The organism is Streptomyces sp. NPDC012637, from assembly GCF_042954805.1.
GTDB lineage: Bacteria > Actinomycetota > Actinomycetes > Streptomycetales > Streptomycetaceae > Streptomyces.
The window spans coordinates 1,649,204-1,696,814 of the sequence record NZ_JBIBDS010000001.1; the positions used below are offsets into that span (position 1 = coordinate 1,649,204).

Sequence of the window (47,611 nt, forward strand, 5' to 3'; positions counted from 1 at the left end):
CGGGCGATCTGCTCGGGCGGGGCGTCGGGCCGGAACTCCAGGGCGCCGGCGTGCACGCTCAGCAGGGTGAGCCGGTGGGCGAGGACGTCGTGCATCTCGCGGGCGATGGCCTCGCGGGCCGCCCGCTGCGCCTGCTCGGCGCGCAGCTCGGCCTCGGCCTCGGCGCGCAGGGCCCGGTCGCGCAGCGCCTCGACGAGCCGGCGGCGGGAGCGTACGAGCATGCCCCAGGCGGTGACGAGGAGGATGAGGACGGCGCTGAGGCCGATGCCGAGGGGGACGCCGGTGTCGGGGTCGGGGCGGACGAAGGCCTGGACGGTGGAGGCGGCGATGGCGAGCAGCCCGATCCAGGCGACCTGCCGGAAGGGGCGGCGCACGGCGACGCTGAACAGGCTCGCGAGGAGGGCGCCGCCGGCGGTGGGCGCGACGGCGCTGACGACGGACAGGGTCACGGCGAGCCCGACGGGCCAACGGCGGCGCAGCCAGAGCGCGACGCAGGCGAGCCCGCCGGCGATCTGGTCGGCGAGGGCGACGGCCTCGCTGTTGTACCGGGCGCTGGTCTCGGCGGCGAGCAGTCCGACGAACGCGGCGAGCAGGAAGAGGCAGGTGTCCACCACCCAGTCCCGCGCGGTCCGCCGAGGCCGCGGCCCCTCCGTCCCGTCGAGCGCGCCGGTCCGGGCGGCCTCGACCAGATGGGAGGGCAGCAGCCAGGTGCGTGTCATACCGGAAATGTACGCAGGTGAGAGCCCTGTCACGGGGTGGAGGCGGCCGCCCGATACCAAAGTCGCACAGCCCGGGACTTCCGTCGTACGGTTCCCCGTGACGCGATACCGGCGGCCGACGCGGCACGGCCCGCCCGGGGATCACGCTCGGACCATGAAGAAACTTCTCGAGGTCACGGGCTTCCTGTTGACGGTCTTCGGCATCTTCGGCGTGATCCGCGAACTGACCGACGGCTGGTTCCGCTTCATGGGGGTGACCCGCTTCCTGACCGAGAACGTCTGGTTCCTGGAGGACCACGCCCTGTTCGCGAACATCGTGATCGCGGCCCTGGGCTTCGCGCTGATGGTGATGTCGGACCGGGTGAAGAGCTGAGGGGTCGGGGCGCGCTGGGTCCTGCGGCTCGGGACTCGGGGCCGGGAGACGAGGAGGGAGACGGTCGGGTCGGCCGTGACGCGGCACCGGTGCCACTCCCCCACGTCACGGACAGGGCCGCGGATTACCGTCGGGTAGCCGCGGAGTGGCAGCCCTGGGTCCCCGTGCGGCCCTCACCGCCGGTCGGCGGTCCGGTCGGCGGCCCTGCGGCCCCATCCCGTGCCCGCCAGCACGAGCACCGCGCCCGCGAGGCCCACGAGACCCGGGCGGTCGCCGGCCAGGGCGATGCCCGCCGCGGCGGCCCACAGGGGCTCCGTGCCGAGGAGGAGGCTGACCCGGGACGGGGAGGTGCGGCGCACCGCCCACATCTGCACGAAGAAGGCGAAGAGGGTGCAGAAGACGGAGAGGAAGAGCAGGCCCGCCCACTCGCCGGCTCCGAAGTCCGCTGCCGCCGCCCAGGGCGGTGCGCCGGTGCCCGGAAGGGCGACCAGGACGGCGAAGACGGCGACGGCGGAGCCCAGTTGGACGGTGGTGAGCGACAGGGAGTCCGCGCTCTGGACGGCCTTGATCCGCGCCATCGCGAGCACGTGGACGGTCCGGGCGAGGGCCGCGAGCAGCATCAGCAGGTCGCCGGAGGACGGCGCGGTGAACCCGCCGCCCTGGGTGAGCATGACCACGCCCGCCACCGAGAGCCCGGCGGCGGCCAGGAAGGCGCGGGGTGGCCGCGTCCGGTTGACGGCCGCCTCCGCGAGCGGCGTGAAGATCATGGTGAGGCTGATGATCAGGCCCGCGTTGGTGGCGGAGGTGTGGACGACGCCGTACGTCTCCAGGAGGAAGATCCCGGCGAGGACGAGGCCGAGGACGGCGGCCCCGCGCCACTGGGCGGCGTCCAGCGCCCGCAGCCTGCGCCATCCGGCGGCGACCAGGACCGGCAGCACCACGGCGAAGCGCAGGACCAGGACGGCGAGCACGGTGTGGGCGGTGGTGATGCCCTTCGCCGCGAGGTAGCTGGCGCCCCAGACGACCGCGACGAGCAGGACGGGGAGGTCGGTGAGCCAGGCGCGGCGGGGCGCGCCGAGGGGTACGGGGACGGCGGCGGTCGTCATCGGCGAGCGGTCTCCGACTCGATGGGGACGGGGTGGAGACTTCGTCGGCTCTCACACGGGGGAGATCACCGTATCCGCCGGAGAGGGTGGTGGCTACACCTTTCCCCGGGCCCTACTCGCCGATGGTTCCGAACGTGGGCCGGCCCGCCGGTTCGTACGTCTGGATGGTGACGCCCTTGCTCGTGAAGCGGGACTCGGCGAGCCGGAAGGCGCTCGGCGTGGCGCCCTCGGCGAAGAGGCGACGGCCCTTGCCGAGCACGACCGGGAAGACGAGCAGGTGCAGCCTGTCGATCAGGTCGTGCTCCAGGAGGGTGCGTGCCAGACCGCCGCTGCCGTGCATCTGGACCTCACCGTCGAGCCGCTGTTTGAGCGCCGCGACCGCGTCGGCGGCGTCGCCCCTCAGGACCGTGGTGGTGGGCCAGTCGGCGCTGGCGAGCGTGGTGGAGACGACGTACTTGGGGAGGGCGTTCAGCCTGCCCGCGATCGGGTCGTCCGGGTCGGTCTGCTTCGGCCAGTAGCTCGCGAAGATGTCGTACGTGCGGCGGCCCAGGAGGAAGGCGGTGGGCCGCTCGAAGACCTCGTTGACGAAGCGGCCGAAGTCCTCGTCCAGGTACGGGAAGACCCAGCCGCCGAGGTCGAAGCCGCCGGTGGTGTCCTCCTCGGGGCCGCCGGGGGCCTGGTAGACGCCGTCGAGGGTGAGGAACTGGGTGAGGCTGAGGGTGGCCATGAGGGGTGCCCTTTCTCTTCCGGACCATGCTGTCCCACTCCTTCCGACCCTGCCGCTCGACGGAACTCATCGGTGCGGGTCGGCGTCCGATTCCCGCCAGCGGCAGCGCCCCCGCCCCCGTTTGATTGAACTCGCAACGACAACCGACGCACGAGGAGTTACGCGATGTCCACCATGAGCGGCAAGGCGGTTCTGGTCACCGGCGGCAGCCGGGGCATAGGCGCGGCGACGGCCGTCCGCCTCGCCCGGGAGGGCGCGGACGTGGCCTTCACCTACGTCCGGGGAGAGGAGCGGGCCCGCGAGGTCGCGGCCCGGATCGAGGAGGCCGGCGGCAAGGCGCTCGCGCTGCGGGCGGACGCCGGGGACGCGGGCGACGCGGCGGGCGCCGTGGACTGGGCTGCCGACGCCCTCGGCCGGCTCGACGTGCTGGTCAACAACGTCGGCGTCGGCGTCCTCGGGCCGCTGGAGTCGCTCTCCCTCGCCGACGTGGACCGGGTGCTCGCGGTGAACGTCCGCTCGGCCTTCCTGGCCTCGCAGGCGGCGGCCGCGCGCATGGAGGCGGGCGGCCGGATCATCACCATCGGCACCTGCATGACCCAGCGGGTGCCGGGTCCGGGCGGCACGCTGTACACGACCAGCAAGGCCGCGCTGGTCGGTCTGACGAAGGCCCTCGCCCGCGAGCTCGGCGGCCGGGGCATCACCGCGAACATCGTCCACCCGGGCCCGACGGACACCGACATGAACCCGGCCGACGGCCCGTACGCGGAGGGCCAGGCGCAGATGACCGCGCTCGGCCGCTTCGGCACCGCCGATGAGGTCGCGGCCATGGTCGCGTTCCTGGCCGGGCCGGGCGCGCGGTACGTGACGGGCGCCGAGTTCTCGGTGGACGGCGGCCACGCCGCATGAGCACGAGGGCGCACCGGTGCTGTCATGCCGGTGCGCCCTCGCGGGCCGAGCGGGGTGTCGTACCCGCTCAGTACGGGGTGGAGCGGGGCGTCGTCAGCCGCCCAGCTCCTGGTGGCGGGCGGTCAGCCGCGCCGTGCCCGCCTCGGTGAGCGAGCCGAAGAGACGGAGGCGGGAGATGCCGCCGTCGGGGTAGATGTCGATCCGGACCCGGGAACCGACGGCCGGCGCGTCGAGCACGAAGCGGTGGTTGGTGTCGGGCTGCAGGCGGGTGCGGGGCAGGATCTCGGTCCAGTCCTCGGAGCCTTCGGCGGCCACGGACAGCGCGGCCCAGCCGGCGCTGTTGCCCTTGAGGTACGCGGTGTCGATCTCGACGGCGCGGATCTCGGACTCGGCGGCGAGGCTGTAGCGGATCCAGTCGTTGCCCTTGTCGCGGCGGCGGCGGGTCTCCCAGCCGTCGTCCATCTTGCGCGAGCGGCCGGGCTGGATGGTGTTGGTGGCCGGGGAGTAGAAGCGGTCGGAGGCGTCCTCGACCTGGCCGCCGTTCTCCAGGGCCGCGAGGTCGAAGGTGCCGAGCACGCCGAGCCACTGCGGGTCCGGGGCGACCTCGCCGTACACCCGGAGGCGGGCGATTCCGCCGTCCGGGTGCTGGTTGACCCGGAGGTGGGTGAAGCGCTGCTCGACGTCGACCGCGAAGCCGTTGGCGGCGTGGCCGCCGATGGCGGTGCGCGGGACGAGGGTCGTCCACTTCACGTCGTCGGCGAGCAGCTGCTCGGGCGAGGGCGAGCCGGCGACCGACGTGGCCTCCACGGAAACGGCCTGCGGGTAGTTCCCGCGGAAGTGGGCGGTGTCCACGACGATGCCGCGGATCACGCCGGGCGCGCCGAGGCGTACGAGGGCCCAGTCGTGGTCGTCCTCGGTGGGGTGCGGCTGCTCGGCGGAGACACCGCGGCGGCGGCGGGTCTCCCAGCCGTCCATGATCTTGCCCTTGTGGCCGAAGTGCTCGGGGTCGAACTCGGCGGCCTCGGGCTTGAGCAGGTTCTCGCGCTCGGCGAAGAACTCGTCGTTGGCGGCGATCACGCCCGCGCCCAGGCGGCGGTCGGCGAGATCGGCGTACTGGGTGAAGGGGAAGTCGGCCGTGCGGTAGTCGGCGTACGGGTCGCCGCCTCCGTAGGGGCTGGCGTCGCCGGTGAAGGAGGGTATGCCGGTCACGGTCAGTTGTTCCTTTCGAGAAGGCGGCCGGAGGGCTCGGCCAGGGTGCCGCGGTCGTTGATGCGTTCGCCGCGCAGCCAGGTGGAGGTGACGACGCCGTACAGGGTCCGGCCCGCGTAGGCGGTGATCCGGTTGCGGTGCTGGAGCTCCGCCGGGTCGACGGTGAAGGTGGCGTCCGGGTCGACCACGGCGAAGTCGGCGTCGCGGCCGGCCTCGATGGCGCCCTTGCGGGACAGGCCGGCGAGCTCGGCCGGGGCCTGCGACATCCAGCGGGCGACGTCCGTCAGGTCGTGGCCGCGGCGGCGGGCCTCGGTCCAGATGGCGGGCAGGCCGAGCTGGAGGGAGGAGATGCCGCCCCAGGCGGAGGCGAAGTCGCCGGTCTTGAGGTCGGCGGTGGACGGCGAGTGGTCGGAGACGATGCAGTCGATGGTGCCGTCGGCGAGGCCCTGCCAGAGCAGGTCCTGGTTGGCCGCCTCGCGGATGGGCGGGCAGCACTTGAACTCGGTGGCGCCGTCGGGGACCTCCTCGGCCGTCAGGGTGAGGAAGTGCGGGCAGGACTCCACGGTGATCTTCACACCCTCGGCCTTGGCGGCGGCGATCAGCGGCAGCGCGTCGGAGGACGACAGGTGGAGGACGTGCACGCGGGCGCTCAGCCGCCGGGCCTGGTTGATCAGGTTCTCGATGGCCGTGTTCTCGGCGACGCGGGGCCGGGACGCGAGGAAGTCGGCGTACTTCGCCCCCTTCCTCTGCGGGGCCGCGTCGAGCTCGTGCGGGTCCTCGGCGTGGACGATCATCAGTCCGCCGAAGCCGGCGATCTCGGCGAGGGAGGTGGCCAGCTGCTCCTGGTCGAGCTGCGGGAACTCGTCGACGCCGGAGGGCGAGAGGAAGCACTTGAAGCCGAAGACGCCCGCGTCGTGCAGGGGGCGCAGGTCCTTGACGTTGTCGGGGAGTGCGCCGCCCCAGAAGCCGGTGTCGATGTGGGCCTTGGAGCGGGCGACGTCCTGCTTGATCCGCAGGTGCTCGACCGTGGTGGTGGGCGGCAGCGAGTTGAGCGGCATGTCGAGCAGGGTGGTGATGCCGCCGGCGGCCGCGGCGCGGGTGGCGGTCCAGAAGCCCTCCCACTCGGTGCGGCCGGGATCGTTGACGTGGACGTGGGTGTCGACGAGGCCGGGCAGGACGACGTCGTCGCCGACGTCCTCCAGCCGGACCCCGGCCGGCACCTCGGCGTCGTAGGGCAGCACGGCCGCGATCGTCCCGCCGGCGACGGCGATCGACGCCGCACGCGTCCCCTCGGGAGTGATGACACGCGTCGAACGCAGGACCAGGTTGACGTCCACCCGTACCCCTTCTTCCTCGACTGCTTCCACGAAGCAGAAATTCAACGAACTGTTGAAGGAGTTTGCGTCCGAGACGACAGGTCGTCAAGGGCACACTTCCAGCATGAGACGCGGACCAACCGCGCTTGGACGTTTCCATGAAGTGGAATGCGAATTTCGTACAGTAGAACGTAGCTCCGCACATGCGGGGCGGACCAGGAGCCCTCCGGGCAGCCGCCGACAACGGACAAACACCCCCCTGACCGGCCCGGACGCCCGGACCTGGGCCGTGTGCCCGACGCGACGGCCCGGTAGGCTGCTGCCTTGCCCGCCTGCCCCGAAAGGACCGTTGCCGTGCCGACGTCCAGCGCCAGCACCACCGACGCCGCCAAACCCGCCGCGAGCGGGGGCGTCCAGTCCCTTGAGCGTGCCTTCGACCTCCTGGAGCGGATGGCCGACGCCGGGGGCGAGGTCGGGCTGAGCGAGCTCTCCGCCAGCAGCGGCCTGCCGCTGCCCACCATCCACCGCCTGATGCGCACCCTGGTCGCCTGCGGCTACGTGCGCCAGCAGCCCAACCGGCGCTACGCCCTCGGCCCCCGCCTCATCCGCCTCGGCGAGTCCGCCTCCCGGCTCCTCGGGACCTGGGCCCGCCCGTATCTGGCGCGGCTCGTGGAGGAGACCGGCGAGACCGCGAACATGGCGCTGCTCGACGGCGACGAGATCGTGTACGTGGCGCAGGTGCCGTCCAAGCACTCGATGCGCATGTTCACCGAGGTCGGCCGCCGGGTGCTGCCGCACTCCACCGGCGTCGGCAAGGCACTGCTCGCCCACACCCCCGCCGACGAGGTGCGCGCGCTGCTCGCCCGTACGGGCATGCCGGCCGCGACCGAGAAGACCATCACGACGCCCGAGGGCTTCCTGGACGCGCTGGCGACCGTCCGCGAGACGGGTTACGCGGTCGACGACAACGAGCAGGAGATAGGCGTCCGCTGCCTCGCGGTGCCGGTGCCCAACTCCCCCACCGCGGCGGCCATCTCCATCTCGGGCCCGGCCGGCCGGGTGACGGAGGCCGCGACCGAGAAGATCGTCCCGATCCTCCACCAGGTCGCCGAGGAGCTCTCGACGGCCCTCGCGAACACGGCGGGCAACGGCCAGGGCTGAGGACGCACGCGCGAAGGCGCCCGGAACCCCGTGGTTCCGGGCGCCTTCGCGTACGCCGTCAGACCGCCACGGCCGCGTCGGTGAGCCGCCCGTCCCGCACGGTCACCACCCGGTCGGCCCGGCCCAGGTGCGTCCGGTCGTGCGTCACGAGGACCGTCGCCGTCCCGCGCTCCGCCGTCAGCCCGGCGAGGAGCTCCATGACCGCCGCGCCCCGCTCGTGGTCCAGGGCACTGGTCGGCTCGTCCACCAGGAGCACGGACGGCTCGTTCATGAGTGCCCGCGCGATGTTGACGCGCTGGCGCTGACCGCCGGAGAGCTGGTGCGGGCGCCGGTGGGCCTGCTCGGCCAGGCCCACGGCGTCCAGCAGTCCGGCGGCCCGCTCGCGCACGGCACGGCTCTTCCGGCCGGACAGATGGGCCATCACCTGGAGCTGTTCGAGCGCCGTGAGCGAGGGCAGCAGGTTCGGCTGCTGGAAGACGATGCCGATCCGCTCCCGCCGCAGCCCGGCCTTCTGCGCCTGGCTCAGCTGCCCCGTGTCGGTACCGGCCACCTCCACGCGTCCGCTGTCCGGCGTGACCAGGGTCGCGGCCACCGCGAGCAGGCTGGACTTGCCGGAGCCGGAGGGGCCGACGACCGCGGCGAGCGATCCCGCGGGCACCTCCAGGGAGACGGCGTCGAGGGCGGTGAGCCGGCCGTCGCCGTCCGGGTAGGTCAGGGTCACGTCTTCGAGCAGCAGGCTCATCGGGCACTCCCGAGGGCGGTCAGGGGATCGACGGCGGTGATCCGCCGGATGGACAGGGCCGCGCCGAGCACACCGAGCACGACGATCACGGCCGCGGGGCCGAGCACGGTCAGCGGCTGGAGCACGAAGGGCACGTCGCCGCCGCTGATCAGCGCGCCGATGCCGACGGCGAGCCCGGTGCCGAGCAGGGTGCCGGCGGCCAGCATCACCACGGCCTGGCCGAGGGCGTCCTTCAGGAGGTACGGCGTCGAGGCTCCGAGCGCCTTGAGGACCGCCACGTCGGCGCTGCGCTGGATGGTCCAGACGGTGAAGAAGGCTCCTATGACGAGCGCGGAGATCGCGAAGAGGAAGCCGCGCATCAGCTGGAGCGAGCCGTTCTCGGCCTGGTAGGACCCTATGGCGCCGAGCGCCTCGTCGATCGTCTTCGACGAGGTCTTCAGGGCCGTGTCCCCGGCCGCCCAGTCGGCACCCGCACCGCTGAGCGCGATGACGGTGGCCTGCGCCTCCGGCGTGGTGCCGCTGTGCCCGAGCTTCTGCCAGTCGTCGAGCGAGGTCCACACGACGGGCGTGTGACTGTACGAGGCGTCCCCGGAGACCGCGGCGACCGTGGCGCCCAGGGTGCCGAGGCGCACGGCGTCCCCCGTCGTGGCGTCCAGCTCCTTCGCCGCCGACTCCGAGAGGACCACCCGGCCGGGACCGACGGCGGCGGGCGCGAGTCCGGACCCGGACGCGGTGCCGAAGGCGGACACGGCCGCGGTGCGCCCGCCGGCCGCCGCGTTGAGGGTGCGGATGCCCAGCGGCTCGGCGCCGCGCACGCCGGGCCTGGCGGCCCAGTCCCGCCACTGCGACTCGGTGACGGTCGAGTTGGTGAAGGAGACCGACTGGCCGTCGGGCGGGGCGGCGAAGGCCAGCCGGTCCGCCGGCAGGCCGGTGACCGCCGAGACGTTCTCCCGCGCGAGCCCGGCGGTCAGCCCCGACAGCAGGCCGACGAGCAGGGTGATCAGGACGATCACCGTGCCCATCAAGGTGAATCGCCCCTTGGCGAATCTGAGGTCTCTCCATGCCACGAACATGGGGCCAAGCCTGCTCGGCGAGGGCCGCCGCGGGCATCGCGCCACGGATTGCTCCGTAATCAAACTTTCGGTTGAGTCCGGTTCGCCCGGTCCGCCCGCGGCGCCCGCCTACCCTGGACAGGTCATGGATCCCCGCTCGCTCACCCCCGCACTGCGCCTGCTGCGCCTCTGCCTCCATCTGCTGATGGCGGGCCTGCTGGTGCTCGCCGCGCTCCGCTCGCACACGACCGCGGGGATCGCGGCCGCCGTGGTCACCGGCGCGGTGTACGCGGCGGGGTCGCTGGTGCCCTCGGTACGGGCCTCCCAGCGGGCCGCAGCGGTGTGGCTCGGGCTGCTGTGCCTGAGCTGGCTGGTGCTGCTGTGGGTGACGCCCGAAGGACTGTGGATCGCCTTCCCCCTGTACTTCCTCCAGCTGCACCTGCTGCCGGCGCGCTGGTCGCTGCCGGCGGTGGCGCTCACCGCGTGCGCCGCGATCCTGTCGTACGTGCGGCACGGCGCGGCGCTCAACCCGGGGGTCTTCATCGGGCCGCTGCTCGGCGCGGCGGTCGCCGTCGCGACCGTGCTCGGCTACCAGGCGCTGTACCGCGAGAGCGAGCGGCGACGGCGGATGGTCGAGGAGCTGATCGCCACGCGGGCCGAGCTGGCGGCGGCCGAGCGGCACGCGGGGACGCTCGCCGAGCGGGAGCGGCTCGCCCGGGAGATCCACGACACCCTCGCCCAGGGACTCTCCTCGATCCAGCTGCTGCTGCGGGCCGCCGAGCGCGCCCTGCCGGAGGGCTCGCCGGCGGCGGGGCACATCGACGAGGCCCGGCGGGCCGCGCAGGACAACCTCGCGGAGGCCCGCCGCTTCGTGCGGGCGCTCGCCCCGCCCGACCTGGAGCACGGCTCGCTGGCCGGGGCCCTGGAGCGGCTGTGCGGGACGGCCGGCGCCGACGGGCCGCGGGTGCGCTGCTCGGTGAGCGGGACGCCGGTCGAGCTGCCCACCCCCTACGAGGTGGCGCTGCTCCGGATCGCCCAGTCGGCGCTCGCGAACACGGTCCGGCACGCCTCGGCCTCACGGGCGGAGATCACGCTGTCGTTCATGGGCGGGTCGGTGACGCTGGACGTGGTGGACGACGGCAAGGGCTTCGACCCGGTCTCCGTGCGGCCGTCCTCGGACGGCGGCTTCGGCCTTCCGGCGATGCGCTCCCGGGCGGAGTCGCTGGGCGGCTCCTTCACCGTCGAGTCCGCGCCCGGCCAGGGCACCGCCGTGGCCGTTTCCCTCCCTCTGCCCGGAGCCTGAAGATGACCGTCCGACTGCTGCTCGCCGACGACCACCCCGTGGTACGGGCCGGGCTGCGCGCCGTCCTCGACACCGAGCCTGACTTCGCGGTGGTGGGCGAGGCGGCGACCGCGGAGAAGGCGGTCGAGCTGGCCGCCGCCGGTGGCGTGGACGTGGTCCTGATGGACCTCCAGTTCGGTGCCGGGATGCACGGCTCGGAGGCGACCGCGGCGATCACCGCCGTACCGGACGGGCCGCGGGTGCTCGTCCTGACCACGTACGACTCGGACGCGGACATCCTCGCGGCCGTGGAGGCGGGCGCCTCTGGCTACCTCCTGAAGGACGCCCCGCCGGAGGAGCTGGCGGCGGCGGTGCGGACGGCGGCGGCGGGCCAGTCGGCGCTCGCCCCGGCCGTGGCGCACCGGCTGATGGACCGGATGCGCACCCCGGCGGAGGCGCTGACCCGGCGCGAGCTGGAGGTGCTCCAGCTGGTCGGCGAGGGCCTGTCGAACCAGCAGATCAGCAAGGCGCTGTTCCTGAGCCAGGCGACGGTGAAGTCGCATCTGGTCCACATCTTCGCCAAGCTCGGCGTGGACTCCCGTACGGCGGCGGTGGCGGCGGCGACGGCCCGGCGCCTGATCAGGCGCTGAGCGGCCGCGGCCCAGGACCTTCCGGCGGACCGGACCCGGACACCTCCTAGGAGGCGGCGGGAGGCGGCGGCGGACCGAAGAGCTCGACGGCGCGCCGGAGCGCCGTGAGGCCCTCGGCGAGGGCGCTGACCGAACCGACGGCACCGGCGATCAGGAGGAGCGAGCGGCGCAGCCGCCACACCTCGGGGGCCCCGCTGACGGCCATCGCGTCGAGCGCGGCGAGCTCGTCCTCGGCGATCCCCCGGTCGACGAACTCGGGCCGGTGGCCTGCCAGTTCGCGCCGTAACCGGGACACGGCGGCGCGCAGCTCGGCCACCCTCGGGTCCACGCCGTCAGCGCCCACTCGCCTCTGCCCCACGCTTCGCAACATGGCCGTTCCCCCCTCGCACGTCACTGTGCCGACCCGTCGGGCGGTGGTCAGGCGTCCGGGGTCGCGGGTCAGTTAACTCTTCGTGCGCCCGGCGCGCCAGCGGGCGGACAGAACTTCAGGCATCCGAGTGGTGCGGCCCGATGCGGTATGCAGTCCTCATGACTCATGAGACAGAAGAACCCCTCGTGGCGGGGCTGCTGCTGGCCGCCGGCGGCGGCCGGCGGCTCGGGGGGCGGCCCAAGGCGTTGCTCCCGCACCGCGGCCGGCCGCTCGTCGAGCACGCCGTCCGGGTCCTGCGCGAGGGCGGCTGCGAGGTGGTGCACGTGGTGCTCGGCGCGGCGGCCGACCGGGTGCGGGACGAGGCCCGGCTGCCGGGGTGCGTGCTGGTGGACAACCCGGACTGGGCCGAGGGCATGGGTTCCTCGCTGCGCGTCGGCCTCGCCTCCCTGAAGGCGGAGGCCCTGCCGGTGGACGCGGCCCTGGTGTCGCTGGTGGACCAGCCGGGGATCGGCGCGGCGGCGGTGGCCCGCGTGCTCTCCGCGTACGACTCGCGCGGGACGCTCGCGGCGGCCTCGTACGACGGTAAGCGCGGCCATCCGGTGCTCTTCGGCGCGGACCGCTGGGCGGCGATCGCGGCGGGCGCGGTCGGGGACCAGGGGGCGCGGGACTACCTGAAGGCGCACCGGGATGCGATCACGCTCGTGGACTGTTCGGATGTGGCCGAGCCCTATGACATCGACACGGAGGCGGACCTGGTGCACCTGGAGTGAAGGGCGTGGCACCGAGCGCCACGTTGTGTCGACCCGAAGAATCTCGACATCAACAAACCATTGAACTTCCACCATGAGGAAACTAGTATCCACTGTTCAGAAGCGCCTGATCCCCCGTGACGGCGCTCCCGGCCGTATCCCGGCGCGTGTGGCACTGCGTGCCGCATGACGACGCCCGGCGGCCGGGCTGGCACCGCCCGTGAAGTCCGCTGAAGGAAGTGACAGTTCATGTCCGCACCAGCGCCGTCCTCCCTGGTCGTCGTCGAAGCCGAGCCCCTGCCGCGCCAGGAGGAGGTGCTCACCGACGCGGCCCTCGCCTTCGTGGCCGAGCTGCACCGTCGGTTCACCCCCCGCCGGGACGAGCTGCTCGCCCGCCGCGCCGAGCGCCGCGCCGAGATCGCCCGTACCTCGTCGCTGGGCTTCCTGCCCGAGACCGCGGCCGTCCGCGCCGACGAGTCCTGGAGGGTCGCGCCCGCCCCCGCGGCGCTGAACGACCGGCGCGTGGAGATCACGGGTCCGACGGACCGGAAGATGACGATCAACGCGCTGAACTCGGGCGCCAAGATCTGGCTCGCCGACTTCGAGGACGCCTCCGCGCCCACCTGGGAGAACGTGGTCCTCGGTCAGGTCAACCTGATCGACGCGTACACGCGGAACATCGACTTCACCGACCCTCGGTCCGGCAAGAGCTACGCCCTGAAGCCGGCCGAGGAGCTCGCCACGGTCGTCATGCGGCCGCGGGGCTGGCACCTGGAGGAGCGTCACCTGACCGTCGAGGGCCGCCCGGTGCCCGGCGCGCTCGTCGACTTCGGCCTGTACTTCTTCCACAACGCCCGGCGTCTGATCGACCTCGGCAAGGGCCCGTACTTCTACCTGCCGAAGACCGAGTCGCACCTGGAGGCCCGCCTCTGGAACGACATCTTCGTCTTCGCCCAGGACCACGTGGGCATCCCGCAGGGCACCGTCCGCGCCACGGTCCTCATCGAGACCATCACGGCCGCGTACGAGATGGAGGAGATCCTCTACGAACTCCGCAACCACGCCGCCGGGTTGAACGCGGGCCGCTGGGACTACCTCTTCTCCATCGTCAAGAACTTCCGTGACGGCGGCGCCAAGTTCGTCCTGCCGGACCGCAACGCGGTGACGATGACGGCCCCGTTCATGCGCGCGTACACCGAACTCCTCGTCCGCACCTGCCACAAGCGCGGCGCCCACGCGATCGGCGGCATGGCGGCCTTCATCCCGTCCCGCAAGGACGCCGAGGTCAACAAGGTCGCCTTCGAGAAGGTCAAGGCCGACAAGGACCGCGAGGCCGGCGACGGTTTCGACGGCTCCTGGGTCGCCCACCCCGACCTCGTCCCGATCGCCATGGCCTCCTTCGACGCGGTGCTCGGCGACAGGCCGAACCAGAAGGACCGGCTGCGCGAGGACGTCCACGTCGAGGGCCCGGAGCTCATCGACATCGCGTCCCTGGACGCCCAACCGACCTACGACGGCCTGCGCAACGCCGTCCAGGTCGGCATCCGCTACATCGAGGCCTGGCTGCGCGGGCTTGGCGCCGTCGCCATCTTCAACCTCATGGAGGACGCGGCCACCGCCGAGATCTCGCGCTCGCAGATCTGGCAGTGGATCAACGCGGAGGTCGTCTTCGAGAACGGCCGCAAGGCCACGCCGGAGCTGGCCCGCGAGGTCGCCGCCGAGGAGCTGGCCGCGATCCGCGCGGAGATCGGCGAGGAGGCGTTCGCGGCCGGAAAGTGGCAGCAGGCCCACGACCTCCTGCTGCACGTCTCGCTCGACGCCGACTACGCGGACTTCCTGACCCTTCCCGCGTACGACCAGCTGGTCGGCTGACCGCACAGCAGCCGTCCGGCCCGCCCGGCCCCGTAGACCGACCCCGCCCCCGGTGCTCGCACAGCACCGGGGGCGGGGTCTTTCGCATTCCGTACCGGATCCGTTTGCGCCGTTTTTCGATCCATGGTGTTTCACAAGTCACGTGACGCAACCGAAACACGCAGCTACCTAGCGGTAACAAGCCGGAGCGTGCGAGATTCCGCCATGCCACCGGCCGGCGGCTGTCCCCCACTCACTGCGCACCGCTCACCGCAGGAGCACAGCCATGTCTTCGTCCCCGCACCGCCGCGCCCTGCGCGGACTGCTCGCCCTGTGCGTCGCCGCCGGACTCGTCTCCCTGGCCCCGGCACCCGCCGCCGCCTCCCCCGGCTCCGGGCCCACCGCCGTCGTCTCCATGGGCGACAGCTACATCTCCGGCGAGGCCGGCCGCTGGATGGGCAACAGCCTGACCACCACCGGCAGCCGCAACGGCACCGACCGGGCGTGGACCGGCAGCACGTACGACCCGAGCCGGGTCTACGGCACGTCGGCGGCCAACGGCTGCCACCGTTCGGACTCGGCCGAGGTCAGGAGCGCGGGCGCCATCGCGAGCGAGCTGATCAACCTCGCCTGCTCCGGTGCCACCACGCGGAACGTGTTCCGCAGCGTCGCCGGCGGCGTCTCGTACAAGGGCGAGGCCCCGCAGGCCGACCAGCTCGCGTCCGTCGCCGCCGGCCGCGACGTCAAGCTGATCGCGCTGTCGATCGGCGGCAACGACCTCGGCTTCGCCGACATCATCACGACCTGTGCCACGGACTACATCGTCTGGTACTCGTACTGCCACGACGACCAGCAGGCCGAGGTCGACGCGAAGATCGACGGGGTGATGGCGAACGTCGGCAAGGCCATCGACGAGATCAGAGCCGTGATGACCGGCGCCGGATACGCCAACTCGGACTACCGGATCGTGCTCCAGTCCTACCCCTCCCCCATCCCGCGGGCCGCCGACAACCGCTACGGCGAGAGCGGCTGGAGCCGCACGAACACCGGCGGCTGCCCGTTCTGGAACCTGGACTCCGACTGGGCCCGCGACTCCCTCGTCCCGCAGATCGCGAACCGGCTGAAGGCGGTCGCGACGGCCAAGGGCGCTCAGTTCATGGACCTGCGCGACATGCTGCAGGGGCGCGAGGTGTGCGCGAAGGCCAGCAAGCAGGTGTCGTCGACCGTGCCCGCCTCGGCGACGACGAGCGAGTGGGCGCGCTGGATCGACCAGAACCAGACCCAGGGCCCGCTCCAGGAGAACATGCACCCGAACTACTACGGGCAGCAGGCGCAGGGCCGGTGCCTCGCGCTGATCAGCGCCCAGGCGAGCGGCAACTACAGCTGCCGCAACACGGCGGGGACCGGGGCCTCCGGGATGTACCTCACGGCGGGCTGAGGCCCGGGCCTCAGGGCAGGCTGACGCCGAGGGGGCCGAGGACCCGCGCGGTCTCGTGCGGGTCGGCGGCCGCCATCGCGGCGACCAGCGCCGCCGAACCGCCGGGCCAGCGGGCCGCCGCCGCGTCGAAGGCGGTTCGCCGCTTCTCCAGCGGCCCCTTCTTGCCCGGCAGCCCGTCGAGGACCTGCAGGGCCCGGGCGGAGTCCGGCACCTCGGCCGGTTCCACCCGCCCGCCCCGCGCGAGCAGCGCCTCCTCGGCGCGGGCGCCGGCCACCGGGTCCGGGAGGGCGTCGCGCAGCGCCTCGGCGGGCGCGGCCGACCAGTCGAGGAGGCCGAGCAGGGCACGGGTGGCGGCGGCTTCGGAGGTGCCGGCGTTGACCGTGCCGATCGCGCCGACCAGCTCGCCCCAGGCGCCGGTGTCGTCGCCGCGGGCGCGCAGCCAGTCGGCGAGCACCCGGCCCGCGACGGCCGGCGGCCAGCCCTCGGCGGCCGCCACCAGGCGGGCGGCGCCCCAGCCCGCCGTCTCGGCGGCGTCGGGCACGGCGACCCGGCGCACCGCGAGGAGGTAGCGGACCACGGCGCAGCCGCGCGGGGTCAGCCCGAAGGCGTCGCCGTAGCGGAAGACGAGCCCGGTGGCGGCCAGCCGGTCGACGACGGCGGCGAGTTCGTGCGCGGGCTTGTCGAGCCGGGCCCGGTCGGTGTCGTTGATCCCGGGTGAGCCGAGCAGCCGGGCGAGTTCGCCGGCGGTCGGCGTGGTGTACGCGGGCGAGGCGGGCGGCGGTACGCGGACGGGCGCGTCCTCCAGGGCCGGGTCGACGGTCCAGTCCTCGAACTCGGCGGCGCGGCGGGCGACCGACTCGGCGGAGCAGCCGCGCTGGTAGAGCGTGTAGAGCAGGTGGGCGGCCTCGCCGCCGTAGGGCCCGGCCCCGCCCCCACGGGGGCCGGCCCCGCCGCCGTCCGGCACGGTCCCGGCCGTGCCGCCCTTCTCGGACGGCTCCGCGGTCAACGGCTCCGCGGCCGTCTCGTACGGCTGTGCCTCGGCGAGTTCGTCGACGACGGCGGCGAGCAGGTCGGCGTCCCGCTCCACGTCCTCCTCGGCCGCCTCCGTCTCGGGCGGCGGCAGCGGCACGGACGGGTCGCCGTAGTAGTCGAGGTGCTCGTCGAGCAGGGCGTCGGCGAGGCCGAGGTGGGGGAAGTCGTCAGGGCCGGGCGCGAGGTGCGCGTACTCCCCGGCGAGCCCTTCGGCGAGCCCGGCGGCGGTCCACCGGTCGAGGAGCGCGGCGGCGACGGTCCCGATGCCCTGGGCCACGTCGTGGTCGCCGAGCAGCGGCCCGGCGGCCGGCGGTCGCTCCGCGTCCCGGACGTACGCCCTGGTCAGGACCTCGGCGAGAAGGAGGTCCGCGACGGCGGTGCGGCCCATCAGGTCGGCCCGTCGCACGCCGTCCGGGAGCGGCGGCCCGTCGAGCGCGGCGAGCCAGGTGCGTACGGCCTCGGGGTCGTCGGCGTCGGTGCCGTCGGCGCGCAGCAGCTGGGCGTACCAGCGGGGCCAGGTGAGGTTCCCGGGGTCGCCCATGGCCCGCTCGAAGTCGGGCAGGGCCTCGCCGATCACGCCTTCCACCCGGCTGCGTCGCTCGCCGTCGAACCGCCCGGCGAGCGCGCGGAGCACCGCCGGATAGGTCCCGAGCTCACCGGGTGCCGCGCACACGAACGCGGGCAGGTCCTCCAGGAGGAGCTCCTTGGCGAGTGCGGGCGTCGGCTCCGGCACCCCGGTCCCCCGGTCCGCCCCGCGCAGCGCGAGCAGACTCAGCACGGCATCCGCGGCCCTGACGGCTCCTGGTCCCCGGAATTCGGGGTTCGCTTCCAGGAAGGCGTCAAGACCGGTGTTGGTGAGGGCGATCTCGGCCACGCTTCCCAGCGTAGTTCGGGGCGGGGCGGTGTGGCGGGTCGGCGACGCCCGTCAGACCGTCACGACCGTGCGCGGGGCCGAGAAGTCGCCCCAGGTGCCGTCGGGGAGCCTGGCGCGGAGCGTGAGGGCGTAGCGGACGCCGGGGGTGGCGGGAACGGCGAGGGTGTAGCTGACGGGGCCGGGGCCCGGGTCCGCGCCCCAGACGATGGTGGTGGCGAAGCGGCCGTTCAGGTGGAGCTGGTGCTCCTTGACGGGAGTCGGGGTGCGGGGCGGGGTCCAGGTGAGGGTGATGGTGCCCTTGGCTGCGGTGGCGGTGACGCCCGTGGGCGCGGTGGCGGGGCGCCTGCCCGGGGCGGCGAATGTGGTGAGGCCGGCGGGGTCGCTGTCCGGGGAGGAGTTCTCGGCGGCGTCGCGGGCGCGGACGGTGAAGGTGTAGGCGGTGGCCGGGCGCAGGGCGGTGAGACGGGCCTCGGTGACGGTGCCGGGGACGGTGTGGACTCGGGAGCCCGACTGGTAGACGTCGTAGGCGGTGACGCGGGTGTCGTCGCGGGCGGGCCGCCAGGTGAGTGCGGCGGCACCGGGGCCTTCCGGGGTGGCGCGCAGGGCCGTGGGGCGGGTCGGGGGCGTGCGGTCCTCGGCGGTGGCGGCGGGTGTGGTGGCGGTGACGGCGGTGCTGTCCGCGGAGACGTTCCCGGCGGCGTCGCGGGCGCGGACGGTGAAGGTGTGGGGCGTGGCGGGGGCGAGGCCGGTGACGTCGGTCATGAGGGTGGCGGCGGGCAGGTCCTTCACCCGGCGGCCCTGGCGGTAGACGGTGTAGCCGGTGACGGCCTTGTCGTCGGCGGCGGCGCTCCACATGACGTGGACGGTGGTCGCGCTGCCGGCAGTGGCGGTGACGCCTGCGGGGGCCGTGGGGGCGCGGGTGTCCTTGGCGGCCGCGGCGGCGCCGGAGCAGGCCGTGAGCGTGGCGAGGGCGAGAGCGGTCAGGGCCGACAGGGGTGCGGTGAGGGGGCGTTGCATGGGGGTGCCTCCATCCCGTAAAGGTCTGGACCTATATGGCACGGAGGGCGGGGCGGGGGCAAGGGGGCGGGAGGGAGGTGCTGCCGACGGTCCCGGCGAGGCGCTGCCGAGGTGCGGCCGGGGGGTGCCGCCGGAGGCGGCGCGGAAGGCGGCGCGACGCGGGAGGCGGCGCGGGGGACGCTGCCGGAGGGCCGCCGGAGGTGCCGCCGAGGTCGCCTGGGCGCGTTGTCAGTGGGGTGCGCTTCACTGATTCCATCACTCTCCGTAATGGAATCAGGGGGAATCGTGACGGACCGTACGACGTATGTGTCCCTGGCGGGCCTGCGGGGGCGCGGCTGGAGCAACTCCATGGTCGACGAGATGCTCGGACAGGCCGATGTGCAGGGACGCGACCCGCGGCGCTGGTCGCTCGCGCCGGTGCGGCTCTATCTGCTCGCCCGGGTGGAGGCGGTGGAGCGCACGCCGGAGTTCGCCGCGTCCGCCACGTCCGCGTCGAGGGGCGCGGCGGCCGAGAGACGGCGGCGGGCCGTGCTCGCGGCGATCCGCGCCGAGCCCATCGAGGTCCCCCGGCTGCCGGCCGCCGAGCTGGAGCGCCGGGCGGTCCGCCACCGGCATCTGCTCGGCGCACGCGGACCGGGCGGCGTCGCGGCCGGCGCGATGGTCCGCTGGCAGGTCGGCTACCTCCGCCATGCCCTCTCCCGCTACGACACCCTGCTCGACGGCCTCTACGGCGCCACGGGCCGCGCCGAGGCCGAACGCCTGCTGCGCCGTCGGCTGTACGAGGCGATCGCGGCGGTCTATCCGCACCTGGCGCACGAGTGCCGGCGCCGGATGGAGCTGGAGCGGTGACGGAGCGTCAGGGCTTCTCGGCGAGCAGCTGGGTGACGCGGCGGCAGGCGGCGGGGACCGGGGCGACGACGGGGACGGGAAGACGGGTGCGCAGGGCTTCCGCGGCCTCGCCGAGCGGGCCGCCTCCGATGACGACCGCCTCGGCCCCGTCGCGTGCGACGCAGGCGCGGGCGGCGGCCGTCAGCGCCGCGAGCAGCGGTTCGGGGCGGGCGGCGAGCTGCTGCGGGTCACCCGCGGTGAAGCGGGCGCCTGCATACGCGGACGTCAGACCCAGACGGTCCACGTGCGCGGCGATGGCGTCGGCCAGCAGCGGGGTCGTCGTGGCGATCCCGAAGCGGCGGCCGCCTGCGGCCGCTTCGGCGAGCGCGGCCTCGCCGATGCCGACCACGGGCACCGGGAGCGAGCGGGCGGAGTCGAGCCCCGGGTCGCCGAACGCGGCGACGATCACGGCCGCGCAGTCACCCGAGGCGACGGCCGCGCGGGCGGCGGTGACGACGTGCGGGGCGGCGGAGCGCAGGGCGGCCGGGTCGGTGAGCACCGGCGGCCCCTCGGCGACCGTGACGCCCCGGACCCGCAGTCCCGTTCCCGCGAGGGCGCGGCGGGCGATCTCCGTCATCATCCGGGTCGTGGCCGCCGACGTGTTGGGGTTGACGAGCACCACGGCGGGCCGGGCCGTGACGGCCGGCGCCCCGGGCCCCGCGGCGTGCGCGGGAACCGGGGCGGGCGGGAGGGAGGTCGGGCGGTTCAGTGGACGTGCGCCGCCTTCGCCGCCGCCGTCTCGGAGATCTCCTCGCCCGGCTCCATGGGCGCGGTCACCGTGTCGTCGTCCCGGTTCCTGCCCAGGTGGTTGAAGACCAGGTTGAGCAGGACCGCGGCGACACAGCCGGTGGAGATGCCGGAGTCCAGGATGATCTTCGCGGTCTCCGGAAAGGCGTGGTAGAACTCCGGCGCGGTGATCGGGATGATGCCGACCGCCAGCGAGACGGCCACGATCAGCACGTTGTTGTCCTTCTCCAGACCGGCCTTGACGAGCGTCTGGATGCCGCTCGCGGCGACCGAGCCGAAGAGGACGACGCCCGCGCCGCCGAGCACCGGCCGCGGCACGACCGAGATCAGCGAGGCGGCCACCGGCGACAGGCCCATGAGGACCAGGAAGCCACCGCCGCAGGCGACCACGAAGCGGCTGCGGATCCGGGTCATGGCGACCAGGCCGATGTTCTGGGCGAAGGCGCTGCACATGAAGCCGTTGAACAGCGGGCTGATCGCGGAGCCGAGGGTGTCGGCGCGCAGTCCGGCCGCGATGGTCTTCTCGTCGGCGGGCCGCTCGACGATCTCGCCGAGCGCCAGCATGTCCGCGGTCGACTCGGTCATGGAGACCAGCATGACGACGCACATGGAGATGATCGCGGCGAGGGCGAACTGCGGGGCACCGAAGTGGAAGGGCGTCGGGAAGCCGACGACGTCGGCCTCCGTCACCGGGCTGAAGTCGGTGACGCCGAAGGGGATGGCGATCAGCGTGCCGAGGACGAGACCGACCAGGACGGCGATCTGCTTCAGGAAGCCGCGGGTGAAGCGGCGCAGCACCAGCACGATGACCAGCGTGACGGCGGCCAGCGAGAGGTAGGTGGTCGAACCGTAGTCGTCGGCCGCGGGACTGGGCCCCTGGGCCCAGCCGAAGGCGACCGGCAGCAGCGAGACGCCTATGAGGGTGATGACGGTGCCGGTGACGACCGGCGGGAAGAACCGCACGAGGCGGGAGAACCAGGGGGCGGCGACGAAGCCGAGGAGTCCGGCGACGATGATCGCGCCGAAGATGACGGGAAGGGCGTCGGCCTTGTCCTTCGTCGTGTCGACGATCGCGAGCATCGGGGCGACGCCGGCGAAGGTGACTCCGTTGACGAACGGCAGCCGGGCGCCGATCTTCCAGACGCCGAGGGTCTGGAGGAAGGTGGCGAGGCCGGCCGTGAAGAGGCTGGCACCGGTGAGGAAGGTGAGCTCGGTTCCGGAGAGGCCGACGGCCGCTCCGACGATCAGCGGCGGGGCGACGACGCCCGCGTACATGGCGGCCACGTGTTGCAGACCGCTGGTGAGCATCTTCAGTGGGGGCAGGGTCTCGTCGACCGGATGTCTGGTCCGGTCGTCATCGAGGTCCGAGCCTGCGTCTTGTGCATTGCGAACCTGGGGCTTGGCAGCCACGGCGGTCCTCCGGTCGGGTACACGTCGGCGGCGACGAGGGTGTCAGGGAGGTGGTGCGATGCGGTGCGGGTGCAGGAGGTGCGGCTCGTTGCGCTGGTGGAGCGGTGCGCCGCCGGAGAGGGTGCGGCACGGGACGGGGCGCCCGGTGGGGGTGCGGACACGGGTTCACCGATCCGGAGGGTGCCGTACGACTGTGCGTACGCACACCCTCCGGTCCGGCTGCCGCGGACCCCGCTCGGGTCCACGGCGACCGACCGAGGGCCGTCCCCCTCGGTCGGACTCCTTGGGGAGGGATCAGCCCTGGGCCGCGATACGGGCCAGGCGCTGGGCCTCCGTGCGCGCGTCGCGCGCGATCTGGTCCTCGTCGGCGGTGAGCAGTCGGTTGTTCTCGACGATCTGCTTGCCGTTGACGAAGGACGCGGTGACCGGCGCCGCCGCGCCGAAGACGATGGCGGTGACCGGGTCGGCGATCGACGAGTGGCCGAGGCCGTCGATCTTCCAGAGGACGAAGTCGGCGAGCTTGCCGGGCTCCAGGGAGCCGATGTTGTCGGCGCGGCCGAGGACCTGCGCACCGCCGAAGGTACCGAGGCGCAGGGCCTGGCGGGCGTTGAGCGCGGCCTCGCGGTGGGCGCCGAGGCGGTTGATGAGGAGGGCGTTGCGCAGCTCGGTGTGCAGCTCGCCCGACTCGTTGGAGGCGGTGCCGTCGACGCCGAGGCCGACCGGCACGCCCGCCTTGAGCATGTCGGGTACGCGGGCGATGCCGGCGGCGAGGCGCGCGTTGGACGACGGACAGTGGGCGACACCGGTCCTGGTGCGGGCGAAGGCCGCGATGTCGGAGTCGTTCATGTGGACGCAGTGCGCCATCCACACGTCCTCGCCGAGGAAGCCGGTGGACTCGAAGTAGTCCGTGGGGCCCATGCCGAACAGCTCGTGGCAGAACTTCTCCTCCTCCACGGTCTCCGAGCCGTGCGTGTGCATGCGCACGCCGAGCCGGCGGCCGAGGGCCGCGCCCTCGCGCAGCAGCTCGGTGGAGATGGAGAAGGGCGAACAGGGGGCGACGGCGACCTGGGTCATCGCGTCGAAGGAGGCGTCGTGGTACCGCTTCACCGTCTCCTCGGTCGCGGCGAGCGCGCCCTCGGTGGTCTCGACGGCGAAGTCCGGCGGCAGGCCGCCGTCCTTCTCGCTGCGGTCCATGGAGCCGCGGGCGAGGGTGAAGCGGACGCCCATGTCGGCGGCGGCACCGATGATCGCGCCGGACAGGTCTCCGGAGCCCTGGGGGTACACGTAGTGGTGGTCCATCGCGGTGGTGACACCACCGCGCGCCATCATCGCGAGCGAGCCCTGGGCCGCGACCCGCACCATCGACTCGTCGATCCGCGCCCACGTCGGGTAGAGCGCGACCAGCCAGTTGAAGAGGTTGTGGTCGGTCGCGAGGCCCCGGGTGATCCACTGGTAGAAGTGGTGGTGGGTGTTGACCAGACCCGGCGTGATCAGGTGGCCGGTGGCGTCGATCCGCCGGACCACGTTCTCCAGGCCTTCGGGGGCCTTGCCGGCACCGAGGGACTCGATCTTGTTGTCGGCGACGACGAGGTAGCCGGTGGCGTACTCGGTGTCGTTCGCGTCGACGGTCGCGATCGCCGCGTTCTCGATGACGATGCGCTGGGTGGCTGCCGAAGGTGCTGCCATGGCGGTGCTTCCTTCATTCCAGAGGGGATTGGTGGGCACGGCAGGACCCTAGGAGGATTTGAGTGCCGGAGCGGTCTGACGGCTCCGGGTGCCGAGATGATGGAAGAACAGGTTCAGCAGGACGGCCACGAGCGCGCCCGCGCTGATGCCGGAGCCGAGCACGGTCTGTGCCCAGGCGGGGAATCCGGCGTAGAAGGTGGGAGCGGCGAGCGGGATGATGCCCGCTCCGAGCGCGACGGCCACCAGGATGATGTTGGAGCTGTCGTCGAGTCCGGCCTCCGACAGGGTGCGGATGCCGCTGACCGCGATCGAGCCGAAGAGCACGATGCCCGCGCCGCCGAGGACCGGCATGGGCACCAGCGAGACGACCGCGCCGAGGACCGGGAAGGCACCGAGGACGAGCAGGGCGCCGCCGGCGACGGCCACCACGTAGCGGCTGCGCACCCGGGTGAGGGAGACGACGCCGACGTTCTGCGCGAAGGCCGAGGTGGGGAAGCCGCCGAAGACGGGACCGAGCAGGGTCGCGATGCCGTCGGTGCGCAGGCCCCGGGTGATGGTCCGCCCGTCGCTGCGCCGCTCGCAGATCTCGCCGAGGGCGAGCATCCCGGCGCTGGACTCCGTCATCAGGACCAGCATGACGATGCACAGGGAGAGGATCGCGGCGGGCTGGAACTCGGGAGCGCCGAAGGCGAAGGGCGCGGGCAGCGCGGCGACCGGCGCCTCGCGCAGGGCGGTGAAGTCCGCCATGCCGAACGGGATCGCGGCGAGCGTGCCGACGAAGAGGCCGAGGAGCAAGGCGATCTGTTTGACGAAGCCCTTGCCGAAGCGCTGGAAGAGCAGGATGACGACGAGGGTGAAGCCGGCGAGCGCCAGGTACTTCATGGCCCCGAAGTCGGCGGCGTTCTTGTCCCCGCCCTGGGCCCAGCCCACCGGGACGGGCATCAGGGTGACACCGATGAGGGTGATCACGACGCCGGTGACGAGCGGCGGGAAGAAGCGGAGCAGCCGGCCGAAGAAGGGGCCGACGGCGAGGCAGAACACTCCGGCGACCATCACGGCGCCGTAGATGGCGGGCAGCTGGTGGCCCCTGGCGCTGGTCTCGGCGATGGCGAGCATGGGCGCGATGCCGGCGGAGGAGGCGGCGTTGACGAACGGCAGCCGGTTTCCGGCGAAGCGTCCGAGGCCGATGGTCTGCAGGATGGTGGCGCAGCCGGCGATCAGCAGACTGGCGGCGATGAGCCGGGTCATCCCGGCGGCGTCCAGGCCGACGGCCTGGCCGATGATGAGCGGAGGGGTGACGACGCCCGCGTACATGGCGGCGATGTGCTGGAGTGCCGCGGGCACGAGCCGCGAGGCGGGGAGCTTCTCGTCCACCGGGTGGCAGGCGGCCGGGGCCGGGGCGGTGGTGGACGGCGGGGTGGAACACGGGCCTTCGGCGGTTGCCGGCCCCTTTGCGGGCGGTGCCATGGATCTTCCCTCCGGTCAGTGGGCCCCCGCCCGGCTGCGGGGCGGGCGGGGGCGGCCACTCGGTGCCGCTTAGAGGTTGGTCATGTCGACCGGGATCTGCGCCGTGGCGCCGTCCCGCAGGACGGTGGCCTCGATGAGGCCGTACATGCGGTCGGCGGCGTAGTAGACCTCGTTGTCGTTCTTCAGGCCGAAGGGCTCGAGGTCGACCAGGAAGTGGTGCTTGTTCGGGAGCGAGAAGCGGACCTCGTCGATCTCCGAACGGTGGTTGATGATCCGCGTGGCCATCTGGTACAGCGTCTGCTGCAGCGAGTACGAGTAGGTCTCCGCGAAGGCCTCGAGCATGTGCTTCTTGGTCTGCTCGTAGGACCGCTCCCAGTTGGGCATGCGCTGGTCGTCCTCGGTCCAGTTGAACCGCCAGCGGCCCGACACCTGGGTGGCGAGGATCCGGTCGTACGCCTCCTGGAGGGTGGTGTACTTGTCCTTGATGTAGCCCCAGAACTCCGAGTTGGTGGAGTTCATGACGACGAGGTCCTTGAGGCCGGAGATGACCTCCCACTTCTCGCCGTCGAAGGTGATCTGGGTGACGCGGGTCTCCTGGCCCTTGCGGACGAAGGAGTGGTTGACCTCTTCGGCGCCGATGAACTTGGAGTTGGCGTCGGAGCTGGCGATCCGCTCCCAGGCGTACTCCTCGATCCGGATCCGGGCCCGCTTGATGGGCTCCTGGCTCGTCACGAAGTGACGGGCGAGGTGGATGCCGAACTGCTCGGCGGACTCGATGCCGTACTCCTTGGCGAACGCGAAGACCGTGTTCTTCGTCGTGTCGGTGGGGAGGCAGTGGGCGTTCGAACCGGTGAGGTGGACGTCGTCGAGGTCACCGGAGAGGGCGACGGAGACGTTCAGGTCCTTGATGTGGTGCGTGCCGCCGTCGCGCGTGATCTTGACGACGCGGTTCTCTGCTTTGCCGTACTGGTTCTGGCCGAGAATCGTGGGCATGTCTGCTAGCTCCCTCGGTAAACGGAGTAGCCGAACGGGTTGAGCAGCAGCGGTACGTGGTAGTGCTCGCCCGGGACGACGGCGAACGTGATCGCCACCTCCGGGAAGAACGCTCCGGTCGCACCGCTGTCCCGATTCGCGGGGGCGTCCTGCTGCGCCTCGGCTTGCTTGTTCTGCTTGCTCAGGAAGTACGCCTCGGTCTCGAAGTCGAGGCGCACGTGGGTCGTGCCCTCCGGCAGGGCCGGGAGGTCCTTGCAGCGCCCGTCCGCGTCGGTGGCGGAGCCGCCCAGGGCGACCCACTCGGCGTCGGAGCCGGCGCGGGCCGTGAGGGTGATGGCCACGCCCTCGGCCGGCCGGCCGATGCTGGTGTCCAGGATGTGGGTGGACACCGAGGCCGTGGTGTCGGTGCTCATCAGTTCTCTTCCTCGGTGGTCTCGACGAGACGGGTCAGACGGATGCGGTTGATCTTGCCCAGTTCGGTGCGGACGATCTCCCGCTCCTGCTCCGGCGAGTTCTCGATCCGTTCCCGGATGGCGTCGCGCATCTGCTCGCCGGTCTTGCCGGTGGCGCAGATGAGGAAGACATGGCCGAACCTGTCCTGGTAGGCCAGGTTGAGTTCGAGCATCTCGGCCTTGAGTTCCGCGGAGGCGCCGGCCATCCCGCTCTGCTCGCGGGAGGAGGTCGGGTCCCCTTCCTTCGGACGACCGATCGGCGGGTGGCCCGCCATCGCGTCGGCCAGGTCCTCGGCGGTCAGCTCGGCCATGGCGGCGTCGCTGGCGAGGAAGAGGGCTTCGGCGGTGGCAAACGGGCGCTGGGCGAGGATCTTGCTCCCCCACGCCGAACTGGAGCACACCTCGTGGAGCGCGGTGACGGCGTCACCCTCCGCCGAGGTGTTGAACCGGGCGAGGCCCGGTGTCGTACCTGAAGTCACGGGAAGCCTCCGTGGCTGTTTTTCGCTGTGCGTCGGACGGGCTGCGGATAGCTAACGCCCTCCGCAACACCACGTCAACACTTTGTTGAAAACTCGGCTACGCAAAAGCCGCCGTCCCGACATGTGGACGACGGCTTCCGGCACCGAATGATCAACTAGCTGTCCTTGGGAGACTTTTCCCTGTTCAGGGCGGTCTCACGGTTCAGGTAGTTGTACACGGTGAAGCGGCTGACCCCGAGGGCGCCGGCCACCGTCTCCACTCCATGGCGCACCGAGAAGGCACCTCGTGCCTCCAGGATCCGCACGACCTCCTGCTTGTTCTTGCGGTCGAGCTCGGAGAGCGGCATCCCGTGCCGCCGTTCCATGGCGGCCAGGATGTGGTCCAGGGATTCGGACAGCTGCGGCAGCCGTACGGCGAGGACGTCCTCGCCCTCCCACGCCAGCACCACGTCGTCCGTCTCGGCCTGCTCCGGGCCGAGCAGCTCGGCGCCCATCGCGTCGACCAGCGGCTTCACCGCCGCGACCAAGGGATGCTCGGTCATCTGTCCCCCTCACCGTCCTTGCCGGCCCCGCCGCCGATCACGTTCACCTGGAGCGAGACCCGGGTGGCCCCGGCCGCCAGGGACTTGCGCAGCAGCTCGTCGACCGCGGTGAGCACCGCGTCCGCGCCGCCCTCGGCCGTGTTGCCGAAGGGACCGACGTCCACCGCGTCCAGCTCGGCCGACTGGATGACCTCCCGGGCCACGACCGCGTGCGCCGGCGCCTCGTCGAGGTCGAACGGCTCGGTCGTGAACTCCACTCTCAAACGCACCATGCCCCCACGCTACGGCCCGCCCGCGGCCCACGGGAGCCCCGGACCTGCGGGGTCCTCTTGACAAGTCGGCCACCCTGATAGCAACCTTCCACCAGACAGAAACTTACTTCCGCAATACGGAAGGAGCGCCGACCCCTCATGGGATACACGGACCAGCGCTTCGATGTGAACCTGTCGATCCTCTTCACGGAACTCCCGCTCCTGGAGCGCCCCGCGGCCGCCGCCGCGGCGGGCTTCACCGCGGTCGAGCTGTGGTGGCCCTGGATCGACACCGCCACCCCCGACCAGAGCGAGCTCGACGCCCTCAAAAAGGCTCTCGAGGACGCCGGCACCCAGCTGGTGGGCCTGAACTTCTACGCCGGTCAGCTCCCCGGCCCGGACCGCGGCGCGGTCTCCGTGCCCGGCGAGGAGTCGGACCGCTTCCGCGCCAACATCGACGTCGCCGCGGACTTCGCCGCCTCGGTCGGCTGCAAGGCGCTCAACGCGCTCTACGGCAACCGCGTCGAGGGCGTGGACCCGGCCGTCCAGGACGAACTCGCCCTGGAGAACCTGGTCCTGGCCGCCCGCGCGGCCGACCGGGTCGGCGCGATCCTGCTGATCGAGACCCTCAACAAGCCGGAGTCCCCGCTCTACCCGCTGGTGAGCGCGCCCTCCGCGATCGAGGTCGTCGACAAGGTCAACGCGGCCACCGGACTCGGCAACGCCAGGTTCCTGCTCGACATCTACCACCTGGCGATGAACGGCGAGGACGTCAGCGCGGTCATCGCGCGGTACGCCGACAAGACCGGCCACGTCCAGATCGCCGACATGCCGGGCCGTGGCGCCCCGGGCACCGGCGAGCTCCCGCTCGAGCAGCTGCTCGACGAGCTGAAGAAGGCCGGTTACGACGGCTTCGTCGGCCTCGAGTACAAGGCCGCCGACGCCGCCGCGTCCTTCGCATGGTTGCCCGCCGAGGCACGCGCCGCCAAGTAAGTCCGGGCGTTCCGCCAGGTCACCCCCGACCTTTTCGTACGAAGCTTTCAGAGAAGGACCCTCCCCAATGAGCAACCTCGCTGATTCCTCCCAGCCCACCCGCCCGGCGATCGCGTGGATCGGCCTCGGCATCATGGGCTCCCCCATGTCCGAGAACCTGATCAAGGCCGGCTACTCCGTCACCGGCTTCACCCTGGAGCAGGACAAGCTGGACCGCCTCGCCGCCGCCGGCGGCACCGCGGCCGGCTCGATCGCCGAGGCCGTCAAGGACGCCGACGTCATCGTCACGATGGTCCCGGCCTCCCCGCAGGTCGAGGCGATCGCCTACGGCCCCGAGGGCATCCTGGAGAACGCCAAGGCCGGCGCGCTGATCATCGACATGTCGTCGATCACGCCGCAGACCTCCGTGGACCTGGCGAAGAACGCCAAGGAGAAGGGCATCCGCGTCATCGACGCGCCCGTCTCCGGCGGCGAGGCCGGCGCCATCGAGGCCGTCCTGTCGATCATGGTGGGTGGCGAGCAGGCCGACTTCGACGCGGCCCTGCCGATCCTCGAGGCCCTCGGCAAGACCATCGTCCTCTGCGGCCCGCACGGCTCCGGCCAGACGGTGAAGGCCGCCAACCAGCTCATCGTCGCCGTGAACATCCAGGCGTGCGCCGAGGCCGTGGTCTTCCTGGAGAAGTCGGGCGTGGACCTCAACGCCGCCCTCGACGTCCTCAACGGCGGTCTGGCCGGTTCCACCGTCCTGACCCGCAAGAAGGACAACTTCCTGAACCGGGACTTCAAGCCCGGCTTCCGGATCGACCTGCACCACAAGGACATGGGCATCGTCACCGACGCCGCCCGCAACGTCGGTGCGGCCCTCCCGGTCGGCGCCGTGGTCGCCCAGCTCGTCGCCTCGCTGCGCGCGCAGGGTGACGGCGGCCTGGACCACTCGGCCCTGCTGCGCGCCGTCGAGCGCCTCTCCGGCCGGCAGGTCTGATCCTCGCCCGTCCCTGACGGGCCCCTGATTTCCGGACGGCGGCGGCGCTGACAACTGTCCTGTCGCGCCCAGGCGTCGCCGCCGTCCGGAACACCACACTTCATTTCAACAAACTGTTGACGTTGTTCGAGGACCGTCCTTACGCTCCAGAGCACTCCACCAGTCAGCAGTGCAGCTCCCCGTACGGAAGGTCGACCCGACAAGATGCCTCAGCGCGTGCTTACGACCGAGTCCGGCGCCCCGGTCGCCGACAACCAGAACTCCGCCACCGCCGGCGTCGGTGGCCCCATCCTCCTCCAGGACCAGCACCTGCTGGAGAAGCTCGCGCGCTTCAACCGTGAGCGCATCCCGGAGCGCGTGGTCCACGCCCGCGGCTCCGGCGCGTACGGCTACTTCGAGGTGACCGACGACGTCACCGCCTTCACGAAGGCCGCGTTCCTGTCCGAGGTCGGCAAGAAGACCGAGCTGTTCCTGCGCTTCTCCACCGTGGCCGACTCGCTGGGCGGCGCGGACGCGGTCCGCGACCCGCGCGGCTTCGCGGTGAAGTTCTACACCGAAGAGGGCAACTACGACCTCGTCGGCAACAACACCCCGGTGTTCTTCATCAAGGACCCGATCAAGTTCCCCGACTTCATCCACTCCCAGAAGCGCGACCCCTTCACGGGCAAGCAGGAGGCGGACAACGTCTGGGACTTCTGGGCCCACGCCCCCGAGGCGACCCACCAGGTGACCTGGCTGTTCGGCGACCGGGGTATCCCGGCCTCGTACCGTCACATGAACGGCTACGGCTCGCACACCTACCAGTGGACCAACGAGGCGGGCGAGGCCTTCTTCGTCAAGTACCACTTCAAGACGAACCAGGGCATCCGCTCCCTCTCCGCCGAGCAGGCCGCCGAGGTGGTCGGCAAGGACGCCAACTCGCACCAGACCGACCTGCTGCAGTCCATCGAGCGCGGCGTGAACCCCTCCTGGACCCTCTACGTGCAGGTCATGCCGGCCGCCGAGGCCGCGGACTACCGCTTCAACCCGTTCGACCTCACCAAGGTGTGGCCGCACGCGGACTACCCGCTGCAGCGCGTGGGCCGCCTGGTCCTCGACCGCAACCCGGACAACGTCTTCGCCGAGGTCGAGCAGGCCGCGTTCTCCCCGAACAACTTCGTCCCGGGCATCGGCCCGTCGCCGGACAAGATGCTCCAGGGCCGCCTCTTCGCCTACGCGGACGCCCACCGCTACCGCCTCGGCGTCAACCACACCCAGCTGCCGGTCAACGCCCCCAAGGCGACGGTGGCGGACAACTACGGCCGCGACGGCTTCATGGCCACCCGCAACGGCTCCCGCCACGACAAGAACTACGAGCCCAACTCGTACTCGGGTCCGGCGCAGACCGACGCCGCGCTCTCCGCGCCGCTCGCCGTCCAGGGCTGGACCGGCACCCACGCGGCCCCGGCGCACGTCAAGGACGACGACTTCTTCCAGGCCGGTGAGCTCTACCGCCTGATGTCCGAGGACGAGAAGTCCCGCCTCGTCGCCAACATCGCCGGCAGCCTCTCCCAGGTCGCCCGCGAGGACATCGTCGAGAAGAACCTCGCCCACTTCGCCGCCGCCGACGCCGAGTACGGCCGGCGCGTCGAGGAGGCAGTCCGCGCCCTGCGCGAGGACTGAGCCTCCGACACCCCGACTGCGTACGGCACCTGACGGGAGGTCAGTGACCGTACGCAGTCCGGATCACCGGCCCGGATGAGGGGTGGTCGGTGAACCGGACAGCGTGAGGACCGCGGTGGCGCCGAGCCAGTGCGGTGGTAAGGGCCTGTCGGCTCCCCTTCTTGACCTGAAGGAAGGGACCGGCCGCAGCGCCCGTCGGCACCACCGCGGTCCCAACGCCCCCCTTCTCGCACGGAAGGGGGCCAGACTCCGCCCGGCGGCGCGAACGTCCTGTCGCGCCAGCCTCGTGCCGTCGGGCGGTCACCAAGCGAGAGCGCGGAACCAGGTTTACGGTCCCTGGTTCCGCGCTCTTCCTTTTATGCGGGGCCCGCATTCGTACGATCCGCATGCGTACGATCCGTCTTCGCGCGGCCCGGTGCCGGCGACGGCGCCTTCGGCCGCGGCGCGCCGACGACCAGCGCGAGGGTCACCGCGAGCGAGGCGAGGGCGAGCAGCGTCATCGCCGTGGCGGTCGAGGTGAGCTGGGCCAGGCCGCCGGCCAGGGCGGCGCTGAGACCCTGGAGCGCGAGCATCCCCGAGGTGTGCAGCCCGAGCGCGTGGCCGCTCAGCTCGTCCGGCACGAGCTCCATGAGCCGTTCCTGGTACAGCAGGCTCGCGGCGTAGCCGACGGCGGAGACCGTCACGGCGACCGCCGCGAACGGCAGCCAGGGCCGCAGGAAGAACAGCAGGTACGGGGCCGCGAGCAGGGCCTGCAGCGGCGCGGCGAGGCGCCCGCGCCACCGCGCCGGTACGAAGCGGCCGACGGCGGTGTCCCCGGCCAGCATTCCTGCCGCGGCGCAGACGAAGAGCAGTCCGGCGTGCTCGGGGTCGTACGGCACGAAGAGCGACTCGCAGCCGACGACCAGCCCGTTCGGCACCCAGAGCGCGAGGTAGACGCGGCGGCGCTCGGGCGAGGACCACAGCCGGGCGTTGGTCCGCCAGGTCTCGGCCGGCGAGGGCCGCCCGGTGGCGCGCGGGGCCCGAGCGGACAGCCCGCCGCGGGCGAGCAGCGCGGCGACCAGGTAGAGCGCGGCCCCGGTCAGCAGGGTGCCGCGGGTCGAGAGCAGCGCGAGCAGCAGACCGCCGGCCGCGAAGCCCGCGATCTGGCACACGCCGACGGACATGTTGAACACGGAGCGGCCGAGCAGATAGTCGTCACGCGGCAGGATCTCGTTGAGCAGACCGCCTCGCACTCCACCGCCGACCGAGCCGGCGAGTCCCTGGAGGAGGAGGATCCCGAAGGCGGCGGCGACCGGAAGGCCGGGAAGCGTCTGGGCGGCGGTGCCGGCCGCGAAGACCAGGGCGACGGCGGTGAGCGCGGCGCGCGGCGGCAGCCGGTCGGCCGCCGCGAGCAACGTGGTGGCGCCGACGAGCTGGGCGAGCGCCGGGCCGAACATCGCGAGCGCGGAGAACAGCGGCGAACCCGTGGCACGGAACACCAGCGTGGCGAGGCCGAGACCGGCCACGGTCTGGGCGGCCGCGAGGGCCGCGCCGCTGAGGAAGAGCGGGGTGAACTCGGGAACACGGAAGACATCGCGGTAGCGGGGCATGCCGCGGAGTCTCGGGGAGTGCGGTGCGGCGCCGTTATTGTTTCGCGGGGAGGCGAAACCATGGGCTGGTGGCAGATCGGCACGGACGCCCTCGCGAGCAGCCGGTTCGTGGTGTCGCCGCTGGCGGAGACCGTGGCGGCCCTGAAGACCCTGCACGCGGCCGGGGGCGCCCACCCGGGTGAGCGGGCCTGGCTGGCCGCCCGTCTGCCCGCGTACCGGGAACGCCTCGCCGCCGAGCCGCTCGACGCGCTGCTGGTCAGGGCCGCCATCGGCCCCACCTGGAACGCGGACTTCCTCACGCCGACACCGCTGGGCGAGGGCGAGCAGTCCTTCGAGGACGAGGTGGCGGCGGTGCGGGAGGCCGAACCGGACGACGCCGAGCCGCAGTTGGAGGTGGCGGTGGGCGGTCCCGTGCCGGAGCCGCTGCGGTCGCGGCGGGACCTGCCGAGGCGCATGGCCGGGGTCCTGGAGTGGGTGTGGCGGGAGACGGTGCTGCCGGAGTGGCCGCGACGGCGGCGGATCCTCGAGGCCGATGTGGTGGCGCGGACGGCGCTGTTGGGCCGGGGAGGCTGGGCGGCGGCGCTCGACGAGCTGTGCCCGGGGAAGATGAGGTGGCTGGGCGACGGGCGGCTGCAGATCAACACCCGTGACTATCCGCCGCGTTCGGTGGGCGGCGGCCGACTGCTCTTCGTCCCGGTGACGCCGGCCACGGGCTGGGCCTCGTGGGAGGGTTCGGAGCGCTACGCAGTCGTGTACGCGTGCTCCGGCGCCCTGGCGGACGTCACGGGCCCCGTCGTGCCCGAGGCACTCGGCGCGCTGCTGGGCCGGGCTCGTGCCGGCGTCCTCGTACGGCTCGAATCACCCAAGTCCACCAGCCAGTTGGTGGCCCTCACGGGGCAGGGTCTCGGCTCGGTCGGCCGGCATCTGAAGGTGCTGCTCGACGCCGGTCTGGTACGGCGGAGACGGGCCGGCCGGTCGGTCCTGTACGACTGGACGGACGCGGGCGCGGTCCTCGTGCGGGCCCGGACGCGGTGAGGCCCCCGCCCCGGTGCTCCTCGGGGCGGGGGCCGTCTCACGGCTTCCCGGTCAGACCTGCAGGGCCTTGATCGCGGTGGGCGCGTGGCCGGGCTCGGTGGCCAGGTCCTCGAACTCGGTGACGTCGCTCATGTCGACCGTCTTGCTCATCGCGATGTTGGTGATGCGCTCCAGGATCGCCTCGACGACGACCGGGACCTGGAACTCGACGGCCATCTTCTTGGCCTGCTCCAGGGCCTCGCCCAGCTTGTTCGGGTCCTCGACGCGGATCGCCTTGACGCCGAGGCCCTCGGCGACCTTGACGTGGTCGACGCCGTAGACGCCGATCTCCGGGGTGTTGATGTTCTCGAACTCGAGGTTGACCTCGAAGTTGATGCCGAGGCCGCCCTGCGCCTGCCGGATCAGACCGAGGTAGGCGTTGTTCACGAGGACGTGGACGTAGGGGACCTTGTGCTGGGCGGCGACCGCCAGCTCCTCGATCATGAACTGGAAGTCGTAGTCGCCGGAGAGGGCGACGACCGGGGTCTCCGGGTCCGCCGTGGCGGCACCGATCGCGGCCGGGATGGTCCAGCCGAGCGGGCCCGCCTGGCCGCAGTTGATCCAGTGGCGCGGCTTGTAGACGTGCAGGAACTGCGCGGCGGCGATCTGGGAGAGACCGATGGTGGTGACGTAGCGGGTCTCCGGGCCGAAGGCCTTGTTCATCTCCTCGTAGACGCGCTGCGGCTTCATGGGGATGTCGTCGAAGTGCGTGCGGCGCTGCAGGGTGGCCTTGCGCTCCTGCGCGGAGGCGGCCCAGGCGGAGAAGTCGGGCAGCTTGCCCGCGGCCTTCCACTCCTTCGCGATCTCGACGAAGAGCTCCAGGGCGACCTTGGCGTCGGAGGCGATGCCGTAGTCGGGCGCGAAGATCTTGCCGATCTGGGTGGGCTCGATGTCGACGTGGACGAACTTCCGGCCCTTGGTGTAGGCGTCCATGTTGTAACCGGTGTGGCGGTTGGCCCAGCGGTTGCCGATGCCGAGGACGAAGTCCGACTCCAGGAAGGTCGCGTTGCCGTAGCGGTGCGCGGTCTGGACGCCGACCATGCCTGCGGCGAGCTCGTGGTCGTCCGGGATGGTGCCCCAGCCCATGAGGGTGGAGATGACCGGGACGTTGATCAGCTCGGCGAACTCGACCAGCAGGTCGGAGGCGTCGGCGTTGATGATGCCGCCACCGGCGACGATCAGCGGCCGCTCGGACTCCAGGAGGAAGCCCAGCGCCTTCTCGGCCTGGGCGCGGGTCGCGGACGGCTTGTAGACCGGCAGCGGCTCGTACGTCTCCGGGTCGAAGTCGATCTCGGTCAGCTGGACGTCGATCGGCAGGTCGATGAGGACCGGGCCGGGGCGGCCGGAGCGCATCAGGTGGAAGGCCTGCTGGAAGACGCCGGGGACCTGCGCGGCCTCCAGGACGGTCGTCGCGGCCTTGGTGACCGGCTTGGCGATCGAGGCGATGTCGACGGCCTGGAAGTCCTCCTTGTGGAGCTTCGAGGTCGGGGCCTGGCCGGTGATGCAGAGGATCGGGATCGAGTCGGCGATCGCCGAGTACAGGCCGGTGATCATGTCGGTGCCGGCGGGGCCGGACGTACCGATGCAGACGCCGATGTTGCCGGCCTTGGCCCGGGTGTAGCCCTCGGCCATGTGGGAGGCGCCCTCGACGTGGCGGGCGAGGGTGTGGCTGATCCCGCCGACGTTCTTGAGCTCTCGGTAGAAGGGGTTGATCGCCGCGCCGGGCACACCGAACGCGTTGGTGACGCCTTCGCGCTTGAGGATCTCAACGGCCGCTGCGGCGGCGGTCATACGAGGCATGGGAGTGCTCCTGCTTCGGGGCCTTGACGGCTTGTTTCCATAATGCGGAAGTACTGTTCTGCTATACGGAAGCAATGTAGGTGGGCCGGTGGAGAGGCGTCAAGAGAGGTCCGTGCGCGCGATGGCCGAAGTTCCTCCCCTTGACGACCGAATTGGTGGAGCATGGGACCGCACGACGCAGGAGGGGGTTCGGAGTGGCTGAGTCGGTCCAGGTGCGCTGTCCGGAGTGCCTCCGTACCCTCCGGTACGCGGCACCCGCCTTCCCCTGCTCCTGCGGCATCCCGGTCGCGCCCCCGGTCGTCCCCGGCGCCGCCGCCGTGCCCGTCACCCACCGGAACTGGTCCGACGAGTGGGTCACCGTCCACTGCCCCGCCTGCACGCGCGCGTCCGACTGGCCCCACCCCGAGGTGGGCTGCCCGTGCGGGGCCGTGCTGCGGGTGGCGGTGAGCCCGGGCGGGCCGCTTCCGGGCCCGTCCCCGACCGGTGCCACGCCGCCGGAGGGCCGCGCGGCCGGGAGGAGCGAGGGCGGCGCCGGCTCCGGCAGCGCGGCCGGGAGGGGTGGCGGCACCGGCTCCGACACATCCGCACCCGAGGCGTCCGTGCCCCCGCCCCGCGCTCCGGGCGCCCCTCCCGGCCCGACCGCCCCGCCTGCGGCGGCCCAGCGCCCGGCGCGCCCGGCCGACGGGCGCCCGGCCGACGGGCGCCCGGCCGACGGGCGCCCGGCCGACGGGCGCCCGGCCGAGGAGCGCCCTTCCGGCGCCGGCCCCTCGGGCGCCGGTCCGTCCGGCAGTGGTCCGTCCGCCGGCGGTTCGTCTGGCAGTGGTCCGTCCGGCAGTGGTCCGTCCGGCAGTGGTCCGTCCGGCGGTGGTCCGTCCGCCGGTGGTCCGGGAAGCGGCTCCCGCGGCGGGTCCGGCCCTGCCGGCCTCGCGTCCTCCGCCCCACCCGGCGAGCACGCGCCGGGCCCCGCCTCCCTCCCGGCTCCGGGTCCCGCTCCCAGTTCCGCTCCCGCTCCTGCTCCCGCCGAGTCCTCCTTCGCGCGCAGGCATCCCTCCCCGCCGGCCCCGCCCGCCTCGGCGCACGCCCGTCCCGGCCCGGACGCGGCCCGCTCCGCGTTCCGGCCGGTCACGATCAGGACCGCCCGGGACGCCGTCGCCGCGTCCGCCGGGTACCTGCGCTGGCTGGGCTTCCGCGACGTCGTCCAGCCGGAGGAGCGCTCGGCCTCGGCCGTGGACCTGCGGGGTCCCGGGCTGGTCGCGCAGGTGGACCCGAGCACCCGGCCGACCGGACTGCGGGCGGTGGAGTGCCTCTGGCTGAACGGCCTCAGCAACTCGTCGGTGAGCGTCTACTTCTCGCTCGCCGGATACACCCCCGAAGCCCATGAGCGCGCGGACGGCCTCGGCATCCCGCTGTTCGTGCTCGACCTCACCGGCACGCCGCAGCCCGTGAACCCGCCCGCGGGCGAACTCCTCTCCTCCGGAGCCCCCTAAGACCCGTCCGGCGGATCAGGCCCTAACAGTTTCGGCCATTCGCACGTGACGACCGCCGCTCCCCCGGGCACAACTCCTTCGGGGGGTGGACACCATGACGACGGGGATGTGGTGGTTCCTGGGGGCCGCGGTCGGTCAACTCGTGCTCGCGGCGGTTCTCTTGCGTGCCCGCAGCCAGGAGCGGCCGGAACTTCCGCCGCAGGCACTCGCGTTGCTGCGCGGCGGGCCGCGGGCGGCGGTCGTCGTCGCGCTCGTCGCGCTGCACCAGCGGGGCGCGGTCGCGGCCGGGCGGCGGGGCACGATTCGCGCCAACGGCGGCGCGGGCCGCACCCGTGACCCGCTCCAGCTCGGCGTGCACCGCTCACTCCAACGGGCCCTGACGCTCCGGCTGCTGGCCACCCGGCCCAAGGCCCGGCAGGCGCTCGACGCGCTGCGCGCGGAGCTCGGCAGGACGGGGCTGATCCGCCCGCCCGGGCGGCACAGGACGGCCCGGGTGCTGCTCGTCTGCGTCCTGCTCACCGTCGCCGTCGGTCTGCTCGTGACCGGGGTGTCCGGACCGGCGCTGGCCCTCGGGGCGGTCCCGGTGCTCGCCGCCGCGGCACTGCTCAGCGTGCCGCCCACGACCCGGGCGGCCCGCCGGCTGCTCGACGGCCTGCGCGCCCGGCACCCGCTGCCCGCGCGCCGCCAGGAGGTCACCGAGGCCAAGGACGTGCTGCTGTACGTGGCGCTGTACGGAGATCCCGCGCTCACGCTCTTCCTGCCGCACTTCTCCCGGGACGGCGGGCTGCTCGGCCGCGACGCGCACCGCGAGGACGGCTACGCGACGGGCCGGGGCCTGAACCCGGACAGCGGGTTCACCTGCACGGGCGCGACCCCCGACTGAGGACCGCGACCGAGGGCCCGCGACCGGGGTGTGCCGACGGCGGCCGCGGGCACCGCGCCCGCCGTCGGCACACCAGTCACCACGTCACCATGTCACCGCGTCACCATGTCACCGCGTCACCGCGTCACCGCGTCACCGTGTCGCTTCCACCCCACCACCCGTCCTGGCCCCCGTCCTTCACCCCGTCCTTGACGCGCCGCCTACTCGCGGCGCGCCATACTGGCGTATGCGCATCCGAGTGGCCGAACCGGCCGAACTCCTCCTGCTCCAGGACATCGAACGCGCCGCGGGCGAGGCCTTCCGCCCTCTCGGCATGGTGGAGATCGCGGACGACGACCCCCTGCCGCTGGACGTCCTGGAGAGCTATCGCACCGCGGGCCGGGCCTGGGTGGCGGTGGACGCGACCGACCGGCCCGTCGCGTACCTGCTCACGGACACCGTCGACGGAGCCGCCCACATCGAGCAGGTCTCGGTGCACCCGGACGCCGCCCGCCGCGGCGTCGGACGGGCGCTGATCGAGCACCTGGCCGGGACGGCCCGCGAGCAGGGCCTGTCGGCGCTGACCCTGACGACCTTCGCCGAGGTCCCGTGGAACGCCCCGTACTACACCCGGCTCGGCTTCCGTCGCCTCGACGAGGGCGATCCCGCGCTCACCGAGGGCCTGCGCGCGATCAGCCGGGCCGAGGCGGCACACGGGCTGGCCGCCTGGCCCAGGGTGTGCATGCGCCGCGAGCTCACGACGGCCGACGCCGCCGGGCGGGGCGGCCCCGCCGGCCCGGCCCGCCCGGCGGCCGTGGTCCGCCCGGCCGGCGCCGTCGCCCCGCCGCGTCCGGTCAGTCCACCGCGTACCGCTCCCGCAGTTCCACCTTCCGCACCTTCCCGCTGACCGTCATCGGGAACTCGGTCAGGATCTCCACCCGGCGCGGGATCTTGTAGTGGGCGAGGCGGTCGCGGCAGAAGGCCGTGACCTCCTCCAGGGTGGGCGGGTCGGCCGGGTCGCGCGGGATCACGCAGGCCAGGATCTCCTCGCCGTAGCGCTCGTCCGGCACGCCCACCACCTGTACGTCGGCGACCTTGGCGTGCCCGTAGAGGAACTCCTCGATCTCGCGCGGGTACACGTTCTCGCCGCCCCGGATGATCATGTCCTTGATGCGCCCGACGATCTGGACGTAACCGTCCTCGCGCATCACGGCCAGGTCGCCCGTGTGCATCCAGCGGCCCGGGTCGATCGCCTCGGCGGTCTTGCCGGGCTCGTCCCAGTAGCCCAGCATCACGCTGTAGCCGCGGGTGCACAGCTCGCCGGCCGTGCCGCGCTCCACCGTCAGGCCGGTCGCCGGGTCGACGACCTTCACCTCGACGTGCGGCATCACCCGGCCGACGGTGCCGGTGCGCCGCTCCAGGTCGTCGTCGCGCCGGGTCTGGGTGGACACCGGCGAGGTCTCCGTCATGCCGTAACAGATGGACACCTCGGCCATGTTCATCTCGGCGACGACCCGCTTCATCACCTCCACCGGGCACGGCGAGCCCGCCATGATGCCGGTGCGGAGGGAGGAGAGGTCGTACGAGCCGAAGTCGGGCAGGTCGAGCTCGGCGATGAACATCGTCGGCACGCCGTAGAGCGAGGTGCAGCGCTCCTCCTGCACCGCGCGCAGGGTGGCGGCCGGGTCGAAGGAGGGCGCGGGGATCACCATGCACGCGCCGTGCGAGGTGGCGGCGAGGTTGCCCATCACCATGCCGAAGCAGTGGTAGAAGGGCACCGGGATGCAGATCCGGTCCTGCTCGGTGTAGGCGATCATCTCGCCCACGAAGTAACCGTTGTTGAGGATGTTGTGGTGGGAGAGGGTGGCGCCCTTCGGGAAGCCGGTCGTGCCCGAGGTGTACTGGATGTTGACCGGCTCGTCGCAGGACAGCGCCGCGGGCGTGACGCCCTCCGGCGCGGTACGGCCGAGGAGTTCGTCCCACGTCGGGTCTCCGAAGTAGACGGTCTCCCGCAACCCGGGGCAGTCGCCGCGCACCTGCTCGACCATGGCCCGGTAGTCACTGCTCTTGTGGGTGAGCGAGGCGAACAGCAGGGAGATCCCCGCCTGGTTGAGCACGTACTCCAACTCGTGCGCGCGGTAGGCCGGGTTGATGTTGACCATGACGGCGCCGATCCGGGCGGTGGCGTACTGGACGAGCACCCACTCGGCGCAGTTGACCGCCCAGATGCCGACCCGGTCTCCCTTGGCGACGCCGCTGCCGAGCAGCGCGTCGGCCAACCGCGCGACGTCCGCGCCGAACTCGGCGTACGTCCAGCGTCGTCCGGTGGGCAGGTCGACCAGCGCCTCGCGCTCCGGCCAGGCGGCGACGGCCCGGTCGAGGTTGGCGCCGATGGTGTCTCCGAGGAGTGCCGTGTCCGACACCCCGTGCGCGTACGAGAGTTCGGCGATGCCGCTCATGCGAGGTCTCCTTCGGTGTACTCGGTGCCGGTGTCGCCCTCGGCCGTGAGCTTGCGCAGCTCGACGCGGCGGATCTTGCCGGAGACGGTCTTCGGCAGGTCGGCGAACTCGATGCGGCGGATCCGCTTGTAGGGGGCGAGCACCTCGCGCGAGTGCGCGAACAGCGCCTTCGCGGTGTCGGGACCCGGCTCCCAGCCCGCGGCGAGGACGACGTACGCCTTGGGGACGGCGAGCCGCAGCGGGTCGGGCGCGGGGACGACGGCGGCCTCGGCGACGGCCTCGTGCTCCAGGAGCGCGCTCTCCAGCTCGAACGGACTGATCTTGTAGTCACTGGCCTTGAACACGTCGTCGGCCCGCCCGACGTAGGTGATGTAGCCCTCTTCGTCGCGGGAGCCGATGTCGCCGGTGCGGTAGTAGCCGCCGGCCATCGCCTCGGCCGTGCGCTCGGGGTCGCCGTGGTAGCCGGTCATCAGGCCCACCGGGTTACCGGACAGGTCGAGGCAGATCTCGCCCTCCTCGGCGTCCGGCCGCCCGCTGACCGGATCGACGAGGGTGACCCGGAAGCCGGGGCTCGGACGGCCCATCGAGCCCTCCTTGAGCCTCTGGCCAGGACTGTTGGAGACCTGAACGGCGGTCTCCGTCTGGCCGAAGCCGTCCCGGATGGTGACGCCCCAGGCGCGCCGCACGCTCTCGATGACCTCGGGGTTCAGCGGCTCCCCCGCGGCGACGACCTCGCGCGGCGGGGTGGTCAGCCGGCCGAGGTCGGACTGGATCAGCATGCGCCAGACGGTGGGCGGGGCGCAGAAGCTGGTGACGCCGTGCCGGTCCATCTCGTCCATCAGCCGGGCCGGGTCGAAGCGGGTGTAGTTGTGGATGAAGACGGTCGCCTCGGCGTTCCACGGGGCGAAGAGGTTGGACCAGGCGTGCTTGGCCCAGCCGGGCGAGGAGATGTTGAGGTGGACGTCCCCGGGCCTGAGGCCGATCCAGTACATCGTCGCCAGGTGGCCGACCGGGTACGAGGTGTGGGTGTGCTCGACCAGCTTGGGGCGGGCGGTGGTGCCGGAGGTGAAGTAGAGCATGAGCGTGTCGTCGGCGAGGGTCGTGCCGTCCGGCTCGAAGACCGGGGACTCCGCGTGGGCGCGCTCGTAGCCGAGCCAGGTCACGCCGTCGCCACCGACCGCGATCCGGGTGTAGTCGCCGGGCACGTCGTCGAACTTGGCGGTGTCCTCCGCCCGTACGAGCACGTGCCGGGCCCGGCCGCGGTCGACGCGGTCGCGCAGGTCGGCGGGGCCGAGCAGCGGGGTGGCGGGGATGACGACCGCCCGCAGCTTCATCGCGGCGAGCATGGTCTCCCACAGCTCGACCTGGTTGCCGAGCATGACGATCATGCGGTCGCCGGCGCGGACGCCCTGGGCCCGGAGCCAGTTCGCGACCCGGTTGGAGCGCGCGGACATCTCGGCGAAGCCGACCTTCACCTCGGTGCCGTCCTCCTCGACGATGTGCAGCGCGGTGCGGTCGTTGCCCGCGGCGATGACGTCGAACCATTCGAGCGCCCAGTTGAACCGCTCGGGGCGGGGCCAGACGAAGCCGGCGTACGCGGTCTCGTAGTCCTCGCGGTGCTCGAGCAGGAAGTCGCGGGCGGCCCGGAACCCTTCCGTCGCTTCCGTCGGCTCCGTCGCGCTCGTTGCGGTCATGCGTCCTCGTCCTCCTCGTTGCGGGACCGTGCCCGGACATCGTGTAATCGGTGACCCAGGTCTCACTACCCCCGTTCGGGGGGAGACCGTGCACGCCGAGGAGGAGGTCCGGTGGCCGAGCAGATCGAGTCGGTGGATGTGCGCGGCGACGTGCGCGGCGATGCGGACGGCGACGTGGACGGCGAGGTGCGCGGCGCCCTGCTGCGGCTGCGCCGCGGCACCGGCCTCCAGGTGGTGTTCGGCGGGCTGCTCCACACCGGCGGCGGCGCGCTGCGGATCGCGGAGACGAGCGGGGCGGTGACACCGGCGCTCGTCGGGTTGACGGTCTCGGCCGGTTCGGGGCTCGGCGGGAAGTGCCTGGCCCTGTCGCGGCCCTGCGCCGTCACCGACTACCCCTCGGCCCGGCACATCACCCACGAGTACGACGGCCCGGTGTCGGCGGAGGGGCTGCGCTCGGTGATCGCGGTGCCCGTCGTGGTCCGCCGGCAGGTGCGCGGGGTGCTGTACGGGGCGCTGCGCGACGCGCTGCCGATCGGCGAGCGGGTCTTCGACGCGGCGGTCGCGGCCGCCCGGGACGTGGAGCAGGCGCTCGCCGTGCGCGACGAGGTGCGCCGGCTCGTGGCCGAGCGCGAGGAGATGCGCCAGGCGTACGGGGAGCTGCGCGAGCTGGCGCCGAGGGTGAGCGACCCGGAGCTGCGGGAGCGGCTGCTCGCGGTGTGCGGCCGCCTGGGGTCGGCCTCCGCCGCCGGGGCCGACCGGGCGCCGCAGGTGGTGCTCACCCCGCGCGAGACGGACGTGCTCGCGGCGGTGGCGTCGGGCGCCACGAACGCGGCGGTGGCACGCCGGCTCGGCCTCAGCCCCGAGACGGTGAAGGGCTATCTGCGCTCGTCGATGCGCAAGCTGGGCGCGCGCACCCGCCTGGAGGCCGTCGTGGCGGCCCGCAGGGCGGGCGCGCTGCCCTGACCGCTCAGGCGCTCGTGTGGACGATCTCGTGCGGGACGTCGCGCGGCCCCAGGAGGCGCAGGGTCCGCTCGGCCTCGGCGGTGAGCTCGGCGCGCTGGGCGCGGGTGGTCCGCCCGAACGCCTCGACGGTCAGGACGGTCTTCTCCTTGCCCTCTTCCAGGTGCCAGATCCCGGCGAGGAACCCGTCGAGGAGGAAGACCCGGTGGGCCTGGTTGCCGCTCCAGGTGCGGGTGCGGTGCTCGGCGGGGACGACGCGGGTCCGGTCGGCGTGGGACAGGAGCAGGTTGTCGAACTCGGGCAGGAAGCGGGCCGGGGCCGGGGTGTCCTCGTCGGGGCGGGGGGCGTCGGGCAGGTCGAACAGCTCGGTGCCGTGCTCGTCGCGGAAGACGAGGAGGCCGGGGCGGAGCCGCTCGAAGGCGGGCCGGAGCCGGGTGAGACCGCACCAGGTCTGCATGTCCTTGACGGAGGCGGGTCCGAAGGCACGGAGGTAGCGCACCACGGTCTCGTCGAGGCCGGCGGTCCGGGTGTCGTCCACGGCGTTCTGGAACCACTGCCGGGCGGTGGTGAGCGCGACCTGCCCGCTGCGCCCCCAGAGCCCGCGGGGCGTGACCTGGACCAGCGGCAGCAGGCAGCGGGCGGCGACCGTGAGGGCCTGCGGGTCGGCGTCGGGCCACTCCTGGAGCAGGTGCTCGCGCAGCTGCTTCGGGGTGCGGGGCCGCTCCTCCAGATAGTCGGCGGAGAGCCCTGCGAGCCGGTCGAGGTCGACGCCGTCGAGCCCCTTGAGGAACATCCGCAGCTCGCGGTCGACGGCCCCGGCCTGGACGAGGCGGCGCAGGGCGACGGCGTCGGCGGCGGTGTGGGTGTGCACGGTGGACCGCATGGTCACGATACGGGCGACCTGCCGGGCCTCCATCAGTCGGGACAGGTCCTCGGGCTCGAAGCCGTCGAGGCGGGCGGCGAGCGCGTAGTAGGGAGGCTTGGTGTTCTGCGCCTGCAGTCCGACGAGATGGTGTACCGCCTGCTCGGCGGACAGCGGCGCGGGCCGGAGCAGCAGCTGCCGGTCGAGGGTGGCGCGGTTGAGGGCACGGTCGGAGAGGACCGGGGGCGGCGTCGTCTTCGGGGCCATGGAGGCACGCTAGCGAGGATCGCGGACAGGGAGCGTCCGCGACCTCGGACCGACGACCGCCGGCCGCCGTCCCGCACCGTGCCGATATGGAGCGATTCGCCCACGATATCCTGCGAACCGTCCGCTGAGGCCCCGTCTCGCACGCCACCCGGAGGAGACCGACGATGTCCGACCGCCGTCCGCGCGCTGCCTGGCGCCGCGCACCGGAGCCGCCGGCCGCCGCCTCGCCCGCCCAGCCGCCGGCGTCCGCGAGCCGGCCGAGCGTGATCCAGGCGACCCTGTACCGCGACGGTCACCGCGTCTCCTCCCCCGAGACCCTCGCGGAAACCTTCCGCCAGCTCCGGGAACACCCCGACGGCATGGCCTGGATCGGTCTGCACCGCCCTACCGAGTCCGAACTCCACTCGCTGGCCGCCGAGTTCGACCTGCACGAGCTGGCCGTCGAGGACGCGATGGAGGCACACCAGCGCCCCAAGCTGGAGCGGTACGGGGACACGCTCTTCGTCGTCCTGCGCGCGGCCCGCTACCTGGACGCGCAGGAGGAGGTCGACTTCGGCGAGCTCCACGTCTTCGTCGGCCCCGACTTCGTCATCACCGTCCGCCACGGCGCGGCACCGGACCTCTCGGCGGTCCGCCACCGCATGGAGAAGGACCCCGACCTCCTCCGCCTCGGCCCGGAGGCGGTGCTCTACGCGATCCTGGACGCGGTCGTGGACGGCTACGCCCCGGTGGTGGCCGGTGTCCAGAACGACATCGACGAGATCGAGACCGAGGTCTTCGGCGGCGACCCCGCGGTCTCCCGGCGCATCTACGAACTCTCCCGCGAGATGGTCGAGTTCCAGCGCGCCACCCGCCCGCTCGTCGGCATGCTCCACGGCCTGATGGCCGGCTTCGCCAAGTACGGCACGGACGAGGAGCTCCAGCGCTACCTCCGCGACGTGGCCGACCACGTCACCCACACCAGCGAACGCGTCGACGGCTTCCGCCAGGCCCTGACCGAGATCCTCACGGTCAACGCGACGCTGGTCACCCAGCAACAGAACGCGGAGATGCGCGCCCTGGCCGAAGCGGGCTTCGAACAGAACGAGGAGATCAAGAAGATCTCGTCGTGGGCGGCGATCTTGTTTGCCCCCACACTCGTGGGAACGATCTACGGGATGAACTTCGACAACATGCCGGAGCTGCACTGGGCGGGCGGCTATCCCTTCGCAGTGGTGCTGATGGCAGTGGTGTGCACGAGTCTGTATGTGGTCTTCAAGCGGAAGGACTGGCTGTAGCAGAGCCCCAGGACCCTTGGATGCGAGGGGGACCACGAGGGGGACCACAGCGGCACCGTCACCTCCGCCGAGCAGCCGGCCTCCGCCTCGGCCCACGCAGAAGCAGTCCACATCGGAGCGTGGAACGAGACCCCCCCGCCTGCTGTTCAGCACGCGGCTCCCGACGGACGGCGGCACGATGACCGTCCACGCCCTCCAGGCACTCGGCAGCGGAGGTCGGCTGTTCCCGGCTGAAGGCCGTGAGCCGAAGCCGAACGCCCCGCCGTCTCCGGCGTGGACGCGGAGGTCTTCCGTCTGCTCGCCAGGGGCGACATCGAGGAATATCGCGCTCTCGTCCACGCGAGCCGCCGCGTCCGCCCCCGCCTCACCTTCGACAGGGATCGGGGCGGCCCCGTCTCCGTCCGTGCCGACGGATCGGTCCTCGCCCTGCGGCTGCTGCCGTGGCAGGACGAGGAGCCGCGTCCGGGCGCCCCGCGCTGGCCTCGTAAGGATGCGGGGACCGGCCCATCTCAGAGCCGGTCCCTGCGGCAGGACGACATACACGCTGTTCAGAGCGACGCCTCGACTCCAAGGCTTCCGGCGCCGATGGCTCCCCTCAGCACGTGGGCGATCTCCTCGGGCTTGAGGTCGATGCCGTCGAGCCCCTCCAGGGTCAGCGGGACCTCTTCGAGCGCGTACTCGCCGCGGCCCTCGGCGCTGAACTCGGGGCCGGTGCGGTCGCCGAAGGACCAGGTCGCGATGCGAGCGAGGTAGAAGAGCTGGCGCTCGTCGTCGCCCTCCATTGTGTGGAGGAGGCGGATGATGTCGGCCTCTCCCGCGACCTCCTCGTGGATCTCCCGGTGGAGGGCGGCCTCCCGGGACTCGTCACCGGGCTCGACGCCGCCGCCGGGCAGGACCCAGTACTCGGGGATGCCGGGCTTGGTCCGGCGGATGACCAGCATCGTGTCGTCGGCGGTGACGAGGACGGCGCGGACTCGTTCGATCATTTCGGTTCGTCTCCTTGCTTGTTGACGGTCCCAGTGGAGCAGCCAACCGCCGTCGACGTGGACGGACTGCCCCGTGATGAACGAGACGAGGGGCCCACGAGGAACGCCACCAAGGCTGCGACGTCCCCGGGCCGGCCACGGCGCGGGACGCACCGGCGCTTGATCTGGTCCTCCGGCCGCGCACGGAGCCGAGCGGGGAGGGCGTTCTCTGCCTCGACCGGGATGGCTCCGGGCAGGACCGTGTCGTCGAGGGAGTAGTTCCGGGCAAGGAGCGCACTCCGGTCGCCACCGCCCTGTGGGGCACCTGGCTGTGGAGCGCCGGCCCGGCGGAGGGCACGGTGACCGCCGAGGGCGGACCTGGCTGTGACCGACGGCCCGGACTCAGCGGTCGAGTCGCCTGCGGGCGCGGGTCCGTCGTACGAGCACGCCGACTGCGGCGCCGACGAGCGCGAACCCGGCCAGTCCGGCCAGGGACCACCCGACCGTACGGGCTCCCCGGTCGCCCGCCGGGCTCGCGGAGGGGGAGGACGGCGCGGGCGCAGGTGCGGACGGGACCGGAGCGGCGGTCGTCGTGGGGGCCGGAGCGGGCGTGGTGGGCGTGGGGCGGGGGCCGGGCGGTGACGGGTCGACGACGGGGACCGAGATCTCCCCTTCCCCGTGGCCGAGGGAGGGGAAGCCCACGTCGACGGTGACCTTCCAGGTCCCGGGGGTGAGGATCTCGGCGGTGCTCCAGCCCGTACGCGAGCCGGGGTCGCGGACCAGCGGCCACGGGCCCATCGAGCGGGATCCGTCGGGGCTGGTCGCGTTCACCGTGGCGGCGACGGCCTCGTCGACGGCGTCCCCGTCGTTCTCCCAGGTGATCTCGGTCGTGACGTGGCCGTCCCGCTGGCCGGTCACCACCACCTTGACGGTGTCTCCGTGAGCCCGGGCGGTGGTCGGCAGGGCCAGGACCTGGGCGGTGATCATGAGCAGGAGGCCGAGGCCCGTGCCGGCGCGGAAGGTGCGGTGTGTACGCATCGTTGCGGTGCTCCTGGTGCGTGGGTGCGGTGCGGTGGCGGGGGGGGGGGGGCGGGGGGGGGGGGCCCCCCCCCCGGGGGGGCCCCCCGGGGGCCGGGGGGGGGGGGGCCCCGGCCGGCTGCCCCCGTGGCCCGCCCAAACAGCCGGGCCC

At 72.7% G+C, this 47,611-nt stretch carries 44 protein-coding genes (1 of these 44 only partly in view); 18 read left to right on the forward strand and 26 right to left on the reverse strand.

The window, feature by feature from the left end; translation table 11 throughout:
- A protein-coding gene (locus ACFY8W_RS07375) for a histidine kinase (protein WP_391101320.1) crosses the window boundary here: on the reverse strand, positions 1-719 show its 5' portion. The gene continues 496 nt to the left of window position 1, outside the view; the window shows 719 of its 1,215 coding nt (coding positions 1-719); the start codon lies at positions 717-719; the stop codon falls past the left edge of the window.
- A gap of 154 nt (positions 720-873) precedes the next feature.
- Here ACFY8W_RS07375 and ACFY8W_RS07380 point away from each other — a divergent pair, with 154 nt between their 5' ends.
- Entirely contained in the window at positions 874-1,092 is a 219-nt protein-coding gene (locus ACFY8W_RS07380) for a hypothetical protein (protein WP_391101323.1), read from the forward strand.
- Positions 1,093-1,265: 173 nt separating this feature from the next.
- Here the strand turns inward: ACFY8W_RS07380 and ACFY8W_RS07385 are convergent, their stop codons facing one another.
- Together ACFY8W_RS07385 and ACFY8W_RS07390 are read right to left on the reverse strand one after the other, a co-directional pair.
- The gene (locus ACFY8W_RS07385) at positions 1,266-2,198 is read right to left on the reverse strand and encodes an EamA family transporter (protein WP_391101325.1); all 933 of its coding nucleotides are present in this window, start codon (positions 2,196-2,198) and stop codon (positions 1,266-1,268) included.
- A 112-nt stretch (positions 2,199-2,310) separates the two neighbouring features.
- A complete protein-coding gene (locus tag ACFY8W_RS07390; protein ID WP_391101328.1) occupies positions 2,311-2,925 on the reverse strand; it encodes a dihydrofolate reductase family protein in 615 nt (204 codons plus the stop codon).
- Between the two features lie 165 nt (positions 2,926-3,090).
- Here ACFY8W_RS07390 and ACFY8W_RS07395 point away from each other — a divergent pair, with 165 nt between their 5' ends.
- Positions 3,091-3,831, forward strand: coding sequence for an SDR family oxidoreductase (locus tag ACFY8W_RS07395; protein ID WP_391101330.1), 741 nt, complete (start codon positions 3,091-3,093; stop codon positions 3,829-3,831).
- A 93-nt stretch (positions 3,832-3,924) separates the two neighbouring features.
- Here the strand turns inward: ACFY8W_RS07395 and alc are convergent, their stop codons facing one another.
- Positions 3,925-5,046 carry an allantoicase gene (alc, locus tag ACFY8W_RS07400; RefSeq protein ID WP_391101777.1) on the reverse strand — a complete coding sequence of 374 codons (1,122 nt, stop codon included), beginning with the start codon at positions 5,044-5,046 and terminating at the stop codon, positions 3,925-3,927.
- On the reverse strand, positions 5,043-6,377 hold the full coding sequence (gene allB, locus ACFY8W_RS07405; RefSeq protein ID WP_391101779.1) for an allantoinase AllB: 1,335 nt from the start codon (positions 6,375-6,377) through the stop codon (positions 5,043-5,045). Before allB ends, alc begins: the two co-directional genes overlap by 4 nt.
- A 333-nt stretch (positions 6,378-6,710) precedes the next feature.
- Between allB and ACFY8W_RS07410 the strand changes: the two genes are divergently transcribed.
- Positions 6,711-7,517: an IclR family transcriptional regulator C-terminal domain-containing protein gene (locus ACFY8W_RS07410; RefSeq protein ID WP_391101332.1), complete on the forward strand. Its 807-nt coding sequence runs from the start codon at positions 6,711-6,713 to the stop codon at positions 7,515-7,517.
- Positions 7,518-7,575: 58 nt separating this feature from the next.
- Here the strand turns inward: ACFY8W_RS07410 and ACFY8W_RS07415 are convergent, their stop codons facing one another.
- Both ACFY8W_RS07415 and ACFY8W_RS07420 read right to left on the reverse strand, forming a co-directional pair.
- Positions 7,576-8,259 carry an ATP-binding cassette domain-containing protein gene (locus ACFY8W_RS07415; protein WP_391101333.1) on the reverse strand — a complete coding sequence of 228 codons (684 nt, stop codon included), beginning with the start codon at positions 8,257-8,259 and terminating at the stop codon, positions 7,576-7,578.
- Complete coding sequence (locus tag ACFY8W_RS07420; RefSeq protein ID WP_391101336.1) at positions 8,256-9,332, reverse strand: FtsX-like permease family protein; 1,077 nt, start codon at positions 9,330-9,332, stop codon at positions 8,256-8,258. The genes ACFY8W_RS07415 and ACFY8W_RS07420 overlap by 4 nt, the downstream gene beginning before the upstream one ends.
- 124 nt (positions 9,333-9,456) lie before the next feature.
- On the opposite strand from ACFY8W_RS07420, the gene ACFY8W_RS07425 reads away from it, so the two are divergent.
- Both ACFY8W_RS07425 and ACFY8W_RS07430 read left to right on the forward strand, forming a co-directional pair.
- Entirely contained in the window at positions 9,457-10,614 is a 1,158-nt protein-coding gene (locus tag ACFY8W_RS07425) for a histidine kinase (RefSeq protein ID WP_391101339.1), read from the forward strand.
- A gap of 2 nt (positions 10,615-10,616) precedes the next feature.
- Positions 10,617-11,243, forward strand: coding sequence for a response regulator (locus ACFY8W_RS07430; RefSeq protein ID WP_386870871.1), 627 nt, complete (start codon positions 10,617-10,619; stop codon positions 11,241-11,243).
- A gap of 46 nt (positions 11,244-11,289) precedes the next feature.
- On the opposite strand, the gene ACFY8W_RS07435 is transcribed toward ACFY8W_RS07430, so the two are convergent.
- Positions 11,290-11,613: a DUF5955 family protein gene (locus tag ACFY8W_RS07435; RefSeq protein WP_391101343.1), complete on the reverse strand. Its 324-nt coding sequence runs from the start codon at positions 11,611-11,613 to the stop codon at positions 11,290-11,292.
- Positions 11,614-11,771: 158 nt separating this feature from the next.
- On the opposite strand from ACFY8W_RS07435, the gene ACFY8W_RS07440 reads away from it, so the two are divergent.
- The 3 genes from ACFY8W_RS07440 to ACFY8W_RS07450 all read left to right on the forward strand — a co-directional run bounded on the left by ACFY8W_RS07440 (position 11,772) and on the right by ACFY8W_RS07450 (position 15,651).
- Positions 11,772-12,383 carry an NTP transferase domain-containing protein gene (locus ACFY8W_RS07440; protein ID WP_391101346.1) on the forward strand — a complete coding sequence of 204 codons (612 nt, stop codon included), beginning with the start codon at positions 11,772-11,774 and terminating at the stop codon, positions 12,381-12,383.
- A 228-nt stretch (positions 12,384-12,611) separates the two neighbouring features.
- A complete protein-coding gene (gene aceB, locus ACFY8W_RS07445; RefSeq protein WP_391101348.1) occupies positions 12,612-14,234 on the forward strand; it encodes a malate synthase A in 1,623 nt (540 codons plus the stop codon).
- 265 nt (positions 14,235-14,499) lie between these two features.
- Positions 14,500-15,651 carry a GDSL-type esterase/lipase family protein gene (locus ACFY8W_RS07450; RefSeq protein ID WP_391101350.1) on the forward strand — a complete coding sequence of 384 codons (1,152 nt, stop codon included), beginning with the start codon at positions 14,500-14,502 and terminating at the stop codon, positions 15,649-15,651.
- Between the two features lie 10 nt (positions 15,652-15,661).
- Here ACFY8W_RS07450 and ACFY8W_RS07455 read toward each other — a convergent pair whose 3' ends face one another.
- A complete protein-coding gene (locus tag ACFY8W_RS07455; RefSeq protein WP_391101353.1) occupies positions 15,662-17,557 on the reverse strand; it encodes a hypothetical protein in 1,896 nt (631 codons plus the stop codon).
- A gap of 51 nt (positions 17,558-17,608) precedes the next feature.
- Positions 17,609-18,574, reverse strand: a complete 966-nt coding sequence (locus ACFY8W_RS07460) for a fibronectin type III domain-containing protein (RefSeq protein ID WP_391101356.1) — start codon at positions 18,572-18,574, stop codon at positions 17,609-17,611.
- 285 nt (positions 18,575-18,859) lie between these two features.
- Here ACFY8W_RS07460 and ACFY8W_RS07465 point away from each other — a divergent pair, with 285 nt between their 5' ends.
- Positions 18,860-19,423 (forward strand): hypothetical protein, encoded by a 564-nt coding sequence (locus tag ACFY8W_RS07465; RefSeq protein ID WP_391101359.1) that lies wholly within the window; start codon positions 18,860-18,862, stop codon positions 19,421-19,423.
- 7 nt (positions 19,424-19,430) lie between these two features.
- Here the strand turns inward: ACFY8W_RS07465 and ACFY8W_RS07470 are convergent, their stop codons facing one another.
- The 9 genes from ACFY8W_RS07470 to ACFY8W_RS07510 form a co-directional block, all read right to left on the reverse strand.
- Entirely contained in the window at positions 19,431-20,084 is a 654-nt protein-coding gene (locus ACFY8W_RS07470) for an aspartate/glutamate racemase family protein (RefSeq protein ID WP_391101362.1), read from the reverse strand.
- A gap of 83 nt (positions 20,085-20,167) precedes the next feature.
- Positions 20,168-21,517, reverse strand: a complete 1,350-nt coding sequence (locus ACFY8W_RS07475) for a solute carrier family 23 protein (protein WP_391101365.1) — start codon at positions 21,515-21,517, stop codon at positions 20,168-20,170.
- A 396-nt stretch (positions 21,518-21,913) separates the two neighbouring features.
- Positions 21,914-23,305, reverse strand: a complete 1,392-nt coding sequence (locus tag ACFY8W_RS07480) for an 8-oxoguanine deaminase (protein ID WP_391101368.1) — start codon at positions 23,303-23,305, stop codon at positions 21,914-21,916.
- A gap of 48 nt (positions 23,306-23,353) precedes the next feature.
- Positions 23,354-24,772, reverse strand: coding sequence for a solute carrier family 23 protein (locus ACFY8W_RS07485; RefSeq protein ID WP_391101371.1), 1,419 nt, complete (start codon positions 24,770-24,772; stop codon positions 23,354-23,356).
- 69 nt (positions 24,773-24,841) lie between these two features.
- Positions 24,842-25,765, reverse strand: a complete 924-nt coding sequence (gene pucL / locus ACFY8W_RS07490) for a factor-independent urate hydroxylase (protein ID WP_391101374.1) — start codon at positions 25,763-25,765, stop codon at positions 24,842-24,844.
- 5 nt (positions 25,766-25,770) lie between these two features.
- Entirely contained in the window at positions 25,771-26,178 is a 408-nt protein-coding gene (gene uraH / locus ACFY8W_RS07495) for a hydroxyisourate hydrolase (protein WP_391101377.1), read from the reverse strand.
- Positions 26,178-26,696 (reverse strand): 2-oxo-4-hydroxy-4-carboxy-5-ureidoimidazoline decarboxylase, encoded by a 519-nt coding sequence (gene uraD / locus ACFY8W_RS07500; RefSeq protein WP_391101380.1) that lies wholly within the window; start codon positions 26,694-26,696, stop codon positions 26,178-26,180. Before uraD ends, uraH begins: the two co-directional genes overlap by 1 nt.
- Positions 26,697-26,851: 155 nt before the next feature.
- The gene (locus ACFY8W_RS07505) at positions 26,852-27,238 is read right to left on the reverse strand and encodes a helix-turn-helix domain-containing protein (RefSeq protein ID WP_391101382.1); all 387 of its coding nucleotides are present in this window, start codon (positions 27,236-27,238) and stop codon (positions 26,852-26,854) included.
- Positions 27,235-27,507 carry a hypothetical protein gene (locus tag ACFY8W_RS07510; RefSeq protein WP_391101782.1) on the reverse strand — a complete coding sequence of 91 codons (273 nt, stop codon included), beginning with the start codon at positions 27,505-27,507 and terminating at the stop codon, positions 27,235-27,237. The genes ACFY8W_RS07505 and ACFY8W_RS07510 overlap by 4 nt, the downstream gene beginning before the upstream one ends.
- A gap of 141 nt (positions 27,508-27,648) precedes the next feature.
- On the opposite strand from ACFY8W_RS07510, the gene ACFY8W_RS07515 reads away from it, so the two are divergent.
- The 3 genes from ACFY8W_RS07515 to ACFY8W_RS07525 all read left to right on the forward strand — a co-directional run bounded on the left by ACFY8W_RS07515 (position 27,649) and on the right by ACFY8W_RS07525 (position 31,126).
- Positions 27,649-28,482 (forward strand): TIM barrel protein, encoded by an 834-nt coding sequence (locus tag ACFY8W_RS07515; protein WP_391101384.1) that lies wholly within the window; start codon positions 27,649-27,651, stop codon positions 28,480-28,482.
- A 67-nt stretch (positions 28,483-28,549) separates the two neighbouring features.
- The gene (locus ACFY8W_RS07520; RefSeq protein ID WP_391101387.1) at positions 28,550-29,464 is read left to right on the forward strand and encodes a 2-hydroxy-3-oxopropionate reductase; all 915 of its coding nucleotides are present in this window, start codon (positions 28,550-28,552) and stop codon (positions 29,462-29,464) included.
- A 204-nt stretch (positions 29,465-29,668) separates the two neighbouring features.
- Positions 29,669-31,126 (forward strand): catalase, encoded by a 1,458-nt coding sequence (locus tag ACFY8W_RS07525; RefSeq protein ID WP_391101389.1) that lies wholly within the window; start codon positions 29,669-29,671, stop codon positions 31,124-31,126.
- A gap of 356 nt (positions 31,127-31,482) precedes the next feature.
- Here the strand turns inward: ACFY8W_RS07525 and ACFY8W_RS07530 are convergent, their stop codons facing one another.
- The gene (locus ACFY8W_RS07530; protein ID WP_391101392.1) at positions 31,483-32,715 is read right to left on the reverse strand and encodes an MFS transporter; all 1,233 of its coding nucleotides are present in this window, start codon (positions 32,713-32,715) and stop codon (positions 31,483-31,485) included.
- Positions 32,716-32,775: 60 nt separating this feature from the next.
- On the opposite strand from ACFY8W_RS07530, the gene ACFY8W_RS07535 reads away from it, so the two are divergent.
- Entirely contained in the window at positions 32,776-33,750 is a 975-nt protein-coding gene (locus tag ACFY8W_RS07535; RefSeq protein WP_391101395.1) for an ArsR family transcriptional regulator, read from the forward strand.
- Positions 33,751-33,801: 51 nt separating this feature from the next.
- Here ACFY8W_RS07535 and gcl read toward each other — a convergent pair whose 3' ends face one another.
- Positions 33,802-35,580, reverse strand: a complete 1,779-nt coding sequence (gene gcl / locus ACFY8W_RS07540; protein WP_391101785.1) for a glyoxylate carboligase — start codon at positions 35,578-35,580, stop codon at positions 33,802-33,804.
- A gap of 203 nt (positions 35,581-35,783) precedes the next feature.
- Here gcl and ACFY8W_RS07545 point away from each other — a divergent pair, with 203 nt between their 5' ends.
- The 3 genes from ACFY8W_RS07545 to ACFY8W_RS07555 all read left to right on the forward strand — a co-directional run bounded on the left by ACFY8W_RS07545 (position 35,784) and on the right by ACFY8W_RS07555 (position 38,845).
- On the forward strand, positions 35,784-37,076 hold the full coding sequence (locus ACFY8W_RS07545; RefSeq protein WP_391101398.1) for a hypothetical protein: 1,293 nt from the start codon (positions 35,784-35,786) through the stop codon (positions 37,074-37,076).
- Positions 37,077-37,170: 94 nt separating this feature from the next.
- Entirely contained in the window at positions 37,171-37,959 is a 789-nt protein-coding gene (locus tag ACFY8W_RS07550; RefSeq protein WP_391101400.1) for a TIGR04222 domain-containing membrane protein, read from the forward strand.
- A gap of 226 nt (positions 37,960-38,185) precedes the next feature.
- Positions 38,186-38,845 (forward strand): GNAT family N-acetyltransferase, encoded by a 660-nt coding sequence (locus ACFY8W_RS07555; protein ID WP_391101403.1) that lies wholly within the window; start codon positions 38,186-38,188, stop codon positions 38,843-38,845.
- Here the strand turns inward: ACFY8W_RS07555 and ACFY8W_RS07560 are convergent.
- A complete protein-coding gene (locus ACFY8W_RS07560) occupies positions 38,793-40,397 on the reverse strand; it encodes an AMP-binding protein (RefSeq protein ID WP_391101405.1) in 1,605 nt (534 codons plus the stop codon). The genes ACFY8W_RS07555 and ACFY8W_RS07560 overlap by 53 nt on opposite strands.
- On the reverse strand, positions 40,394-42,091 hold the full coding sequence (locus ACFY8W_RS07565; RefSeq protein WP_391101406.1) for an AMP-binding protein: 1,698 nt from the start codon (positions 42,089-42,091) through the stop codon (positions 40,394-40,396). The genes ACFY8W_RS07560 and ACFY8W_RS07565 overlap by 4 nt, the downstream gene beginning before the upstream one ends.
- Positions 42,092-42,265: 174 nt before the next feature.
- Between ACFY8W_RS07565 and ACFY8W_RS07570 the strand changes: the two genes are divergently transcribed.
- Positions 42,266-43,054, forward strand: a complete 789-nt coding sequence (locus ACFY8W_RS07570; protein ID WP_391101788.1) for a LuxR C-terminal-related transcriptional regulator — start codon at positions 42,266-42,268, stop codon at positions 43,052-43,054.
- 4 nt (positions 43,055-43,058) lie between these two features.
- On the opposite strand, the gene ACFY8W_RS07575 is transcribed toward ACFY8W_RS07570, so the two are convergent.
- Positions 43,059-44,180, reverse strand: coding sequence for a DNA glycosylase AlkZ-like family protein (locus ACFY8W_RS07575; protein WP_391101408.1), 1,122 nt, complete (start codon positions 44,178-44,180; stop codon positions 43,059-43,061).
- Between the two features lie 164 nt (positions 44,181-44,344).
- On the opposite strand from ACFY8W_RS07575, the gene ACFY8W_RS07580 reads away from it, so the two are divergent.
- Positions 44,345-45,457: a CorA family divalent cation transporter gene (locus tag ACFY8W_RS07580; RefSeq protein ID WP_391101410.1), complete on the forward strand. Its 1,113-nt coding sequence runs from the start codon at positions 44,345-44,347 to the stop codon at positions 45,455-45,457.
- A gap of 548 nt (positions 45,458-46,005) precedes the next feature.
- Here the strand turns inward: ACFY8W_RS07580 and ACFY8W_RS07585 are convergent.
- Positions 46,006-46,443: an NUDIX domain-containing protein gene (locus ACFY8W_RS07585; protein WP_391101412.1), complete on the reverse strand. Its 438-nt coding sequence runs from the start codon at positions 46,441-46,443 to the stop codon at positions 46,006-46,008.
- Between the two features lie 381 nt (positions 46,444-46,824).
- On the reverse strand, positions 46,825-47,460 hold the full coding sequence (locus tag ACFY8W_RS07590; protein ID WP_391101415.1) for a hypothetical protein: 636 nt from the start codon (positions 47,458-47,460) through the stop codon (positions 46,825-46,827).
- Positions 47,461-47,611: the final 151 nt, after the last annotated feature.

Excerpts from the sequence above, each read along its gene's own strand:
- ACFY8W_RS07380 (WP_391101323.1), top strand. The coding sequence starts at position 874 with ATGAAGAAACTTCTCGAGGTCACGGGCTTCCTGTTGACGGTCTTCGGC.
- ACFY8W_RS07385 (WP_391101325.1), bottom strand. The coding sequence starts at position 2,198 with ATGACGACCGCCGCCGTCCCCGTACCCCTCGGCGCGCCCCGCCGCGCC.
- ACFY8W_RS07390 (WP_391101328.1), bottom strand. The coding sequence starts at position 2,925 with ATGGCCACCCTCAGCCTCACCCAGTTCCTCACCCTCGACGGCGTCTAC.
- ACFY8W_RS07395 (WP_391101330.1), top strand. The coding sequence starts at position 3,091 with ATGTCCACCATGAGCGGCAAGGCGGTTCTGGTCACCGGCGGCAGCCGG.
- ACFY8W_RS07415 (WP_391101333.1), bottom strand. The coding sequence starts at position 8,259 with ATGAGCCTGCTGCTCGAAGACGTGACCCTGACCTACCCGGACGGCGAC.
- ACFY8W_RS07420 (WP_391101336.1), bottom strand. The coding sequence starts at position 9,332 with ATGTTCGTGGCATGGAGAGACCTCAGATTCGCCAAGGGGCGATTCACC.
- ACFY8W_RS07425 (WP_391101339.1), top strand. The coding sequence starts at position 9,457 with ATGGATCCCCGCTCGCTCACCCCCGCACTGCGCCTGCTGCGCCTCTGC.
- ACFY8W_RS07430 (WP_386870871.1), top strand. The coding sequence starts at position 10,617 with ATGACCGTCCGACTGCTGCTCGCCGACGACCACCCCGTGGTACGGGCC.
- ACFY8W_RS07435 (WP_391101343.1), bottom strand. The coding sequence starts at position 11,613 with ATGTTGCGAAGCGTGGGGCAGAGGCGAGTGGGCGCTGACGGCGTGGAC.
- ACFY8W_RS07440 (WP_391101346.1), top strand. The coding sequence starts at position 11,772 with ATGACTCATGAGACAGAAGAACCCCTCGTGGCGGGGCTGCTGCTGGCC.
- aceB (WP_391101348.1), top strand. The coding sequence starts at position 12,612 with ATGTCCGCACCAGCGCCGTCCTCCCTGGTCGTCGTCGAAGCCGAGCCC.
- ACFY8W_RS07450 (WP_391101350.1), top strand. The coding sequence starts at position 14,500 with ATGTCTTCGTCCCCGCACCGCCGCGCCCTGCGCGGACTGCTCGCCCTG.
- ACFY8W_RS07460 (WP_391101356.1), bottom strand. The coding sequence starts at position 18,574 with ATGCAACGCCCCCTCACCGCACCCCTGTCGGCCCTGACCGCTCTCGCC.
- ACFY8W_RS07475 (WP_391101365.1), bottom strand. The coding sequence starts at position 21,517 with ATGCTCACCAGCGGTCTGCAACACGTGGCCGCCATGTACGCGGGCGTC.
- ACFY8W_RS07480 (WP_391101368.1), bottom strand. The coding sequence starts at position 23,305 with ATGGCAGCACCTTCGGCAGCCACCCAGCGCATCGTCATCGAGAACGCG.
- ACFY8W_RS07485 (WP_391101371.1), bottom strand. The coding sequence starts at position 24,772 with ATGGCACCGCCCGCAAAGGGGCCGGCAACCGCCGAAGGCCCGTGTTCC.
- pucL (WP_391101374.1), bottom strand. The coding sequence starts at position 25,765 with ATGCCCACGATTCTCGGCCAGAACCAGTACGGCAAAGCAGAGAACCGC.
- uraH (WP_391101377.1), bottom strand. The coding sequence starts at position 26,178 with ATGAGCACCGACACCACGGCCTCGGTGTCCACCCACATCCTGGACACC.
- ACFY8W_RS07505 (WP_391101382.1), bottom strand. The coding sequence starts at position 27,238 with ATGACCGAGCATCCCTTGGTCGCGGCGGTGAAGCCGCTGGTCGACGCG.
- ACFY8W_RS07515 (WP_391101384.1), top strand. The coding sequence starts at position 27,649 with ATGGGATACACGGACCAGCGCTTCGATGTGAACCTGTCGATCCTCTTC.
- ACFY8W_RS07520 (WP_391101387.1), top strand. The coding sequence starts at position 28,550 with ATGAGCAACCTCGCTGATTCCTCCCAGCCCACCCGCCCGGCGATCGCG.
- ACFY8W_RS07525 (WP_391101389.1), top strand. The coding sequence starts at position 29,669 with ATGCCTCAGCGCGTGCTTACGACCGAGTCCGGCGCCCCGGTCGCCGAC.
- ACFY8W_RS07530 (WP_391101392.1), bottom strand. The coding sequence starts at position 32,715 with ATGCCCCGCTACCGCGATGTCTTCCGTGTTCCCGAGTTCACCCCGCTC.
- ACFY8W_RS07535 (WP_391101395.1), top strand. The coding sequence starts at position 32,776 with ATGGGCTGGTGGCAGATCGGCACGGACGCCCTCGCGAGCAGCCGGTTC.
- gcl (WP_391101785.1), bottom strand. The coding sequence starts at position 35,580 with ATGACCGCCGCCGCAGCGGCCGTTGAGATCCTCAAGCGCGAAGGCGTC.
- ACFY8W_RS07550 (WP_391101400.1), top strand. The coding sequence starts at position 37,171 with ATGACGACGGGGATGTGGTGGTTCCTGGGGGCCGCGGTCGGTCAACTC.
- ACFY8W_RS07555 (WP_391101403.1), top strand. The coding sequence starts at position 38,186 with ATGCGCATCCGAGTGGCCGAACCGGCCGAACTCCTCCTGCTCCAGGAC.
- ACFY8W_RS07560 (WP_391101405.1), bottom strand. The coding sequence starts at position 40,397 with ATGAGCGGCATCGCCGAACTCTCGTACGCGCACGGGGTGTCGGACACG.
- ACFY8W_RS07565 (WP_391101406.1), bottom strand. The coding sequence starts at position 42,091 with ATGACCGCAACGAGCGCGACGGAGCCGACGGAAGCGACGGAAGGGTTC.
- ACFY8W_RS07575 (WP_391101408.1), bottom strand. The coding sequence starts at position 44,180 with ATGGCCCCGAAGACGACGCCGCCCCCGGTCCTCTCCGACCGTGCCCTC.
- ACFY8W_RS07580 (WP_391101410.1), top strand. The coding sequence starts at position 44,345 with ATGTCCGACCGCCGTCCGCGCGCTGCCTGGCGCCGCGCACCGGAGCCG.
- ACFY8W_RS07585 (WP_391101412.1), bottom strand. The coding sequence starts at position 46,443 with ATGATCGAACGAGTCCGCGCCGTCCTCGTCACCGCCGACGACACGATG.
- ACFY8W_RS07590 (WP_391101415.1), bottom strand. The coding sequence starts at position 47,460 with ATGCGTACACACCGCACCTTCCGCGCCGGCACGGGCCTCGGCCTCCTG.